The organism is Streptomyces sp. NPDC021356, from assembly GCF_040641015.1.
Taxonomy (GTDB): domain Bacteria; phylum Actinomycetota; class Actinomycetes; order Streptomycetales; family Streptomycetaceae; genus Streptomyces.
The window spans coordinates 1-57,671 of record NZ_JBFACU010000024.1 but is presented as its reverse complement, the minus strand read 5'-3'; the positions used below and the strand labels follow the sequence as shown (position 1 = coordinate 57,671).

The window sequence follows — 57,671 nt, the reverse complement described above, 5'->3', positions numbered from 1 at the left end:
GCAGCGCGCCTGCCGGTGCGGTGGCCGTCCCTCCTGCCAGGACGCGGTCCACGTCCGCCTGGCTTCGCACGACGGTGGCCAGCAGACGGTCGCGTCGCGTGGCATACCGCTCCAGGCGGGGGCGGAGATCGTCGAAGGCGAACGGTTTGAGCAGGTAGTCGACCACTCCTCGGCGCGCGGCACGGCGCACCGTCTCGGCCTCCTGGGCGGCGCTGATCACCATCACGTCGCAGTCGTGGCCCGCGGAGCGCAGCCGGGGTATGACGTCGAGGCCGAACGTGTCGGGCAGATACAGGTCGAGCAGGACCAGGTCCGGCCGCAGGTCGTCCACCGCGTCGATGGCCTGTTGGCCGGTGTGGGCCGTGCCGACCACCCTGAACGGCTGGACACTCTCGACGAACCTGCGGTGCACCCGGGCCACCATGAAGTCGTCGTCGACGACGAGGACGTCGATCGTCGCGCACGCTGCGGACGGGCCGTGCGTGGCGGTCATCGGGATGCTCCTTCCGCCACCGCGTCGGCGGGGTGGCTGACTGTCATACGTGCGGTGAACACCGCGCCGTCGGGTGTGCTGGTCACGGATACCTCGCCGCCGTGGCGTTCGCACACCAGCTTGGTGAGTGCCAGTCCGATGCCTCGCCGGCCCTCGGGATCGGCCTTGGTGGTGAAACCGTGGACGAAGACTTCCCGTGCGACTTCCGCGGTGAGGCCCGGTCCGGAGTCACGGACCACGATCTCGACGCTGGAGGCGTCCTGCCGCAGCTCCACCTCGACCCATGCCTCGTCGTCGTCGCCGCGATGCACGGCGGCGGCGTCCACCGCGTTGTCGACGAGGTTGCCGACCACCGTGGCGACATCGGCCGCGTCCTCCGCCACGAGCCGATCGAGTGCGGTGTCGGCGGAGATGCGCAGGGCGACTCTGCGCTCGGCGGCCAGCGAGGACTTGGCCATCAGCAGCGCGGCGATCGCGGTGTCGCGTACGCGGCTGGCGAGGGTCATGTCCAGCGACTGGCGGCGCTGGTTCAACGCACGGATGTGCCGCACCACTTCGTCGTGTTCGCCGATCTGGATCAACCCCGAGATGGTGTGCAGTTGGTTGGCGAACTCGTGGGCCTGGGCGCGCAGCAGTTCGGAGGAACTGCGGAAGGAGCCGACCTTCCGCTCCAGTTCCGCCAGTTCGGTGCGGTCGCGCAAGGTGGTGACAGAGCCCAGGGTGCGGCCGTCCTTGACGACGGTCATCCGGTTCATGACGAGCATGCGTGCGCGGCGGATGACTACCTGGTCGGGCCGGTCGGCGCCGCCCCGGGCCCCGATGAGCACGTCCCGCAGCCGTCCGTCGATGTCGAGTGCGTCGAGGCTCTGCCCCACGCAGTCCTCGGGCAGGTCCAGCAGGCGCCGGCCCACGTCATTGACGAGGGTGAGGCGGTGTTGCGGGTCGAGTGCGACGACGCCCTCGGCGATCCCGTACAGCATGGCCTCGCGGTGCTCGGCCAGCCCGGTGATCTCTCGCGGCTCCAGACCATGGGTCTGGCGCTTGACCCGTCGCGCGAGGAGCCACGATCCGGTCGCGCCGAGTCCGCTGGCGATGCCCAGGTAGGCGAGCAGGTACGAGGAGGCGCCACTGAGCCGCTCCGACATGGATGGGAACGCCTCACCGATCATCACGGTGCCGAGCGTGCGGCCGAGGTCGCTCTCCTCGGCTCCGAGCACTGCCACCTGGGCCACCAACTCGCGACTGCCGTCCAGTGTCAGTTGTCCGGACCAGCCGCGCCCCGCGGCGGCTCCCTGCCCCAGGGGCAGCGGCTCGCCGACCACAGTGGGGTTGGTGGAGGAGACGATGCGGCCCTTCGCGTCGGCCACCGTCACGGAGGTGACACCGGACTGAGCCAGCGTGGAGTGCACCAGCGGGGCCAGTGTCTCTTCGGGAGCGGGCCGCACCAGCTGGCTGCGGACCAGGGGGTTCGCGGCCAGTTGCTCCGCCAGCGCGTCGATCCGACGGCCTTCGACGCGTTTGAAGGTGGCCTCGGACTGGCCGAGAGAGAAGCCGGCGACGGCCAGCAGCACGACCACGATGATGACCAGCTGGAGGGCGAGCATCTCTCCCGCCAGCGTATGGCGGCGGAAGACAGCGACCACAATGAACTCAATCTTTCGTGCTGACACAACGTGGGCAGCGCATGTGCCGGATCGCATAATCATGACGTCCGCCGGTTGAAATCGGAAGTGAGGTGCCATGAGAGGTCCCGCACGTGCCTTTCTCGGCACCCTCGCCGTGCTGGGGCTGCTGCTCGCGAGCAGCGGCTGCGGAGTGTGGCCGGTGGGCGGCCACAAGCCGGTCCAGGGCTTGCGGATCGCCGTGCCCAACACTCCGGGCGGCGGTTACGACACCACGGCGCGGACCGCGGCGCGGGTCATGGAGGAGGCCGGCATCGCATCGGACGTGCAGGTCTTCAATCTGCCGGGCGCGGGCGGCACGGTGGGTCTGCAGCGGATCGTCAATGAGCGCGGCAACGGTGACCTCGCCCTGCAGATGGGGCTCGGCGTGGTGGGAGCCTCCCATGTGGCGAAGGCGAAGGTGACCGTTGCCCGGACCACCCCGATCGCGCGTCTGATCGAGGAGGCGGGCGCGGTGGTCGTGCGCAAGGACTCGCCGTACAGGACGATCCAGCAGCTCATCACCGCCTGGCGCAAGGCTCCGGGCCGGCTGCGGGTCGGTGGCGGATCCTCCCCCGGCGGCCCCGATCATCTGCTGGCCATGGAACTGGCCAAGGCGGTCGGTATCGACCCGAAGAAGGTCGGATACGTGGCCTACGACGGCGGCGGCGGCAACCTCCTGCCGTCCCTGCTGGACGGCAAGGTCGACTTCGCCACCAGCGGGTTCGGCGAGTTCCTCGACCAGATCGGCAGTGGCCAGCTCCAGGTCCTCGCCATGACCGGCGACCGGCCGGTCAAGCCCCTCCCGGGGGTGCCGACGCTCAAGTCGTCCGGCATCGACCTGGTGTTCGCCAACTGGCGCGGCGTCGTCGCCCCGCCCGGCATCAGCGACGCCGACAGGAAGCGCTGGACCGACGTCCTGACCGCGTTGCACAACTCCCCGCGCTGGAAAGCCGAACTCTTCCGGCACGGCTGGACGGACGTGTTCGCCACCGGCGACACATTCCGCTCATACCTGGATCAACAGGACAAACTGGTCACCGATCTGGTCGCGCAGCTCGGTCTGGAGTAACCGAGCGGTCGCTTCGCCGCCGTGACCGGGCCGTGATCGTCGTCGCCGCGGAGGTCCACGGACCTGACCAGCAGCCGAACCACGCCCGCTACCGCGGGCCCGTGCCCTCGGTGGCCGGCCCCATGCCCACGGTGGCCGCGCCACCCGCCCTTGATGGGTTCTGTCAGCCGAACCCACTCCACCCGGCCCACTCACGGCCGACCGTCGAAAGGTGTCTCCGCGTGACCTCACACGCTTGGTTTCTGCTGCTCGTCCTCACCGTGGCGATCGCGGTCCTGATCTACCTCATCAACTCACGGCTGCGTGTACATCCCTTCGTCGCCCTCATCCTCGTGAGCGTGGCCACCGGGCTGGTGGCCGGCGAGCCGGTCGGCAAACTGACGGACTCTCTCGAAGAGGGAGCGGGCGGCACTCTGGGCGATGTCGGCCTCACCCTCGCCCTGGGCGCCATGCTCGGCCGCCTGCTGTCGGACTCCGGCGCCACCGACGCCATAGCCCATGCCGTCGTCGACCGGTCCAGCACCCGCCGGCTGCCCTGGCTCGTCGCAGCCGCCGCGTTCGTCATAGGCATCCCGATGTTCTTCGAGGTCGGCCTCATCGTGCTGCTGCCTCTGATCTTCAGCGTGGCGCGCCGACTGGAGGCCAATGGAGGCACCAAGGGCTCGCCCTACGTGCTGCTCGGCGTTCCGGCCATCGCGGCGTTGTCCACCCTGCACGGCATGCTGCCCCCGCATCCGGGGCCGCTGACCGCCGTGACCGGCCTCCACGCCGATCTCGGTCTCACCCTCGGCGTCGGCCTCGTCTGCGCGATCCCCACCGTCGTCCTGGCCGGCCCCGTCTACGCCCGCTGGATAGCGCCCCGCCTGGCCGACGTGCGGCCCGACGCCGCGCTCGTGGCGCAGTTCACCGGCTCCGGGCCGCGCAGCGGGGCAGCGCCCGAGTCCGCCGCCTCGGCCTCCGGGCCCGAGGCGCAGCAGGCCGCCGCGCCTCGGACGCGCGGTGGCGTTCCCACGGGCCTGGCCGTCGCCTCCGTGCTCGTCCCCGTCGCCCTGATGCTGCTGCGCACCCTGGCTGAGACAGTGCTCGACGATTCCAGCGCTCTGTGGTCCGCGCTCACGTTCATCGGCGAGCCACTGGTGGCGATGCTTGCGGGCTTCCTGTTCGCTCTGGGGGTGACCCTCCTGCGCGGCGACCGCTCCGGCGAGCAGACCCGCGCCTCCCTGACGGACAGCCTCAAGTCCATCGCCGCCATCCTGCTCATCATCGGCGGCGGCGGCGCGTTCAAGCAGGTGCTTCAGGACTCCGGCATCGGCGACGCCATCGCCTCGGCGGCCAAAGGGGCTCACCTCAACGTGATCGTGCTCGGCTGGCTGATCGCGCTGCTGCTCTCCCTGACCACGGGTTCGGCCACCGTCGGCATCGTCTCCGCCACCGGCATCGTCGCCCCGCTGATCGGTACCAGCGGCGGCCTGGAGGCGTCCCTCCTCGTGGTCGCCATCGGCGCCGGATCCATCGGCCTCAACTACGTCAACCACGCGGGTTTCTGGCTGGTCAAGGAGTCCTTCGGCATGGACCTCGCGCAGGCCGCCAGAACACAGACCGTGGTGCAAACGCTGGTCAGCGTGTTCGGCCTCGGTATGGCCCTTCTGCTGTCCGTCTTCGCCTGACAGGGCCGCTTCTCCTGACAGTGCACGGGGGAAGCCTCGGGCCCGTCGTTCGAGTCTTTCGGGCGTGCGGAGCCGCTCGTTCGTCAGGGGGTGGGCCCGGTGCCGCGGGTGTCTCTGTCGCCGGGCTGCCGGCCGGGCCTGCCCGATGCGGATGGTCACGTCGCCGTTGTCCTCGGGGTGCCGAAGGGAGTGCAGGAGCCACTGGCAGGTTTCGTCGGGCGGGCGCGGTGGTGCGTCGAGGACGCTCACCAGTGTGGCCAGGCGCTCGTCGATGGGATGGTGGCGAGTCTCGACGAGACCGTCGCTGTGGGGGACGAACCGAACGCCCGGGTACAGGTCGAATGCGGCGGTGCCGAAAACTCGGCGTGTGTACGACTTCGATGCCGGTGACTTCATTGTCGGCGAACAGGGGCGGCCTGGCCGGTCCTCACCAGGGTCGGTGTGGCGCTTGTGCTGAGGCTCCGACCGGGAGCGGGTGGTCCCCCGGGACGCCACCCTCTTCCCGGTCGGAGGACGGGGCACTGTGTGCCGAAGGGGGTCACCTGACCGCATGGGTCTCCAGCGGGCCTGCGGTGATGCGAAGTTCGCGGATGCGGAGCGGTCCCTCCTCTGCCAGGTAGAAGATATGCGTGAACGGGGCGCGGACGACGCGGTCCGGTTCGCTCTTCTTGGCCATCGTCGCCTCGCCGCGCAGCAGCCTGACGCCTTTGTCCGCGGTCCAGAACTCCAGTACCTCGTGAGTGATGTGCAACGGCTCGTCGATCTTGACGAAAAATGCCTTGATGGCTTCGACTCCGTGGATGTGCGCGGTGCCGAAGTACAGGTCGGTGTCCTCGGTGAGCAGTGCGAAGCCTTCGTCGAACGACAGGGTGTCGATGGCGTCCATGAATTTCAGGACCCAGGCGGGGACGTTCGTCGGGTGTGCTGTGTTCGCCATGGCGTAGTCCACTCCGTCGTGGTCAGGCCGCGGTGGGCAGGGCGGCGAGAAAAGCGTCGATCTCGGCGTTGACCGAAGCGGGATTCTCACGCGCGGCGAGGTGGGCGGTGTGCTTGAGGACGCGGAAGGCGCTGTCCGGGATGGCGTCGGCCATCTTCCGGACCACGTGCACGGGGAACTGGCTGTCCTCCTCGCCGGCGATGATCAGCACGGGCACGCCCTTGATGGTGTTCAGGCGGCGGTGTTCGTCCTTGCGGCCGATCAGGATGCTGCGTAGTGCCCATGCCACGGACTTCGGGTCGTCACGGAGCACGACCTTGGTGAACTCGACGAACTCGGGGTTCGAGGCCTCCGCACTCGGCCCGGCGAACGCGCGGCGCGCGGCCTTGGCGGCAAGCGCGGGCATCGTCGAGTTCAGCGACAGGAACGCGGCCAGAGCGGTGGCCCAGATGCTCTCGAACGTCGTGGGCAGCGAGGCGGTGCAGTTGATGCCGACCGCGGCCGCGGACCGCTCCGGGTGGTAGGCCGGGAAGACGCCGGCGAGCATGCCGCCCCAGCTGTTGCCGACCAGCACACACTTGCCGATGCCGAGCGCGTCGAGGATCTCGACGAGGACGGTGGAGCAGTCCTTCAGGTCGATGATCTTCCGCAGCGCGTCGGACTTGCCGTGTCCGGGGCTGTCGACGAGCACGACGCGGTGCGTCGGGGCGAAGTGCTCGTACTGGTACTCCCACATGGTGCCGTCCATCATCAGGCTCGGCCAGAACACCATGGGCCGACCGTCGGCGCGGCCGCCGACGCGCACGTTGATCAGGCCCAGTGACGTGGGGATCAGCCTCTCGGCGATGCCTTCGAGCCGGTTCGGGGTGGTCGGCATGATCGTCCTCCCAGCAGTCGGAGCGCGGCGCGACTCGGCCGCTAGCTAGTAGCATATTCGCACTAGTCCTGAAACGCTACTAGAGCTCCTATGGCCTGATCACGTCCGATCCGGACGGTCAGCCGGCGCTCGCCGTGTCCGCGTCACCCTGCTCGACCGGCAGGGGGCGCAGGGTCGACGCCTCGACCGGCTGGTGGCAGTTGCTGCATGCGAGGTAGGGATTGGTCGGACTGTCACACACTGTGTGCAGGAACCGGTGGCGCGTGCCGTCACCGTCGCCCGCATGAACCTCGGCCCAGCGTGTGACGGCCGCGATGGCGGGGACGACGAGCTCCCGGGCGCTGTCCGTGAGCTGGTACTCGTACCACGGCTTGTCCTGGCGGTATGCGCGCTTGGTGAGCAGGCCCAGGTCGATCAGGGTGTTGAGTCGCGTGGTCAAAATGTTCGCCGAGATACCCAGCGCCCGTTTGAGTTCGCCGAATCGGCCGACACCGAAGAACACTTCGCGCAGGATCTGGTAGTTCCAGCGCTCCGAGATGGCGGCCAGGAACTCCTGGCCGTGCCTGAAGGTCACGTGGTTCTCGCTGCCGGACATGGCACTCCCTGCACGGGTAGGGGTAAATCAGTACTAGTTTGTTTCCAATACTAGTTCCGGCGTGGGGGCCTTGCACGTCCGGGCGCTGTCTCGACCCGACGAGCGTGCAAGTCCCGGTTCACGCGGCACTGGACAAGAGCGCCTGCGCCGACCGCCTCGCCATAGACTGCCGCCCACTTCGTGATGATCTTCCGTCACATGCCCGCTCAACCCGTAAGGCACCGGGAGGGCCCAGCGGGAGGCCCGCCGCCTCCCCCTTGGCCTCATCGGCCCCGTACCCGCCGCAGACCCGCGTGGGGCGCCCGTGAGCAGCGGGTGCACTCCGGTGTCCTGGCTCAGCTTCTGGGGCGCTTCTCAGTGGCCAGTGCGTGGGCGAGTCGTGTGGCTGGGTCACCGGCGCACCGATGCTGGGACTGCCCGGTCGGCCAGGTGGAGATGCCGTCGTCCGGCCACCGCGGAACGACGTGGAAGTGCAGATGAGGCACCGACTGCTCCGATCCTGGCCCACTCGCGTTGAGGACGTTCACGCCGGTTGCGTTCAACGCGGAGCGCATGGCGTGTGCCAGTCGCTGGACCAGTTCGACGGTCTCGTCCAGTGCCTCGGCGGGAGTGTCGAAGACATCGGCGTAGTGAGACGCCGGTATCACCAGGGTGTGCCCTGGAGCGAGAGGGTTGAGGGGGGCGAACGCGCAGGTGGACGGCTCGCGGGCCACCCACTGGGCGCTGTCTTCACGGATGAGCTGGCAGAAGGGGCACGACATGCCGATGACATTGCCACATGCCGGCAGAGCGCCCGGCACCCCGCGGTTCGCGGTCGCCGATCGGGGGCGAACAGCTCTCCGGGCGCCCTTTCAGCCCGTGCCCTCCAGCCGCGCGGCGTGTGCGAGCCCTCACCGGCCTGATCGGCCGCTTCCTGGCCGCCCGACGTGTCGCTGAGCAGCGGGGAGCGGCGAGCGGCGAGCTAGACAGCATCATCACGGCCGTCCCCGCCGCCGCGGCACACGCGACCGCCAGCAGGATGAACAGGCCGCCGCGCACCTCCTCATGGAAGACCAGCACGCCCCAGAGGATGCCGATCACCGGGTCGGCCGTGGTCAGGGCGGACTGGAAGACCAGCAGGCCGCCCTCGTCCATCGCCGACTGCAGCAGGAACATCGCGCACGCACCGATCGCGATCACGGACCTCAGCTCCCAGCCGGTGACACAGCGGCCAGGCCGTGACAATAGGTGTTCGTCACTGCCTTGATCAGTGCGGCGGTCAGACCGAAGGCGCATACCGTCGTCACTCCCCAGAAGGGCGGCCCGGCGGGTGCCCGGCACCCGCGCGCCCAGAGGACACCGGCCCCGATCAGCAGCACGTCGGTTCCCCCGCCGATCAGCCAGGCGGCCCCGGAGACCCACGAGGACATGCCGTGACCGGGCCCCAGCGCCAGCAGCAGCCCGGCCACGCCCGCGGCCATGACCGCCGAGGCCGCCCACTCGCGGCGGCCCAGCCGGCTCCCGAAGCAGAACCCGGAAGAGGATCATGCGACCTCCGCTCCACCGCCCTGGCCGCCCGGGGGCGGGGCAGTCGACTGGCTCGCCGCGCCGTCCCTGGCCGCCCCACCGCTGCGCTGCGCTCCTCGCCCCAGTCGGCGGAGGCTGCGTGGCACTGGCGCCCACGGTGCCCTACGAGGTCAGCCACCGATACCTGGACGGCACCATGGTGCTGGGAACCACCTGCACCACGCGCGACGGCGAGGCCCGGATCACCGACGCCCTGAACTTGGGAGCGCTCGGTCAGCTGCCGTGGACGGAACGCGGCTCGCACACCTTGCGTGTGCGGATCCGCGCCATGTCCTGGAGGGCTAGCGATGGAACCGCACCGAGTGGTCTTCGGTGGTGGATGCACGTGGATGGGCACGGTCCCGTTGACTGGTCCGTGAACCTGGCTTCAGGGACTCCACGAAGCAGGGTGCAGCTCAGCGGCGATCTCTCCCCGCTTGTCTTGCGGGTACAGGTCCTCCACATCCAGGCACAGCACCTCATCCGCCCGGGCCGCACTTTCGTACCTGGTTCCAGAACGTCTCCTCCCGCAGTTGAGCGACCAGCCGCCACCGGGCCTCGTAACTGGTCCTGGGCCAGTTACGAGGCGGAGGGCGGCAGACGGCCGGGACCACCGAGCGGGTGCGGGCCCGTCAGGAGAAGTCGCCGCCGGCCTGAGCTGCCGTCACGTCACGGCGTCGGCAGCCATGAAGACGGCCACGGCCAGCAGGACCAGCGCGAAAATGCGCTGCAGGCGGGACCCGGAGACCTTCGCGGCCATGCGCTTGCCGTCCCAGGCGCCCAGGATCGCGCTTCCGGTGAACGGTCCGATCACCGACCAGTCGAGCGAGACGGCGACGCCGGATCGAGTGGCCAGCGAAGCCAGTGAGTTGGCCGTGATGATCAGCAGGCTGGTGCCGACTGCGGCTTCCATCTCGAAGGCCAGGACGGTGACCAGGGCGGGGACGGCGAGGAAGCCGCCACCCACACCGAGCAGTCCGGTCAGCGCGCCCAGGCCGGCACCGGCCCCGGCTGCCTTGCCCGGCCGTACGTCGCCGCTCCCAGGGCGGGCGGTGTGAGCAGGCCGGAGCATCTGGACAGCGGCAAGGACGGCTGTCGCGGCGAAGGCGACGGTGAGGACCGCTTGGGGTAGGTGGGCGGCGGCGGCTCCAGCAGCGGCCGCCGGAAGAATCCCGGCGGCTGCGAACGCGGCTCCGGCCTTCCACCGCACCTGCCCGGCCCGGGCGTGCGCGTACAGGGCGGTCACAGACGTGGCGGTGACGATGATCAGGCTGGCGGTGGTGGCCGCGGCGGGAGTGAAGCCGAGCAGGTAGATCAGCGCGGGCACCGCCAGGACGCTGCCGCCGCCGCCGAGGGCGCCGAGCGTCAGGCCGACGACGGCTCCTGCGATCAGGGCCAGGATCAGAGCGGTCACGCTATTCGCCCGCCGTGTTCGCTGCCGCCGGCCACCGGCGGCCCGGTCCCGGTGACGCGGGGGTGGGCCTGTTCGGGACCGATGCGGCCAGGACCGTGGCGGGAGAGGAACATCGCATGCCTTCTGTTCAGGTGGAGCCCAGGATTCATGGCCGGGTGACAGTGAGGCCCGCGTCGGCGGCGGCCTCGAAGCCGTCATCGATGGCGGTGACCTTTCGTCCGGTCGCGTCCAGGAGGGAAGCGGCGATCGCCGCGCGCATCCCGCCGGCGCAGTGCACCCACACCGTGCCGTCCGGCACGTCGCCGACCCGGTCGTGCAGCTCGTGGAGCGGGATGTGCACGGAGCCCTCGATAAAGCCGTTCACGCGTTCGGACTTTCGGCGCACATCCAGTACGACTACGTCCTCGCCGCGCTCATGTGCCGCGGTGAGGTCGGCGAAGTCGGCGCGGGGGAAGGAGACGAGCTGTTCCCCCTCAGGGACCCAGGCGGCTGGATCGCCGGTGGCGGCGGCAGCCGGGCGGTCGATGCCGACCCGGGTCAGCTCACGCTGCGCGTCGGCAATCTGCGCCGGGGTGTCGCCGAGCAGGGTGACCGGCTTGCCCCACGGGATCAGCCAGGCCAGATAGGTGGCCAGCTTGCCCGTGGCCTCGAAGTTGAACGATCCGGCCACATGGCCGTCGGCGAAGGCGACCCGGCTGCGCAGGTCCACCACCCACTCACCCGCCGCCAGCCGTTCGGCGATCTGTGCGGCGTCAGCGGGCTGGGGCGGGGTCAGGTCGACGGGCCCGGGGCCGGCGGCGTTGGCCGGGCCCATGTGCGTGTAGTAGGCGGGCACGTCTTCCAGCCCGGCCAGGACCCGCTTCACGAAGGTGTCCACATCCAGGGTGAGAGCGTCGTTTCTGATGCGTTCGTTGCCGATCGTGGTCGCATCGCCCTCGGCCTGGGAGGAGGAGCAGAAGCTGCCGAAGCCGTGCGTGGGGAGCACGGGCACCTCATCGTCGAGCATTGCCGCCAGCCGGTGGGCGGAGGCGTGCTGCGCGCGGGCCAGGCGCTCCGTCAGTCGCGGGTCCACCAGGTCCGGACGCCCCACGGAGCCGATCAGCAGCGAGCCGCCGGTGAAGACCGCCACCGCATGTCCGTCCTCCTCCAGCGCGTACGAGGTGTGGTGCGGGGTGTGGCCCGGTGTTGCTATCGCCCGCAGCACCAGGTGATCGTCCACCGCTGACGTGTCGCCGTCCGTGACGGGCGTGCGGGAGAAGGAGACGTTGGCGTGGGCCGGGACCAGGTAGCGGGCGCCGGTGAGGCGGGCCAGTTCCAGCCCGCCGGTGACGTAGTCGTTGTGCAAGTGCGTCTCCGCCACGTAGGCGATGCGCACCCCTCGCCGGGCGGCGGCGGCGATCACCTGGTCGACGTCCCGCGGCGGATCGACCACGACCGCCGCTCTCGGACCGCCGGCCAGGTAACTGCGATTGCCCAGCCCCTCGAACTCCAGGGTATCGACAAAAAACACGGATGACTCCTTTCCGGGGCGGTGCTTACTTCCGGGAAATTCCCGTCCCGGGGAACCGCCGCTGTTTGCGCAAACGATCACCGCCTGGAACGACGGTGGGAAATTTCCTGAGGGTGTGAGGCGGATGGCGTGCCGGCCGGCCTCATGCCGACAGGCGTATGCGACGGCCATCCACTGGTTCTGCTTTCGTCAGTCCTCAAGCACCGCGGATTGGGCGCGGTCTCCGTTGTTCACCGCATCCTCGCGGTCGGGGAAGACGACCGGCAGCCCTGCCGCTTCCCATGCCTCAAGGCCGCCTGCCACGCTGTAGACAGAGGATCGGCCTGCGCGGATCGCCTGCGCGCCGCCCTGCATGCTGCGGGCGCCCGTGCGGCATACGAAGACCAGCGGGCCGTCAGGCAAATGCGACAGCGAGGCCGGCAACGTGCTGAGCGCGGCGTGGACGGCGCCGGCCGGGTGACGCGCCGCCCATTCATCGTCTTCGCGGACATCGACCAGCGTGAGTTCACCGTCCGCGACGCGGCGACGAGCCTCGGCAGGAGACAGGGCAGTCGGTGTGTGACCGCCGCCGGGGCCCTGCCCCTGCTGGGCGGCGGGCAGGACCGTCCGAATCGCCTCGTAGTTCGAGGCATGGGCGACGGCTATCTGCTGTCCCAGCATCGGGCAGACGTTCATCGCCTCTTCCCAGTGAGCAGTGGACTCCCATTCCGCTACGTTGACGAGAAGGAACTTGCTCCCCGGGACGATCGTGCGGAACATATACGTCCGGACGAAACCAGGTTGAGCGGCCATCACGTCCGCGGCGCCCTGCCAGGCATCGAGATAAGCACTTACCTTCTCCTCGTCGATCTCAATCGGAATGATCACGACATGGCGATTTTCCATCTATCGCTCCTCTATCTGCAAGGCAATTATGAATTCTGACGTACTGCTCGAGCCCGAGAGATTTCAGGCGAATGAGGGAACACGGCCGAGCCCGAGAGGTACCGGCTTTTACTTGTGAGCCAGCACTTTCTGGATACACTCTGCGCACACATGCCCACGTGCGGCAAAGAGGATTGCTGAACCGGCAAATCGATCGGTGCGATCCGATACGCCGTCAGCGGCTCCGATGGCCACCACCGGCGGCCGGATGCTGGGGGCGGGCGGTGCGCCCTCACAGACTCTCGCCACGGCGCCCGCAGCGGTGCGCGCCGTGCTGAAGCGCGCGGCCCGCGCCCAGCAGACCCTTACCTGGGCCGCCCTGAAAGGACAGCTGGACACCGCCTGGCCGGATATGACGGACCAGGAACGGCAGCGCCTGACCGCCCTGGTGGACGCGGCGACGCGGCCGGATGAACCGCTGCTCTCCAGCATCCTCGCGGCCGGCGATCCACAGCTGGCCGAGGCGTACCGGCTGCCCGCGAACCTCCTTGGCGGCTGCCTGCCCGCAGACGATCGCGAAGTACTGCGAGAGGTGATCGACGCCGACGTACGTCACACGCACGCGTACCGGCGCCGCCGGTGAGCGATGCAAGCGCGGTCAGGAGGTGGTGGCGCTGTGGGCCTGCTGGGGCAGGTCGCCCCGGTCGGCGTGGACAGGACGCGTTGAGCCGCGCGTGGCGGCGCCGGTGGGCGGCTCGACCAAGCGCTTTCGGTGTTGCAGTCTCCCCCGCGATGCTCACCGCAGTCGTCGGGGCCGCAGCCGATCACTCGCCGGTGACCGATGACCGGCGAATACGTCCGCTGAAGCACGGACACCCCACCGTACCGTCGGCGACGGTGCCGTCGTGGAGAAGCCCCGTCCCGGCAACCAGCAGGTCCGGCCCACTGTCCGGATGTTCTTCTGCCATCTCTCCGGCCCGCGGCTACGCGTCGCCTACCACTCGCGCAGGTGGTCCTCGGTGGGGTGCTTGAGGTACTCGGCATCGGGTTTCGTCGCGTGCCGCAGCACCGTCTCGGCGTAGGGCACGTGGAGGTAGTAGCAGCGGGAGACGCCTCGGTGGGCGCGCACCAGGTTCCGGAGCATCGTGGCGTAGCGGTCGGCGTACAGGATGCCCTCCACGACGACGTGGAAACCGTTGTCCAGGGCGTAGCGGGCCGTCAGGTCGATCAGGCCGATGCTCGCGGCGCCGTGGCGGTCGCGTTCGCGCAGCACGGTGCGGCGCAGGTTGTCCTGACCTACGATCGCGAGGTTGCGGCCGAACTTCCCGCGCAGCCCGGCCGCGACGGACGAATTCCCCGACGCGCTTTTGCCCCGGACCACGATCAGGCGCGTGTCTTCCGTTCCCACCGCGTGCGGCACTGTCTGTGTCACGCGTCGTCGCCCTGAATACTCAGCTGCACCCGGTGCTCGTGGAAGTGGTCCCAGTTCATGACCAGGCGGAAGCGCTGGTGCGCCTCCAGGCGTTCCGCGTCGGCCGGCTCCTGGCCACGCTGCACGCGGGCGTCCCCGGAGGCCACGAGTTCGGTGAGGGCGATGCGGACGTCGTCCGCATCCTGGCTGGTGGCGGCCGCCAGTCGGTCCAGGGAAGTGAGGATCTCCTGCGGTTCGCCCAGATCGTCGACCAAGTGGCTGATGAGCCCGTCGACGAGCGGGCCGGTGCGCATCATCCAGCGGATGCCATCGAGCCGCTGGGTGAGGTGGACGTCCAGGTGCAGCAGGTCACCAGGCAACGGCAGCGCGGCGGGCATCGACCACCGGGTGCCGTCCGGTGTCTCCTCGCAGCGGGCCAGGCCCCACGCCAGGTAGAGCCCGGACAGGTCCCGCACGGTCTTGGGCACCGGGTAGCCGGCCGCCGTGAGCATGGCACCGAACTTCTCCCAGCGGTTCGCCTCGTTCGCTTCGCGTCCCTCCGGCGCCTCCTCGTAGTCCCATTCCTCGCCGGGCGACGAGAAGGTGAGCGCGCCATCGAGATCGCCGCCGATCATGCCCCAGTGGCCGTCGAAGATCTCCTGCAGGAGATCGTCGAGGGAGCCGGTGAAACCGGGCTGGCTCGCGGTCGCGATCAGCATCGTCAACGGGAATCCCTGGCAGGGCAGGACGTGCTCCCAGCCCGAAGCCCACCAGTCGTTGTGCATCGCCAGGTCCCGGCGCGGTCCGGGCACAGACGGGTTATCCATCCGCAGCTCTTCCTCGAGGAACGGTCAAACGCTCGCAGCGTACGCGCTGTGGTGCGCGAGGCGATATCGCGCGTGCCCGAACCAGGCTTGATGCTGGAACGCAACAGCAGCGACGCCGCCAGTAGCAACTGGGTCAGCCCTCCAGCAGCCACTCGCCGCCTGAGCACGGCGACCACCGGCGCAGGCGGACGCTGTTGCCGCTGCGATGGCGGGGGAAGACGACCACCCTCGCCTGGCGGGAGCGTGCCAGCCCGAAGGCTGTCAGCGGCGGGTGACGGTGCAGCCCGCGTTGTTGACGGCGCGGGTCCACACGTCGCGGTCGAACCACTTGCTGATGGCGCGTGGACCGAGTCGTCGACGAGGCACGCCACAGCGACGACCCCATCCGGCTGATGCTGCTCTTCGGCCTGTCCAACCTCTCCGTCCCGCACCACGTCCTGTCGGCACACCCGGACAAGAAGAAGGACGCCATCGCCCCATGAAGCCCGTCCGGTCAGAGCGGGCAGGTTGGGTTCACAGCGGACAGCCTGTGCCACCAGTGACGGCATCCCTCGGCGCAGTAGCGCTCGCGGCGCCGTGCATCGGCGATTTCGAGTCCCTCGATCAGCAGCCGGGACACCTTGCGGCGCTCGTCGAGCGGGGCGAGGTTGGCGATCTTCCCCAGTTGCTCGTTGATCCTGCCGCGCGTGATCAGCACCGCCGGCGTGTGCGTCGGACGCAGACCGGGGGTGCTGACGTGCTGCGTTTCGCGGATGGGAGAGATTGCTGCTTGTCGAGGGGGGAATTGTTTCCGGCGCTGTGTCCTGCGGTTCAGTCCCACCAGAATTCCCAGCAGTTGAGCTCGATGAGGCTCTCTGCGTAGGAGGCCAGGTCCGGGTGGGGGCCCTGCCAGATGTTGTCGGGGCAGAAGGCGAAGTGCTCGGCGGCGACGGCCAGGGCGTCTTCGAGGCGACTCGGGGGTGCGGCGACGCTGAGGTGCAGGGTGCTGAATCCGACGCCGACGACACGCACACCGAATCGGTCTTCCCAATCGCGGACGACGGCAGCGAAGGTTCCGGTGTCGTTGTCGTAGTTGGCGGGCCCCATCCAGCCGGCCACGGCCAGGGCGTCGGCGCCGCGGGGTGCGGCGACGAGTCCGAGGCGCGCGTGCGGATTCTGCGTCACGAAGGCTCGCGCGTACTGCTCGGCGATCTCGTCGGCATGAGGCGAGGGTGTCGGTGAGGGTGCTCGGCCGGGCCAGGCCTGGCCGAAGGGGGCGGTGACGGCCAGGCGCTCGTCGGCGGTTAGCTGGTCATCATCTTCGTCAATGCTGCTGTAGTCCTGCCACCAACGGGCAAGAAGATCCTCGGCGCTGTGGCCTGCAGGCGACGACATCCGCTCGGGCCACAGTTCGCCACAGCCCCAGGGGCGGAAGTCCGCATGATGCGGGTCCAGGGCGTCGAGCAGGAGCGGCCAGAGTCCAGAGGTGACGTGTTCGGCCCGCAGCCCAGGCCACAGATCGGCTGCGGCGGGGGCGTGGCTCAGCCATAGCGGCTGCAAGCCGCCGTCGCCTTCATCCGAGGTGACCATGCGGCCGGACGACAGTGCTATGCCGTGGGGCAGACGGGATTCGAGGTTCACGAGCGGATGCTAAGTCCTGGGTCTGACACCCGAGGACGGCGTGATGGCTGCGACGGCCGAGGGTGTTGCAGTTGATTCCGTTTTGGTCATGAGAGCTGCTGGTCGGCATGGATTACCTGACCGCTGACACGGTGCTCTTCACCGAAGAAGTAAGCCCCGGTGCTGGACCGGTGCGCACCCCCGGGGCCCGCGAACCCACCTCAGACCGCACGCGATCCGGTGCAGTCTGCCGTCGATTCCCGGCCTGAATACGCAAGGATTCGGCGCACTTGTCGGTTTCTGGTCAAAGGTGATTCGATGATCAAGGCGCACATCATGGACGGCGCCACGGTCGCGGTCCGCGCCCAGCCAGTCGCCGAGAACGGCGAGATCGTCGCGGCCGTGATCGACGGTGAGGCACCGGTCAAGCGGGAGGGCTCGACGTGTGGCTCATGCCGGAGAAAGACGCCTTCGCACCGATCTGCGGCGAGGCGGCGTCCATCCTCGGCAAGGTCGTAGCGGTCATGCGCAGCTTGTATGGGCAGTCAGTGGTCTCGGCAGGCCGTGAGCGGTCGACTGCCGTGGCACTCCTGTTACTCACTGGAGGTGGGGAACGTATGAGCGACGACGCGACGCCGGACGTGACGTGAGAAGAGAGCGCGGCCAGCTGGCGGCTGGACGAACTGGTCGAGGGCCGGATGCGGAGGTGCCGCTGGAGGCCTGCTCGTGGGGCGGGCGGCCGGGTCAGGCAGCGCGAGTTGCTCAGCGCGGTGCCGCGCTGACCTCTTCTCCCACCGGGCTGTGCGAGCAGTGCCTGTCGCCGGGCTCGACCGGCGACCTTCAATGCCGCGGCTGACCTCGCTGCACCGGGACGCGCTGGCCCCGGTGACCGAGCACGGGGCGTTGCCAGCCTTCGACCTGTCTAGGTCCCGCCCTTGCCCGCTTTCCCTCCCCCGCCTGACCACGGCGCCCCGACGCCCGGAATCTGCTGTTCGACCTGAAGGAGCGTTTCGTCCTGCTGGGTGTGTTCGGCGGCAGGATACGGCCCACCGGGAGCCTGGCCAGAAGGACCGCTCGGACGGGACGCTGGGGCGGCTGCTACCGGCGTACACCGAGCGGCTGCCGGCGGAGCAGTAGGGGCGGGCTGATCCGATACACGTCCACCCGCGAGCCGTCATCAACTGAGAAACGCTTGAGCGCCCCGCCGTCCGGGGCGGGGCGCTCACGGTCTGACCCCGCCGCCGGCATCCCTCGCGGCGGGGCCCGACTGTGTTACTGCGCCGTCGGCTCCATGACGGAGGCGCGTTGCCATGCGATGCGGGCGGCGGACTCGGTCACGGCGACCAGGTCGGGCGCGGCAGTGTCACCGTCGAGGTGGCGCCATTCGGCGGCGAGGGTGATGGCCAGCCGCTCGGGCAGGCCCATGCCGGGGTAGCGACCCTCGTTCAGAAGAATCTGCGCCGCCTCCACGGGCGTCTTGCCCTGGCCGTGCAGGAGGAGGGCGTGGTCGGAGAGGCCGTCGAGGTAGGCGATGTGCTCCCGCAGGCCGTCCTGGTCGAGGAGGGGGCCGTGGCCGGGGACGATCCACTCGGGGTCGAGGCCGAGGATGCGCTCGCAGGCGGTGGAGACGGCCTCCAGAGGACCCGCCCAGTGGGAGGGGTGGTCGCCGTTGAAGACGATGTCACCAGCGAACACGACGTGCTGCTCGGGGAGATGGACGATGAGGTCGCCGACGGTGTGGGCCGGGCCGACTTCGTAGAGTTCCACGGGGATGTCGCCGACGGTCAGGTCCAGACGGCCGTCGAAGGTCCGAGTCGGCGGAACGACCTGTATGCCGGAGAAGTCGAATATGCCGAAGTGCTTGCGGAAATACCAGCCGAGCGGCGTTCCCGGGTCCGTGTTCTCGGCGAGCGCGCGCAACTGCTGCGGCGTCGGCTCGTGACACAGATGGTCGAGGCTGCTGCGCGTCGCGATGACATCGGCGCCCGGGAGGCACTGAAGGCCCCAGGTGTGGTCACCATTGCCGTGGGTGGTCACGACCGTGTCGAAGCCGGCGCCCGGAGCGGCCTGCCTGGCGGCTTCCAGGAACGCCCGGGTGAGCGCCGGCGTGTACGGGGTGTCGATCACGAGTGCGTCCGTACCGGAGGTGACGAGGCCGCAATTCGCAAAGCCCCAGGCGTTTTCGACGCCGGGAGTCCACACGTGGACGGCAGGGGCTACCTGATGCAGGGAGGAGAGAGAGCTCATGATCGAGCATTGTCGTACGCCCCGATGAAGACCCGGCGCCCGCCCCCTGCGAAGCGGGAACCGGCGCGGTGACTGCTGCGGTGGGAAGCGCAACACGAACAGGCGCGCGCCCGGGCGGTGAGTTCATCACGACGTGTCAACCACCACGACCCCAGACCCGATGATCTCTGAAGACGGACCCTGATTGTGTGGCGCGCCGAACCACTGGGCGGCTGCCTGCTCGAACGTGTCGCGATTCGGGGCGGGCGCGCCCGCCCAGGCCACGACGCCGTCGGGCCGAATCAGTGCGGCCCCCAGCCCGAGATCGTTGCGCGCCGGGCCGGCCGCGTAGCGGATCCGACCCTTGGTCGCGACCTGCAGCACGCGGTCGGTGCTGAAGTCGAGCACGACTCCCTGCCCGTGGCGCAGCAGTTCGCCGAGGCGGGTGCCGTCCCCGAAGCGGAAGTCCGGGGCGCTGCAGCCGATGAAGGGCTGTTCGCTGCCCAGGTCGTAGCGGTTGAACAGCCCCGATGTCTTTCGGTACACGTGGGTCGTTCCGTCGGTGGTGCGCATCAGATCGTGGACGAGTTGACGCAGCGCGGGGGCGTTGGGGCCCGGCTTCATGGTCGCGACCTGGGCGCGGGACCAGTCGAGCACAGCGGCGCCGACGGGGTGCCGCTCGGTGGTGTAGGTGTCGAGCAGGCCCTCGGGCGCCCAGCCGCGTACCGTGGCGGCGAGCTTCCAGCCGAGGTCGACGGCGTCGCCGATGCCGAGGTCGAGGCCCTGGCCGCCCAGGGGCGAGTGGATGTGTGCCGCGTCGCCGGCGAGCAGCACCCGGCCCTCGCGATACGTCGTCGTCTGCATCGCGCGGTCGGTGACGCTGGAGGCGAGACGGACCTCGCTCAGCGTCACGTCGGTGCCGCTGATGCGGCGCAGAACCGTCTGGAGGTGTTCGCGGGTCAGCGGCTGGGAGCGGTCGAAGGTGCCGCCGTCGAAGTCCATCATGCCCAGGTGCCCTTCGAGGGGTGTACGCAGATACATGCCGTTCGGCGTCAGATTGAACCCGAGCGGCAGCTGGTCGGGGTCGGCGAAGGTGACGTCGGCGGCGTAGCCGGTGAACAGCGGCTCGGTGCCCACGAATTCGAAGCCGGCGAGCCGGCGTACGGCGCTACGCCCGCCGTCGCAGCCCACCGACCAGCGCCCCTGGTACTCCTGGCCGCCTGCCGTGACGAGAACGGATGCGACGTCCTGCGCCACGCCCGAGACGGGAGCATTCCGGATGATCTCGACTCCGAGCGCGGTGGCCCGCTCGCACAGTACCGATCCGGCCGCTTCCAGGCTCGTCATGAAACCCTCCGTCGCCGGGCTGGGCAGCCGGGGCGGGAGGGCGGATGTGTCGATGCCGGCCGCGGCGAGCGTCATGCCCGCGAAATGGATCAGCTCACGAGGGTCGGGCGCCTCGGCCGCTTCCGGATCCGCGCCCACCTTCCGCGGGTCGACTCCCGAAGCCCGCGCCATCGCTTCCAGGAGGCCGCGGCGGTAGAACGTCTCGGCCGACCCGGCGTTCAGACCCCGCAGCCCGAGCGGGAGCACCTTCAGGGACGAGGTGGGTTCCGGGTCCCTCTCCAGGACCAGAACCGAGCAGCCGGACAGGGCCAGTTCGCCGGCCAGGAACAGACCGACCGGGCCGCCGCCCGCGATCACGGCGTCATGCATGCGAGGTGCCCTTTCGAGAAACGAACGATCGGGGTCACCCGGCCGGGTCGGCCGGGTCAGCGCAGATGCGTGAGACCGTCGAGGATGACGGCGATGCCGGTGAGGAACTGCTCGCGGTCGTCGTGCTCTCTCATCTGGCCGGCGATGGCATGCATGAACGGGTGAGCCTCCGGGTCGAGCCCCTGCCATGCCGTCGACGCCGCGTCGAAGAACTCGTCGCGATCCCCGTCGGGGTCGGTCGCTGAGGTGTCCCCCTCGAGGCGGGCGTTCTGGCTGACGGCTCCGAGGATGTAGTGCACGAGCATCGAGGCCGCGTCGAACCAGGAGACTCGCGGCACGCCCAGGGCGCCCATCTGCCCGCCGATCCGCTCGAAGATCCCCACCGTCACCGGGCCGACCGGATTCCGGATGATCTGGAGGGTCAGCCGCGTGGCGAGCCACCGGTGTGCGGCGATCGCATCGAACAGCGCCAGCGCCACGACACGGATCTCGCCCCCGGGCGTGGCCGCGGCCCCGGCGGGCCGGGTCGCCAGCGCCGTGCCGATCACGGTTTCCGTCGCCATGTCGAGCAAGTCGTCACGGGTGCCCACGTGGTAGTAGATCGCCCCGGAACCGGTGGACAGTCGTTCGGTCAGCGCACGGATGGTCAGCGTGCTCTCGCCGCCCGCATCGAGCATCTCGACCGCAGTGTCGATTATCTGCTCCCGGGAGAGCACCTGGTTGCGCCGCTGTGGTCTGCGTGCTCGCGTCGTCATACCCCGATGATGTTTTTGGTACAGCAATCCAAATTGGTGCGCCGTTCCAACTCCTCAATCGCAACAGTGCAACAGTGCTCCAACGCGTTTCGGCTGCCGGCGCCGGCCGCAGGAGCAAGGGGGCGTCATGCACCACGTCGCGATCACCGGAGCAAGGGCCCGTAAGACAGGAAGCGGGAAGATCGCAACGACAAGCGGCCGATCCCGACCAGGTGAGCCCGTACGTGATGGCGATCGCCGCGACTGCGCACCCGCCAGGGCCGTGCGTTCAGGTCAGCTCCGACGGAAACCCGCACCTCGTGCACGACTGACGCTCACCAACAGGTGGTTCCGCCCATCGTTCGTCCGCGACTTGGCACACCTCGGCGCCGCGCAACTGAACGGTGAGCAGCCGGACTCCGGCACCACCGGCGGCCGGCAGGTGCTGTCCGTATACGAGCGGGTGCTGCGGCTCGACCCAGAACCGTTCACGGGGCCCGCTGCCGGACCTCGCCACCACCCAGGACCTCGATAACCTCCTTGCTGAAGTTCCCGCAGTCCCAGCGGCTGGGGCCAGCCTGCGGGAGGCGAACGGGCGGCGGCCCCCGCGTCGAACCCCTCCTCAGCGTCAACGGCTCCGGCACAGAATGGGCGACGGCCCCGACGTCAGCCGGTCAGGTGACGCTGGATCCAGTCGGCGGCGGCTCTGCGGAAGGCGCGGCGGTTGTCCGCCCGCCGGAAGTCGTGGCCCTCGTCGTGCAGGACGAGCAGTTCGGCCTCCACTCCGCGTTCCCGGGCCGCCCGTACGAACTGCTCGGACTCGCCCGGTGGCACGTTGGTGTCGTGCTCGCCATGCACGGCCAGCACCGGCACGCGCAGCGCGTCGATGCGGCTCATCGGCGACAGCGCGTGCAGCAGTTCCCGGTCCCGCACCGGGTGCCCGTATTTGTGTGCGGCCGACTGCGCCAGCCATGGTTCGGTGCCGGCGAAGAACGTCGCGAAGCTCGACATGCCGCACACCGGGACTCCGGTACGGAACAGCTCCGGATGCCACACGAGGGAGGCCATCGCCAGGTAGCCGCCGTAGGAGTGGCCCATCACGGCCAGTCGGATGGGGTCGGCCAGGCCCTCCACGATGACGTGCGCGGCGCAGTCGGCGACATCGTCGATCGCGGCGAACCGGCCCCTGCCGAGATCCGCGTCGACGAAGGAGCGGCCGTGACCGGAGGAGCCCCGCACATCGGGGGCGAAGACGTCCAGTCCCCGGCCCAGCAACTCATGGTAGAGCGGCTCGAATACGGGACGCTCCTGTTCCTCCGGGCCACCGTGCAGATGCAGGACACAGGGCGCGGGCTCCCTCGGCGAGCGGCCCGGCGCCCGGTAGTACCAGCCGCCCAGACCCAGTCCGTCCCGAGCGCGGGGGCGCATCGGCACCGGCCGCACGGGGCGGTGGACGCCGGGGGCCACGACTTCCTCGTCACGCGAGGACCACGGGGTGCGTAGCGCGGCGCCCTGGGGCAGCCACCACACACCGGGCCGGCGCAGCGATCCCGACAGCGCCACCACGGGCGCGTCCGGGTCCGCGGTGACGGCCACCCGGGTGACCACCTCGTGCGGGAGCGGCACTGCACGGGACCGGTCGAGGGCCGTTCCAGGCGCCAGCAAGGTCACCTCCAGCTCGCTGACGCCGCGCACGTTCCAGGACAGCACCGCGCCACAGCCGTCGCGGTCCAAGGTCAGCAACTCCAGGCCGCTGCCGTCGCGTTGGGCTGCCACCGTCAGACCGAGCCGTCCTCCCCACGGGTCGAGGGCGACGGCGTACAGGGCGGCGTGCTCGCGTTCGTGGTCGCTGCGCAGCCACAGTGTGCGGGCGTCCGGCGCGAACGCGCCGACCCACGGGTCGCCGTCGGCGACCGGCACCGCGCAGGTGACCCGCTGGTCCCGGATGCGCACGACCAGGGCCTCCCGCCTGGCCCGCGGCCCTCGACGCACCAGCGCCAGCCGCCCGTCCCTGCTGACGTCGCACACGCGCAGGGTGGCGGCCTCCTGTTCACTCGCCACCAGTACGGGGGCGGCCGAGCCGTCGGGGTCGACGAGGTACGCCGACAGCGTCCTGGGCCCGGACTCGGCCGCGGCCGCATCGTGGTCCGCGGCGGCGGAGACGGTGCCGACGTGACCGGTCGGCGGCTCGGGGACGGACGGTGCGCCCAGGAGGGTGGCGCGACCGTCCCGCACGGTCCAGCCCTCCGGATGGACCGTCTCGGCAGCGCCGAGGACGGGCGAGAGGGCGCCCGCGCCGGGACCGACCGCACCGCTCTGCTCGATGCTTCCGGAGCCCACCTCCACTCCGGCCGGTGGAAGGCGAGCGGGGGCCTCGGCGACCGTCACGGCGAGCGCGGAACCGTCGCGCGCCCAGCAGCCGAGGTACGCCGAGCTCCCCGGCTCGCCGCCCGCCAGGACCCGCCGACCCGTGCCGTCGGGGCGCACACACAGCACACGCGTGTGCCCGCTGCCTCCCGGTGCGATCGTGTAGGCGATCCACCGTCCGTCGGGCGACCAGGCGACCTCGGTCACCGGATTCGGTTCCGCGTCCAGCAGGTGCACGTCGTCACCGTCGACCGGCCCCTCCCACAGCTGCGGCACCCCGCCCCGGTCGCAGATGAACGCGACATGCCGCCCGGCCGGATCCACCGAGGGATACCAGCAACCGTGCGAGACGAGTACCCGGGGAACGCCGTCGAGCGACACGGCGGCATCCGGTACGACCAGGGCCTCCGGCGCGGCCCGTGCCTCGCCGGGCCCCGTATGCCCGGAAAGCTCATCGGCGGTCGCCGAGTGCTCCATGCCGGGCCCTGACAGGTCCGCCTGCCCCCCGTGGGCGTGCGGTCGGCCCTGCCGTGGCGACGGGGTCCCTGTCCGGTCCACCCCTTGCTCCGCCCGCCCCGGACGTCGCGGGTCGGCCTCAGGCACGGGCCGGCCGTTCCACACGGGGGCCGCGGGGGCCGCTCCGTCGTCGGCCCGGTCGCTTCCCACGGACCCCGTCTCGTCCTCGGGAGCCCGTACTCCGGGGGCGGGGCCTGCGGTGTCCGTGCCGCGGGTACGGCCGAGTCGTGCTCGGGCCGCCGTACTCCGGGTCCGGCCGGCCCCTCCGGTTGCCGGCCGGGGCAGGCGCTCGGCATCGGTCGCGCCCTCCGGTCGGCCGCGCTCGGAGCGGTCCGCCATGTCCTCCCGTGTGGCATCCGCCGCGCTACCGGACTGGTCGGGGGGCGGGCGCAGGGGCGCGTCGCCCGGCGGGCCGGCCCGTACGCCCTCCCCCACGTCCCCGGCCGGGCGTGGTGGGAAGGAGGGGGCGCCGGTCAGCGGATTCCGTGGGTCTGCAGCCATATTTCCAGCAAGGCGGCCTGCCACAGCGCGTTCGCCCCGCGCTTGGTGCGGTGGACGTCGGGCGCGGCAAGCAGTTCGTCGACGCAGCTTTGGCGGTACAGCCCGCGGGTCCGCGCCTCGGGGGCGCCGAGGGCCTCGCGGACGCGTTGCAGCACCGGCGCGGCCATGTGCTTGATCGCCGGGACGGGGAAGTAGCCCTTGGGCCGGTCGCCGACCTCCCGAGGCAGGACCTGGCGGCTCGCCGCCTTCAGGACGCCCTTCCCGCCGTTCGCCAGCTTGAGTTCGGGTGGGCATGCGGCGGCCAGCTCGACCAGTTCGTGGTCGAGGAACGGCACGCGGGCCTCCAGACCCCAGTCCATGGTCATGTTGTCGACCCGTTTGACCGGGTCGTCGACCATCATCACGTGTGTGTCCAAGCGCAGATCGGCGTCCAGGGCGGTCTCGGCGCCCGGTGCGGCCATGTGCGCCCGCACGAAGTCGCCGGAGACGTCGTGGCCGGGCAGCACCGAGGGGTCCAACATGCGCGCGAGGTCGGCGTGCGGACGATCGAAATACGTCTCGGCGTACGCGTCGGCCGCCCGGTGGCGGGGCACGCGCGCCATCTGCGGGTACCAGTGGTAGCCGGCGAAGACCTCGTCGGCGCCCTGACCGCTCTGCACGACCTTGACCTCCTTGGCCACCTGTTCGGACAGGAGATGGAAGGCGACCACGTCGTGGCTGGTCATGGGCTCGCTCATGGCCTGGACGGCTCCTTCCAGGGCCTGCGAGACCCGGTCGGAGGGAACCATCAGCTGGTGGTGGTCGGTGCCGAAGCGCCGCGCCACCAGGTCGGAGTAGTGGAACTCGTCGCCCTCCTCCCCTCCCTCGGCCTCGAAGCCGACGCTGAAGGTGGCCAGGTCGCGCTGCCCCTCGTCGGCCAGCAGCGCCACGATGAGACTGGAGTCCAGGCCGCCCGACAGCAGCACGCCCACCGGTACGTCGGCGACCATCCGGCGCCGCACCGCTGTGCGCAGCGCATCCAGGACCGCTTCCGTCCAGTCCTGCGGGGTCAGGCCGGCGTGCTCGGGACGGCGCGTGTAGACCGGCTGCCAATAGCAGTGGTCGCGGTACGTGCCGTCCGCCTCGACGACACGTACGGTGGCCGGCGGCAGCTTGCGCACACCGTTGAGTACGGTGCGGGGCGCGGGCACGGTCGCGTGCCAGCTGAAGTAGTGGTGCAGCGCAGCGGGGTCGAGGGAGGTGTCCACCCCGCCGGCCGCCAGCAGTGCGGGCAGCGAGGAGGCGAACCGCAGCCGTCCGGGCGACTCGACCAGGTACAGCGGCTTGATGCCGAGCCGGTCGCGGGCCAGGACCACCCTGCCGCTCGCCTGCTCGACGATCACGAAGGCGAACATGCCGACGAAGCGTTCGACGCACGAGGCGCCCCACTCCAGGTACGCCTTCAGCACCACCTCGGTGTCGGATTCGGAGAAGAACCGGTGGCCCTGGGAGGCCAGCTCGTGGCGCAGTTCACGGTAGTTGTAGACGCATCCGTTGAACACGCCGACGAGCCGCGCCCGGGGGTCGGCCATCGGCTGCGCTCCGCTGTCCGTCAGGTCGATGATCTTCAGCCGCCGGTGGCCGAGTGCGGCGGGCCCCTGCGACCACAGCCCGCGGCCGTCGGGGCCACGGGGAGCGAGCCGGTCGGTCATGCGTTCGACGGCAGCGAGGTCCGGCTGCCCGCCGTCGAACCTGGCCTCGCCGCTGAGCCCGCACATCAGGCGGTCACCCCCCGCACGGCAGCCGGATCGGCCGCCGCGGGGTGTCTGCCGTGCGTGACGGACGCGCGGGCAGGCCGGGCGGCCGGGAGTGGGCGGTCGTCGGTGATGGTGGAGGCGGGGACGTGGGACATGGTGCTGACCACTCTCCTGGGGCGGTCGTCAGACACCGGCGGTGCCTGACGAAATGTGGGACGGAGGGACATGGGATCGACCCGTCAGAATCCGGCGCCTCCGGCGACCGGGCTGAGGTGGGGCGCCCGGGCGGGACGGGCCGCCGCGCCTCCGTGTGGACGACCTGCTCCGCGGGTCCCGGCGATCAGCAGGTCGACACCGGCGAACAGGTCATCGCGCCCGACCGCCCGCCGCAGCCGGTGCGCGGCGCTGCCATCGGCCAGGGCCCAGGTGAGCAGTTCGTGCACGTTCTCCCAGTCACCGGATGCCTCCAGAGCGGGGCGCAGCCGGGCCGCCATGTCGCGCAGCACACCGTGGGCGGGGGCGGCGCGCCTCGTGACCGGGTCGACCAGCACGCCTTCCAGGCCGGAACGGGCGGCTCGCCAGCTCGCGGCCCGGAGCCACTCGTGGTGGCCGTCGCACCGGCCGGCTTCCCCGCGGGCCAGCCGGTCGCACGCGTCCCGGACCAGCGCCCGGAAGAGTCCCGCGACCAGCACGACCGTCTCCACCCGCGGACAGGCGTCGCAGATCCGCAACTCCAGCGTGCGCTGGTGAGCGGCGGGCCGCACATCCTGATACGCCATGCCCGCGTCGCTGATGACGCCCGAGCCGATCAGCCCCTCAAGCGCCCGGTCGTACGCGGCGGCGTCGGCATAGCAGCCCGGTGGCCCGGCGGTGGGCCAGCGCTGCCACAGCATGGTCCGCCAGCTCGCGTAGCCGGTGTCCTCGCCGAGCCAGAACGGCGAGCTGGCGGACAGCGCGAGCAGTGGCGGCAGCCACGGCGAGACGAGGCACATGGCGCGTACGGCGGTGTCCCGGTCGGGTATGTCGACGTGCACCTGCGCGCTGCAGATGAGCTGCTCGTCGGCGACCCTGCGGTACTCGTCGGCCATGTGCCGGTATCGACGCCCGGAAGTGACTTCACGTGGGTTCAACCGGGCCAGCGGCACGGTGCCGGCGGCCACCGTGACCAGGCCGAGCGAGGCGGCCGAGGCGTCCAGCAATCGCCGTGACCGGACAAGGTCCGCGAGGAGGGCGTCGAGCGTGTCGTGCACCGCGCTGTTGCTCTCCACGGCCGACCGCTGAAGTTCGGTGGTGAATCCGGGCCTGTGCAGCCGGTCCAGTACGGCGCGGGCGCGTGGCACCAGCCGGCCGCTCTCCACGTCCAGCACGTGGAACTCTTCCTCTGCCCCGATGCGCAGCGTCACGTCACGTTCCCCTTGCCTGGGTGATCACTGGGCCTTCGCTTACTCGTCCGGCTGGTGAATGGCGCGGCTCCGAGTACCCAGGCCGTGGCGTTCACAAGCGCCTCGCCGTACTCAGGCCAGGCGATCCCCGACGTGGCGCACAGGGATCGCAGGAGATGGGCGCGCCCGGTCGGCGACGAGCCGGGGAGCGTGCGGCCGGTGCCGCGGCGCGACGATCAGGGCGTGGAGTTCGGAGGGTGAGTCGGGTCCGCAGCCGCCCGGGCGGGCCTCGGCGGCCCACCAGGTTTCGGTGTGCCCGTCGCGCACATGGCGCTCCACGGGTGTCCAGTCGCCGGGACGCCTGGCATCACCCCAGGTCAGGGCGTGAGCCGCGTCGATGGTGCGTGTGCGGCTGGTCTGCCGGGGCCCAGGTGTCACGGTGCGGCTTGGGTGCGACCACGTAGGCCCGGGTCGGCCTCGCGCAGTGCGAGGTACCAGTCGTCGCTGACGCAGTAGGCGCAGTCGTCGACCACCGCCCGGCAGCCGAAGCCCGCCTCCTTCCCGCGGGCCGCGAGGACAGGAAGAACTGCAGCCGCTGCACCGCCGGCATCGCCGCAGCCGCCACCGGTTCGGCCCCCGCCAGGCGCGTGATCGTCTTGTTCCGCTCCCGCGGCGCCGGCAATCCGGTCAGGTACTCGCGGAAACCTCGCCGCTGGGCCAGGCTGAAGAAGAGGTCGTCGAACCTGGCCGCGCACTCCTCCAACGGCCCCGGCCCAGGCGGACACGGACGGCGAGCGGTCATCTTCGGACCCAGGAAAGCGAGTTGACTCCTCCCACCGGCCCACGACCAAACCCGACCTGCCGTCAACCCACAGCACAACCACCGGATTCGTCGAACTACCGGTGACTTCGCGGCGTTGGGCCGAAGCCGCGCACCCCGCGTTCAGGACCAGGGGTCAAGGCCCGCTCACCGCCTCAGCGACCGTCGCGAAGCTCGGCGGTGTTCCTGGGGACACCACAGGTGCCGTCCGGTGCCTGGTCGGAGTCAGGTGGTCGCGGCGGGCGGGGGCTTGACGGCTTCTGGTTCGGGGAGGGCCGGCTCGCGCAGCGCGGTGGAGAGCAGGATCGCGAGGACCGGCACGGTGGCGAGAACCATGAGCGTGCCCCGGGGGCCGTAGTGGGCGGCGACGAGGCCCAGCAGCGGCATGAACAGTCCACCGGCGCTCACCGCGAGACCGAGGGTGACACCGGCAGCGGTCCCGGGCCTGCCGGGCAGGTAGTCCTGGCCGAGCTTGATGAGCACGGCGAAGGGGATGTTCGAGATCAGACCGACCAGCAACGCCAGCGGCAGCGCGAAATACCTGTCGTCACACATCAGCATGAGCCACAGGGCGGGCAGCATGGCGGCGTTGCCGATCTGCACCGTGCGGACCATGCCGACGCGGTCGGCCAGTCGGCCGCCGAGCAGGGTGCCGAGCACGCCGCCGCCGAGTTCGAGGGTCAGGGCGATGCCGCCGAGGCCGCTGCTCGCCTCCAGGTGACGGATCCAGTACAGGGAGATGAACGTGTTGAGTCCGGTCGAGATGGTGGAGCGCACGATCTCGACGGCGGTCAGTGCCGCGAACAGACCGGGCCGGTCCTTCCCCTCGCGCTGCATCTTCTTGACCGCCGTACCGGCGGTGCGGTTGTGATGCCGCAGCAGGAAGAAGCCCATGAGCACGGCCGGCGGGATGAACAGCGCGGTCGCGCTCATCCCGAGTCTGTCCAGGGCGGGCGTGACGAGCGCCGGGGCTACGAAGAAGCCGACGCTGCCGCCGGCGGCGAAGTAGCTCATCGCGGTGGCACTGCCACCGGCCGCACGGCGCGCATCACGTCCCGCGGGCGGATGGAACAGGGCGATGCCCACGCCCGCCATCAGCAGGAGTGCGAACACCAGCGGATAGGACGGGACGAGCCCCGACAGCCCAGCCCCGGTCCCTGCCAGGCCGATACCCAGGGGCGACATCCACTGCAGCCGGTACCGGTCGGCCAGCAGCCCGATCGGCACCTGCGGCAAGGCACTGCCCAGCGTCGCGGCCAGAGCCAGCCCCGACGCCTGCACATAGCTGAAATCTCGCAGCAGCACGAAGTACGGGACGGCCGCGGGTACCAGGCCCTGGTAGAAGTCGTCGACGGCGTGGGCACTGGCCCAGATCCGCATCCGGCGCCAGTGCTCCTGGGGGCCACCGGCCTCACGAGGAGCGCTTGTTTCCTGGATCGATGTCACCCGTCAACGATGGACAGCAGCACCCCGTGCGCGCTTCCCGTATTCTGCCTGTCCATGTCGCAGATCCGCCACACGCCTGTTGCGGCGACCAGCACCCAGTTCCGCGAGGGCGGCGACACCATCGACCGCCATCGCCACGACGACCACCAGCTCATCTACGTCAGCTCCGGGGTACTCGCGATCACCACGGAACACGGATCCTGGATCGCCTCCAACGACCGGGCCCTGTGGGTCCCCGCCGACACCTGGCACGAACACCGGTTCTACGGGCCGAGCCGGTTTCACACCGTAGGCTTTCCCGCCCACGGCAGGGCTCCCCTCCTCGACACCGAGCAGCCGACGGTCATCGCGGTGGACGCCCTGGTCCGCGAACTCCTCATCGCCCTGACCGGGACCACCCTCACACCGGCCGAGACCCGGCGCATCGAAGCAGTGCTCCGCGACCGGCTGCGCCGCGTCACAGCTCAGCCCGTCGCCCTGCCGGTTGCCCGGGACCAACGGCTTGCCGACGCCTGCCGCCTCGCCGAAGACGACCTGCGCCGGCCTTGCACCCTTGCGCAACTCGCCGCCCGGGTCCACACCGGTGAACGCACTCTTTCGCGTCTGTTCCGCGACGAGTTCGGCATGACCTACCCTCAGTGGCGCACTCGGGTTCGCGTCTTCACCGCGATGGTCATGCTCGCCGAGGGTGTCACCGTCACCGACACCGCCCACGCCTGCGGCTGGGCGACCACCAGCGCGTTCGTCCACACCTTCGCCCAGGCCATGGGCACCACCCCCGGGTCCTACCGTGCGGGCGTACGCAAGTCGGCAGACCAATAGCTCGCGCGGAGGGGGCTGCGGGCTGCGGGCTGCGGGCTGCGGGCTGCAGGCGGACAACGACGCGGCCGAGAAGGGCGGAACGCGGCGGGCCGACGGGCGAGGTGCCTGCCGGAGCCGTCTCAGGCCAGTACCTCCCGAAGCCAGGACCCTCCGCACGGCTGGTGGCGCGGGCGATCTCGTGCTGACCGCCGCAGAGATCACCGACCGACTCACCGCGGCCACCTCGGCACCGGGCGACGAGGAGGAGCGGACGGACATCGCCTGATCCCGTACCAGGCCGAAGGGGGAAGGTCGTGGACGAGGTGTTGACCGCGTCAGCGGCCGGGGGGAAGGCGTCGAGCCGGCCGGACGCGGCTTCGCGAGGCGGGTGGTCGCTTCGTATTGCTAAAGACTGAGGGTGATCGCCGCGGCGATGCCGGCCAGGCCGAGGGCGAAGGCCGCCTCCTTCCAGCCGCCCTTGCCCCAGCGGAAGGGGCGGTCGGCGGCCAGTCGGCCCGGGCCGATGGCGGTTACGGCCAGCGCGACGACGGCGATGCACACGCTGTATTCCACGCCGCCGTTCGTGTCCCACAGGCCGTGACCGCCGGTGACCGTGACCATCGCGTTGATCATGACGCCGATCAGGGCGGCGGCCGCCAGCGGTGTCAGCAGCCCCAGGGCCAGACCGAGGCCACCGAGCAACTCGGACATGCCACCGACCACGGCGAAGAGGTTGCCCGGGTGGTATCCCAGGGCCGCGAACCCCTTGCCGGTCGCCGTCAGACCCGGGCCCCCGAAGAGCCCGAAGACTTTCTGCGCCCCGTGCCCGGCCATCAGCAGGCCGAAGGTCAGCCGGATGAGCAGCAGCCCGGCGTCGGCGGCGGCCGTCATCGGCGCGGTGGTGGGAGCGGACCGGTCCCTCGGTGCCGTGGACGGGACAGGAGAGTTCAGAATGCGTTTGGTCAACATGGCGGTACTCCGGTAGGAACGCCAAAACGGGCGTCTTTCCCCAGCTCGACCCGGAGGTCGAGCACCGGTTGACGGGTGTGTCCCGCAGGGGCCGCGGGCGCGGGCGTGCTCCCCCGGTCTTTTCCCGCAGGCAGGGTCGTGCCCCGGGCCGGTGGCCCGCGGGGGCGGGCGGCCGGTGCCGTGTCAGTGATCCTCGGGCATCTGGTCATCGCGATCGGTGTCGGTCGGGCCCAGCCGGACGCAGCATGCGCCGGGCTCGGGAGCCAGGACGGCCTGGATGCCGTGGACCTCCAGGCCGGTGAGGTAGCCGCTGAGGAAAGCCTGGTTCATGCCGCACACCAGGTCAGGAGCCTTCGCGGCCAGGGGATGGAACGGGCAGTTGTGCAGCCGCAGCCGGGTGGAGGTTTCCCGGACGGGTTCGTAGCCGTACTCCTCCAGCAACCCCTCGCAGGCGGTCAGCCCGCGCTCGGGGCCCAGGCGCCCGGGCCGGGTCGCCTTCCGTGCGGCGGCCCCCATTCGCAAACCACGCTGCTCGGCGGTCCGCAGGGCCGCCTGTGTGGCGTTCTCGCCGGCTTCCTCGGTCAGGACGGCGTCCAGGAGGAGGTCCGCCAGGAGTACGTGGCGCCGGTCGGGGATGCTCACGGTGATCTGGGCGCCGCTGGGTTCGTACACCTTCGGCCGTCTGCCGACCTTGCGGATCCCGCCGGGCGTCTCGTAGCGGGCGCGCAGCAGGCCGGCGTCGACGAGTTTGTCGAGGTGGAAGGCGGCCAGCTTGCGGGAAATGCCCACGCTCGCGGCGGCCTCGTCGCGGGTGACGGCGTGGCCGGCACGGCGGATGAAGGCGAACATGCGCCGCCGCGAGTCCTCGCTCAGGACGCTTACGGAGTCGATGGCGCTGCCGACCGCGTCGGCCGACGCTGCCTGATCGGAAGCCACAAGACCACGGTAACCCCCATGCGCGTAGGCACAAGTACTCCCACTGTCCTGATTTCCTGCGCGCCTTTGAGACCTTCGCCGATAAGACCGAGATTTGCTGGTGAAACTGCAGGAGATCGCGGTGACCGATGCGGCACGGCTCCGGGCGAAGCGCCCGGTCAGCGCCTCGCTCGCTTACCCGCACGGCCGGCCACCCGCTCCCTCCGAACCTGGTCATGGTGCCGATCGGCGCCTGGCAGGCTGCGGAGGACCCGGCGAAGACGATTGCCTGGTAGAAGCCCGAGCGGCACAGATCCGGCTCGGTGCGCAGCAGGCGCAGCGGCTCGGTCAGGAGCGCTGCGCACCGGCAGGCCGCTCATGGCTCTCTCCGGGGTCGGCCCGTTCTGTGAGACGTCGACGATCAGCGCGGACGGCGGCCTCGTCCTGTTCGGTCGCTCCGACACCAGCCCGGTCACCGCCGACGACCGCGCCTCCACCAGCTTCGTCCGCGAAGTGGCGTCCGGCACCACCCGGCCCGTCCCGGCCGCCAGCGCAGGCACGGGTCCGCTCAGTGCCGACGGCCGCTTCACGGTCCGATTCGTCCGCCCTGGCTGTCTGCTCGGCGTCACGTCGGGCCTGGTGCGGCGTGGCGATCCAGCCGCATCCGGCACCGCACCCCGGGCGGGTCCGCAGGCCGTCCAGGGCCGTCTTCATGCGGCCCTGGTGGTGGGCATCTCTGTCGCCATCTTGCTGCCCCCGTCCGGCGGCCGACCTCGTCACCTGCGGGACGAACCCGGTACGAGGCCGACGTGGCCGGCGCCCCGTGCGGACGGCCCGGTCAGTAGGCGGAGTTGACGTTGTCGATGGAACCGTAGCGGTGAGCGGCGTAGTTGGCGGCTGCGGTGATGTTGGCCACCGGGTCGGTGATGCTGTGCGCGGTACCGGCGACGTGGTAGGCGTTGAAGGTGGGGTCGATGACCTGAAGCAGGCCCTTGGACGGGACACCGTTCTTGGCGTTCACGTCCCAGTTGTTCTGTGCGTTGGGGTTGCCGCCGGACTCGCGCATGATGTTGCGCTTGAGGCCCGCGTAGCTGCCCGGGATGCCCTTGGCTTTCATGACCTGCAAGGACTCATTGATCCAGCCGTCGAGGTTGTCGGCGCTGCCGGTCTTCTGCTGGACGGCGCGCTGGCTGGGGTGGGTGGAGGCCTTGGCCGCGGTGGCAGCGGACACCTGCGTCGTCATGTCGGCGGCCTGCGCGCTGGCCGGTATCAGGGTGAGGGCGACGGCCGCGGCGCCGGTCGTGGCGAGGCCCGTGAGACCGATGGTGCGCAGGCGGGCGATGCGGGTGCGGGTGGTCATGGCCATGCGAAAGCAAACCTTCCGGAGGGGACATCGTCAGTGCCGGCCGCTGTCGTGCCGCGGCGGCGTCGGGGCAGCCGCGATCACGAGCAGCAGGCCCACAGGGAGTCGGGTGCGTCCGGTCGTCCGGGCCGCAGCGACGACAGCCATGATTAGCGGCGGCCGGCACGGGACGCAATGGTGTGACCTACTACCCGCCTACGGAGAAATGCCCTAATTCGGACCCAATAGTTACATAGCACCTGTTCAGGGGCTTCCGTACTTACGGCCCTCTTTAAGACGTGACACCCCTCGCATGGCCGGCGTCACGCTCCCGAGGCACCGGGAGACCTCGAATGCCGCACCTCGGCCGACTCGTGGACCTCCTCCAGGGTGAGGTCGCGCGCCTGGGCGCCCCCCTGGGCGTAGATCGTGGCCCGACCCTCCCCCCTTGCAGGCGCGCCAGTGCCGCCCGCACGGGTGTCCGGCTCACGTGACAGCAAGGCGGCGAGGCTGTTCTCGCGGGGTGCCTGTTCCGGTGCGGGGCTTGGCCCGGTCCACTGTCCGGCGACGCCGCCTCTCACCCCCGGACCGGGAGGCCGTGCGGCGGCGCCGTAGGGGCCGGCTGCGGCGGCAGAACAGTCCCCGGCAGGCCTGCCACCTCGCATGTTCCGCGACAACCGGCGCCCGTCGTGCTGCCGCGCCACACCCCGAGGTCGTCAGGCTTCCCGCGCCATAGCCGCCATCAGCGCGTCCAGCAGGCCCGGTGCGGCGTCCTGCAAGGCGGCGCGGCGGAGGCGGTGCCCGCGGGAGGGGCCGACCATCACCGGGTGAAGGACGCCGGCCTCGACGAGGATCTTGAAGTGGTGAGTCGCGGTGGATTTGCTCAGTCCCTCGTAGAGATCCGAGCAGGGGGCTTCGCCGGCGGGGTGTGTCGCCAGGCGGCGGAGCATTTCCAGGCGTGCGGGGTCTGCGAGTGCGCGCAGCAGTTTCTGTACGCCTGCGACGGGCGGCAACTGGTCGGGCGGGGTCTCCCAGGGCGGCATCAGACAGCTCCAAGTTTGACGAGCATCGTACTTCTCCCTAGTGTCCTCGAAGTACGACTCACATCATACTTGTCAGGAGTCCTCGTGAAGGCGCTCTCCCCCGGCCGTCGTCCCCAGTCATGGAGTTACGCGGCCCTCCTCGTCCTCCTCATGCTCGGGCAGGCGACCTCCGCCATCCCCTCACCGCTCTACTCCCTGTACGCCGAGAAGTGGGACTATCCACCCGTTCTCACCACCGTCATCTTCGCCGCGTACGGCGCCGTGGCGGTCGTCGCGATCCTCGTCTCCGGGGCCCTGTCCGACCGGTACGGCCGGCGCCCCGTGCTCCTCGTCGCCGTCCTCCTGCTGCTCGCCGGGCTCGCCGTCTTCGTCTTCGCCGCAGGACCCGGATATCTCGTCGTGGCACGGATGCTCAACGGCCTGGGGATCGGCGCGATCGTCGTCGTCGGCGGGGCCGCCCTGCTGGACGTGAGCCCCGAGCGAGCGGCCCGGAGCGGGACACTCACCGCCATCGCGTTCAACGTGGGCATCGCCGTTGCGGCGCTCGGCACCGCAGGTCTTGCCCAGACCGGCTTCCACCCGCTGCTCCTGCCCTACCTCGCCGACGCGCTCATCGCCCTGGTCCTGCTCGCCCTCCTCCTGGTGATGCGTGAGCCGCGCCCCTCGGCCGGGGCCGCGCCCCTGGGCATCCCCCGCCCGCACGTACCCGAGGAGATCCGCGGACGCTTCGTCTTCGCTGTGATCGGCGCCGGCGCCGCCTGGGCCGTGCTCGGGGTCTGCTTCTCACTGGAACCCTCGATCGCCGCCCACGCCGCGCACATCGACGGACCGTTCTTCGGCGGAGTCGTCATCGCGGCCGTGACCCTCGCCGCAGCCTCCACACAGGTCCTCAGCGCCCGCTACCCGGCCCGCACGGTCGCACTCGTCGGCGACACGGCGCTCGCCGTGCTCATGCTGGCCGGAGTGGGCGGCTTCGCGACCGGCAGCGCCGTCGTCATCATCGTCACCGTCGCACTCCAGGGCGGCGCCTACGGACTCGCCTTCGGCGGCTCCCTGCGCCACTTGACCGTGCACATCCCCGCCGAGCGGCGCGGGTCCGTCATGTCCATGTTCTACCTGCTCGCGTACGGGGCGCTCATCACGCCCACACTCCTGGTGGGCATCGGCGCGACCGTCTGGGGCGGCACCGCGATCTTCCCCGTCTTCTCCGTGCTCGCGGCTCTTCTCTGCCTCTCCGCCGTAGTCGTCGAGCGCGTGCTGGGACGTCGCGGAGGACGCCCTGTGGTGACGCGGCCGCCCGCTGAGGTGCGCAGGTGAGTGGCGCTACGTCCACGCACGCCTCCGCGGTGCGGAAGCCGCGGAGAACATGGCCGGCGTGCAGACGGCTGCCGCGATCCTCGCTGTGGGCGCGGATACCGGTCGTGCGCAGATGACCGTGGATCCGGAGGGGGCAGGCACCGGTCTGTGCACCCCCCGCCGTGGACACAACAGGCCGTCGTGACCTGACCCGCAGTCAGGTGTCCGGGTTCGGTCAGGGTCTGCTCAGGGGCGTTCCCTGATGAGCTGGGCTGCCGGTGCGGAAGAGAATCGTGGTCGGGCCGGTCGATCACCGGTCCGACCACCAAGGTTATGGAGAGCGCCATCGTGAACAGCTCAGCGCGTCGCACCCGTTGGACCATCCTGACCGCCTGCGGGGCCCTGCTGACGGCCCTGGCCACAGGGGTGGCCGCTCCCGCCTCCGCCACCGCGTCAGGCCCCACCCGCGCTGCCGCCACCGTGCCGTTGCCTGGGCTGGATCCGGCCGCGCTCGAAGCAGCCATCGGCGGCCTGCCGAATGCGGATGTCACCGGCGCGCTGCTCCGGATCAGTGGTCGTGCGGGCCACTGGTCGGGCACATCGGGTGTGGGCAACCTGCGGTCCCATCAGGGCGTGCCGTCCGACGCGCACATCCGGATCGGCAGTATCTCGAAGGTCTTCACCGCCACGATCGTTCTCCAGCTCGCCGCTGAGCACCGGATCGAACTGGACGAGCCTGTCCAGCGGTACCTTCCGGGCGTCCTGCCTGCCGGCCTGCCGGCCGTCACTGTCGGCCAACTGCTCAACCACACCAGCGGCCTTCCGCGCGGCGCTGCGAGCCCCGACTTCGGCGACGGCAGTCCTGAATGGTTCGCCACCAACCGTTCGAAGAGCTTCACACCGCAGCAGGTGGTCGACCTGATGGCGGGCCAGCCCATGCAGTTCGCGCCGGGAACCGCGCAGCAGTACAACGGGATGAACTACTACGTCGCCGGCCTGCTGGTCGAGAAGATCACCGGGCACGGCTTCGCCGACGAGGTGCGATCCCGGATCACCCGGCCGCTCTCCCTGCACGACACCTATGTCCCCGACGCCGACGACCCGCGGCTGCCGAACCCGCACTCTCACGGATACCTGATGGTCAAGTCCCCGGACGGCACCACGCATCCGGTGGACGTCACTGAACAGAGTCCCTGGCCCTGGGCGGAGGGCGGCATGATCTCGACCCCCGCCGACCTCGACCGCTTCATGACCGCACTCTTCCGTGGCCGCTTCCTTCCGCCGGCCCAACAGGCCGAACTCTTCACGGTCCCCGCCGTCGCCAGTTTCCACAGCAGCCAGTGCCGTACCGAGGCAGACGCCGGCCGGGCCTGTATGACCATGGGACTGATGCGGGTCAAGGCGTCCAACGGGGTCGTGGTCTGGGGCAAGACCGGCTCCCGTCCTGGCTACACCAGCGGTGTGTTCTCCACCCGTGACCTCTCCCGCAAGATCGTCTACTCCCTCAACCCCACCAATCTCAACGGCACCGAGATCCGCTACGTCCAGCAGATCGCCGCTGCCTCCTTCGGCTCCGTGGTCCCGGCAGCGTAGAGGCGACCGCGGGCCGGTTGCGGCGTCCCCAGTGCCCTGCGACAACCATCCCCAGGCCCTGGACGAGGGCGCCGGCTTGCTGCTTCCACCGCTCGCACCGCTGCCTGGCCCACGCCCGCCAAGGCGGCACTGCAGCCACCCGGAAGGGGGCCGGCGGGGCCTGGCCTTCCTGCGGTGCAGGCGTCGGCCCAGCACGCGTGCAGGCCCGTCATCCTCTCTCTGGGGACGCGGACGCAGCCGTGGGACCCGCGACCGCGCCCTGGCCCGGGGGCCCCTACCGTGATCTCCTGCCGGGGCTCCGGTCGCCGCATCCAGGCCCGCGTCGTGCACGGGCGGTATGCGCCAGGACAGCGACCGGGTCTTCCGCCCCGGCAGGCATGGCCCCGGCAAGGTCTCGTGCCGCGCAACGTATACCCGGACACCGGGTTCGCCCGGCTGTCGTACGGGCAGGCCCGGGCGCTGCTGGACGAGCACCGTACGGACGGTGCGGTCGGACGCCTGCACCGGCAGCCCCAATAGCCGGGATCAGCCGTAAAATTGGCGCGCTCCTGAGAGATCTGGACGGGTGCTGATGGAACTCGAGCTCCGACACCTGCGGATGCTGTGCACGATCGCCGACACGATGAGCCTCGGCAGGGCGGCCACGGTCCTGGGGTGCTCGCAGCCGGCGGTCAGCAGCCAGCTGAAGCGCATCGAGCGGCTGATGGGCGAGGTGCTGTTCGTCAGGGGCAGTTCCGGAGTGACGCCGACCCGTTTCGGGGTCGAGGTGGTGGTGCAGGCACGCGAGGTGGTTGCGCTGGCCAACGCGATCGGGAGGCGGTCGACGGCGGGCGCGCACAGGACCGACCGGGTGGTGCTGCGGGTGGCCGCGACGAACACGCCCATCCTTCCGGGGCTCCTGCAACGGGCGCGCGCCGTCCTTCCGGCTCTCACCGCGCAGGTGAGCAGCGTGTATTCCTCGGCCGAGATCGTCGGGCTCCTGGAGGAGGACAGACTGGACGCCGCCGTCGCCGTCGACTACCCGGGACAGGAACTGAGCCATTCGGCGGCGGTGGTGCGCCGCGGCATCGTCACCGAGCCCAGCTTTGTGGCCCTGCCCGCCCACCACCCGGCGAACGGGCAGTTGGACGTGCCTCTGCTCGACCTGGCAGGTGACGCCTGGTTCCTGACTCCCGACGACGGCGCTGGCTGGCCCGGGGTCTGCTACGACGCCTTCCGGGCAGCCGGCTTCGCCCCCGTCACGGTGCACGAGTTCCTCGGCGACCGGGACCAGTTGCAGCGGATGATCGCCGACGGGCTGGGGGTCTCCGTGGTCCAGGCGACGTGCAAGCCGAACCCGGGCGTGGTCGTCAAACCGTTGGCCGGCACACCGCTGTGGTGCCGCTACGTGCTGGTGTGGCACCGTGAGCGGGTGTCCGACGAGGTCGCGGAGACGCTCTTCGGCGCGGCCCTGGCAACGTACGAGGAACTCATCGCCCGGGCACCGCACTTCCAGGCGTGGGCCGCCCGCCACTACCGGACTCCGCGGCGGTAGGTGTGCGGGGCCGTACGAGGCCCGCGCATGCCGAGGCCCCGGCCCGGCCGACCGGAGTCGACAGGCGCCGCGGCCTCGGTTCAGTCGGTCCGTCGCCGCCAGGAGGTCAGTACGACGTGGTGACCGTGACCCCGCTGAAGTCGGTCACCGCGTACAGGCTGATGTAGCGGTACCCCGCCTCGGCGTTGGTGACGGTGATGCTCTCGTTGTTGTCCGGGGCGGTGGACCTCTCGGTGAACGTGGACGGGCCGGCCCATGTCGTCGGGTCGTAGTACAGGTCGGCGTTGCCGCTGCCGCCGCTGGTGGTGACCTTCAGGGTGGTGGTGCCGGCCGGCAGGTAGATCCACAGGTAGTCGGTGTCGCCGGCGACCCTGGACCGGTCGGCGCGGTAGCAGTTCCGGGCCATGGCCTGGACGTTGGAGTCGGTGCACGCCGTGGCCGAGCCGCCGCCGTCGTGGCCGCCACCGGTCAGGGTGTCGAGCCATGCGTCGAAGTCGGCGTCGTAGCTGGTGCCGATGCTGTTGTAGACGTCGTAGGCGCCGTGGTAGTCCCCGGTCCGCATCTTGGACAGCATGGCCTGGATCTGGTCCGGGTGCTTCTCGGTCATGTACCGGACGGCCAGGTAGCCCCACGGGTAGGTGCGGGTCTCGTCGTCGATGGCGTAGGTGTTCTGGAACAACTGGCTGAGCTTGTAGGTGTGCTTGGCCGCCTCGGTGATCGCGCCGTCGTCGGTGAGGTTGCGGTAGGTGTAGGAGACGTACTCCGCCTGGCCTTCTATCCACCAGACGTCCGGCACGGTGATCTGGGTGCCGAAGTCGCCCTTCATGTCGTAGATGGACTGCTGGACGTGCGCGAACTCGTGGTTGAGGTTCCACGCGTGGGCCGGAAACCCGTTGTCGGTCGGCCACTGGTACAGGATGGAGTAGGCGATGTTGCCGGGGTCGGCCGGCGTGCCGGTCAGCGTCTCACCGCCGTTGTCGGTGTCATTGCCGAAGATCGCCCACGAGTAGGTCGTGTAGTCGCTCCTGCTCCCGAAGATGACCATCTTCAGGTCGAAGTACTCACCGGGGATCGGCGTGCTGGTCTTGACTTGGTTCCGGTAGAACGTGACCTCGTTCGTCAGGCTCGTGCAGACGTCGGTCTGCTCCGTCGCTGTGAGCGCCTGCGCCATGATGGTGAAGTTGCTGCAGCGGTAGTTGATGGGCAGCGCGGCCGCGGTGAGCTGCTTCGTCAGGTCGCAGACCCCGTAGTAGGAGCACTGGCCCGGGTCCCCGGTGGCGGCCCGGTAGGCGACGTGCACCCACAGGTTGTCGGTGGCACCGGTGATGGACGAGCCGTCCAGCAGACCCTTGAGAAGCGGGCGGATCCTGCTCTGCAGGGCCGGGATCTGGATGAAGTTGGCCAGGTCGTTCCCTGCGTTGGAGTCGAGGACGTCGTTGGCTTTGCCGAGCAGGTCGCGGTGGTCGAGGGTGAAGTGGTAGAGGGTGTCGGCGATGCCGGGGTCGGCACTGATCGCGGTGACGAAGTCCGAGAGCCACGGGCCACGCCACAGCGGGGTGTAGATCGCGTTCAGCGCCCGGTCCATCTCCGGAACGGCATCCCAGGATCTGCTGTCGTAGGCATCGAGGTACCGGGAGTAGACGTTCAGGTAGTCGGCCTGCACCTGCGCGCTGTCGGTGAGGACGAACGCCTGCTCCAGCACGCCGCCGTTGCCCGCGCTGACGTCGTTCGCGTGGCCGCCGGCGAACAGCGCGTCGAACCCGTTCTCGATGGCGCTGCGGAGCGAGGAGTCGTACGTGCCGACATCCTGGGGGTCGCCGTACTGCACGTAGTAGCCGGCGCGCATGAAGTACATCAGCTCCTGCAAGCCGCCGGAGTCGTCACCGGTGTAGGAGCCGGCCGCGCTCGCGACGCCGTTCGCCACCGCGAGCATCTGCGACTGGCCGAACACCGCGTGCGCGTCCGAACCGGTCAGGCTGAACAGGGGGTTGATGCAGGAACTCCGGTCCACCGTCTTGATGTACGACACCAGGTCACTGCCGGACCGGTCCGCGAAGTCCGCCGTGGTGCACGACGTGACGGCAGCGGGCCGGGCGGCTCCGGCAGCATCGAGTGGCGTGTGTCCTGACGGGTGTGGCTCGGACGGCTTCGCCGAACCCAGGGCGGCCGGCTCCCCGCGCAGCTTCGCGGGCAGCGGCTTCGACTGCGTGGCGGGGGCTTGGGACTGAACGGTCTCGGGTCCGGTCGGCGTGGCCTTACCTTGCTGCTCGGCCGCCCGCACTGCCGCGGAGGGGGCCGAGGCGGCCGGTGACGGGACCGGCCTCGTGACGCCGGGCGCCGCGGCGGCCTGGGTGGTCATGAGGCCGATGACGAGCCCTCCGGCCGCCAGACCGGCGGCCAGGGTTCTGGGCAGGAGCGATCGACAGTGCATCGCATCTCCAGTGGGGGGAGCGAAGAGGAAGCAGCCCGGGGAGGCGGGCAGCGGTATGTAACATTGCATTGGGGTGAAGTCGTGGGCAATGCTCAAGGACCCAGCACTGTCTCCGGTCGACCCATAACACCGGCGCGGACACCGGCGAGCGGGAGCACCTGTGCACAGGTCGCCGGCGCCTGACAGGAGTGAGAAGCGGATGACGAGGACGCAGCCGATCGAGACGGTCGACTGGCACACCGGCGGCGAGCCGTTCCGGATCGTCGTGGACAGCCCGGACGCGGTGACGGCGGAGGGGCCGACCGTCGCCGAGCGCCGGGTCGTCGCGACCCGGAGCGAGGACGTGCAGTGGGTGCGGGCGCTGCTGTGCGGCGAGCCGCGCGGCCACGCGGACATGTACGGCGGCTTCCTGGTGCCGCCCGACGACGCCGGCGCGCACCTCGGCGTCCTCTTCTGGCACAACGGCGGGTTCTCCACGGCGTGCGGGCACGGCACCATCGCCCTGGGTGCCTGGGCGGTCGCCTCGGGCCGGGTCCCATCGCCCGCCGACGGGCTGACCGACGTCGTGATCGACGTCCCCTCCGGGCGCGTCACGGCGAGCGTGCGGACCGGCAACGGCCAGGTCCAGGACGTGACCTTCACCAACGTGCCCGCCTACGTCCACGGGCGCGGCATCGGCGTGCCGACCTCCCGCGGGAAGGTCACCGTCGACATCGCGTTCGGCGGCGCGATGTACGCGGTGCTGCCGGCAGCGTCCGTCGGACTGCGCGTCCGGCCGCAGGACGTCACCGAACTCACCGCCGTCGGGCGGGAGATCCGCGACGCGCTCAACACCGCCCACGCTGCCGAGCACCCCCTCGACCTGCGGTTGTCCGGCGTCTACGGGACGATCCTCACCGAGGAGACCGGGCCCGCCGAACTGCGGGCCGACGGCAGCCGGCTGGTGCGGCAGCGCAACATCACGGTGTTCGCGGACGGCCAGGTCGACCGGTCCCCGTGCGGTTCCGGCACATCGGCCAGGATCGCGGTCCTCGACGACGCGGGGCAGCTGCGCCCGGGCGACGAGTTGCGGCACGAGTCCGTGGTGGGCTCGGTGTTCCACGCCCGGATCACCGAGCGGACGGCGGTCCACGGGATCCCGGCGGTCGTCACGGCGGTGACGGGCACCGCACACGCGGTCGGCACGTGCCGGTTCACCGTCGATCCGCGCGACACGCTGCTGCCCGGGTTCGTGCTGCGATGACCGAACTCATCGACGCCGAGCGGGTCTTCGCCCTGGGGCCGGTCGCCGCGGTCCGGGCCGTCCGCGACGCGCTGGCCGCGGGCCTGGACCCGGATGACGACATGCCGCGGGTCGTCACCGAACTGGCCGGCGGGCAGGGACTGCTGATGCCGTCCGAGGCCGGCGGCTGGTTCGGGGTGAAGGTCGCGACCGTCGCCCCGGGCAACGCCGCCCTCGGCCTGAACCGCGTCAACGCGACGTACCTCCTGCACGACAGCCGGACCCTGACGCCGGCCGCGATCCTCGACGGTGTCGCGCTGACGACGCTGCGCACTCCCGCCGTCTCGGTCGCCGCCGGCCTCGACCGGCTGCACGCGCTCGCGGCCGGCGCCCCCGAAGGGCTGCGGCTGGTGGTCTTCGGCGCGGGCCCGCAGGCCGAGTGGCACGTCCGGACGATCCGGGCGCATGCGCAGGTCGCCGACGTCACGGCGGTCACCCGCCGAGGCGGCGCGACGACCGGCTGGGCGGACCGCCACCTCGCCACGGACGACACGGCCGTCGCCGATCGCGTCCGCGCCGCGGACGTCGTGGTCACCGCGACCTCGGCCCGCGAGCCGGTCCTCGACGGGCGGCTCGTCCGCGACCCGGCGCTCGTGCTGGCCGTCGGCTCCCACGAGCCGTCGGTGCGCGAGCTCGACGGCACGCTCATGGGACGCGCCGTGGTCGTCGTCGAGAGCAGGGCGAGCGCACTGCGCGAGGCCGGCGACGTCGTCATGGCGGTGAGGGAGGGTGGGCTCGACCCGCGCACACTGGTGACCATGGCCGATCTGCCCACCTCGAAGGCCGTCCTGCCCGCCGATCGTCCGACGGTCGTCAAGACCACCGGGATGGGCTGGGAGGACCTGGTGGTCGCCATCGCGGTGTACGAGCGGGGAGAGGCGGATCGGCAGTGAGCGCAGGCGAGGTGACTTCCCTCTGTCTCTGTGCCATGTGAAATGGTACTGTCCGCAAAGGGTTCTCCCGACGGACGGAGCGTACGGTGGGACGAGACGACATGCGGCCGCGCGAGGGCGCCGGCCACGACCGCGCGGTACCGCCCACGCTGGCGGAGTGCTTCACGCAAGGGTGGGCCGAGACGGTTCAGGCGGCGCCGGTGCTGCCCGGGGCGGCGTACGCGGCCAAGCGCCGCGCTCTGCTGTCCGCGCGCTTCCCCGGTGAGCGGATCGTGATCCCGGCCGGCGGCCTGAAGGTCAGGAGCAACGACTTCGACCACGTCTTCCGGCCGCACTCCGCGTACCTCCACCTCACCGCGGAGGAGGGCGCGAGTGCCGTCCCGGACAGTGTCCTCGTCCTCGAACCGACGGGCACCGGCCACGAGGCCACCGTGTTCACCCGGCCGCGCTCCCCGCGCGACGGCGGGCCGAACGGCACCGAGTTCTACCGCGACCGCCGCCACGGCGAGTTCTGGGTCGGCCGGCGCCGCACTCTGGCGGAGACCGCCGACGCCCTGGATCTCACGGTCCTCCCCCGCGACGATCTCGCACGCGCCCTCGCTCCGCGCGTCCCGATCAGGGTGGTGCGCGGCCAGGACCCGGTGGTCGACGAGGCCGCGCCGCCCGCCACCGAAGCCGAGTCCGAACTCCTGACGTTTCTGGCTGAGTTGCGGATGGTCAAGGACGACTGGGAGATCGAACAGATGCGCGCTGCCGTGGGGCACACGGTGGCCGCCTTCCACGACGTGGCGGGCGAACTGCCCACGGCGACGCGGCTGGCGCGCGGCGAGCGCTGGATCGAGGGGACGTTCGATCGGCGGGCCCGGCTGGAGGGTAACGGCCTCGGCTTCGAGACGATCGCGGCGGCCGGTGCGCACGCGTGCGTCCTTCACTGGATGCGCAACGACGGCCCGGTCCGCGACGGCGAACTCCTGCTACTGGACGCCGGCGTGGAGGCCGACACCTGCTACACGGGCGACGTGACCCGCACCCTGCCGGTCGGCGGGCGCTTCACCGACGTGCAGCGCCAGGTGTACGACCTGGTGTACGCGGCCCAGACGGCGGGCATCGCCGCACTGCGGCCCGGCGCGCGGTTCGGGGACTTCCACGATGCCGCGACGCGCGTCATCGCCGAGGGCCTGGACGCCTGGGGCCTGCGCCCGGGCGGCGCCGGTCCGCACGACCGGTCCCTGTACGGCCGTTACACCGTCTGCGGCACCGGGCACATGCTCGGCCTGGACTGCCACGACTGCGCCGACGCCCGGAGCAGCGCCTATCTGGACGGGGTCCTGGAGCCGGGGCACGTCCTGACCGTCGAGCCCGGCCTGTACTTCCAGCCCGACGACCTGACGGTCCCCGCGCAGCTGCGCGGCATCGGCGTGCGGATCGAGGACGACTTCCTCGTCACCGCCGACGGCGCCGTCTGCCTGTCGTCGGCCCTGCCGCGCGCCGCGGACGACGTCGAGGCGTGGGTGTCCGCCGCGCGCTGACTTCACGCATCCCCGCGCGTCAGCCGCGCAGGCGCCGCTCGACGACGAGGTTCGCGCCGACGACGAGGGGGCCGCCGGCAGTGTGACGCCGAGGGTCACGGGCTGGTCGGAGCGGCGCAGCGCGTCGTGGAAGAGCCTCGTAGGACGTCCTGTCGCCGGTGGGAGTTCAGCTCACTGTGATCCAGTCGACGTCGGGGCTCCAGTCGGAGTCGTTGCCGATGGTGATGGCGTTCCTGGTGCCGGGCTGGAGGTCGAGGCTCACCGTGACCGAGCCCGGGGTCTCCCAGTCGGCGGTGGCGGGGAAGGCGACGGTCCGCGACATGCCGCCATCGACCCGGACGGTGGCCGAGCGGGCGACCGCGCTCGTGTACCGCACGGTCACCGACTTCGTTGCGCCGTCACCGCCGTCCACGCCGGGGAAGGTGAGGGTCGCGCCGTTGCCGAGGTAGCCGACCTTGGCGCCGCCGGAGCAGTGCGCGCAGTCGGCGATCACGGCCGTGCCGGTCCGGGTGTTGCCGTCGGCCTCCGCCTCGTGGACGGCGGGGTCGGTGCCACCGGGATCGACGGTGAGGTCACCGAGGTCGAGCCAGCCGTCCGCCTGCTGGCCGGCGTTGGCGAACCGCAGCTTCTTCGCCGCCGAACTGACGTCCTCCAGCGGGTTCTTGGCCTTCATGACGAGCTGGTAGCCGCCGGCGGTGACCCCGGTCAGGTCGACGGTCGTGTCGAAGTAGCGGGACGATCCGTAGTCGAGGTAGGTGGGGTCGGAACCCACGTTCCAGTCGGGGAATGCCCGGATCTTCTTCGGCATGACCTCGCGCAGGTCCCAGGGCGTGTCCCAGGTCCTGACGACGTTCCCGGAGGAGTCCTTCAGCCCTAGGCTGATGGTCCAGGGGTAGTAGAACGGGGCGACCCCGTCGTTGCTGATCCGCACCCCGACGGTGGTGCTGTGGGCGGCGGTGTCGTGGAAGTGGGCGCTGTCGACGGCGAGGTCGTAGCCCATGAGCCGGACCGCGGCTCCCACTCCGGCGTCGGACGAGGAGTAGGCGGCACTGCCCTCGTTCATCTTCCAGGTGGTGTGTTCCAGCTCGATGCACGCCTTCATGTCGTCCACGTCGCCTGAACCGTTCGGCCAGTCGGTGAAGGCCCTGGACTGGATCTCGGGACGGACCTCGCCGCCCATGGATGCGGTGGTCCAGCGGTTCTCCACGCCGTGTTCGAGGGCTCGCTGGAGCTGGGAGTAGGACGCTCCGCCCATGGATACCGGCAGAGTGACACCGGCGAGCGGACTGCCCTCGCGGAAGCAGAAGGAGTCGTCGTGGTAGCCGACGGACGGCAGGTCGTCGGCGGCTCCCCCGGCGGAGTCGGCGTACCGGATCTCCAGCTTGGTCCGCCTGAAGGCGCTGTCGTAGGCCCGCACGATCTCGGCGGCGTGGGCGTCGGTCGGCATGTAGTTCGGGTACGAGTCGCCGGATGTGTCCGTGTCGTAGGGCCAGGTGTGCCACTCGCCCCAGAGCCCGATCAGGCCCATGTGGATGAAGCCGATGCGCGGGTCGCCGTCGTAGCGGGCGCCGAAGGCGGCGATGAAGCCCTTCAGCGCGTCCAGCAGATACGCGTTGTCGTAGTCCGGACTGGTGGTGCCCCAGCGGAGGTTGGTGCGGTAGGCGACGTGTCCGTCGAAGCACGGGGGGATGGCGTTGGAGGGGTGGCCGTTGCCGGGGTCGTCCGGGTACTCGATGTAGAAGCGCAGGGCGGTCTGGTTGCCGTAGGACGCGCTCTCGTCGAGTGCGCGGTCCAGGACGCTCCAGTCGTACCTCGAGCAGTCCGAGGGGTCCTTCATCACCTCGGACAGTCCGAAGTAGCTCCACGTGAGCGAGTGCGGATAGCCGGTGTTCTGGTCGGCTCCGGGCCGGTAGAAGCGAGCGAACCCCTTGAGCGGGTTGTCCAGCGGGGCATCGGCGCGTGCGAGGGTGTGAACCGGGAGCGAGGGGTCCGGGTCCGGGCGCTCCGGCACGCCCCGGGGCGCGGCGTTCACGGTGTCAACTGGCGGTAACGCGCCCGCGGTGAGCGGCAGTGCGGCCGCGCCGAGGGCAAGGACGAGGGCGGTGGAGCCGAGCGCGGTCAGCAGTCGTCTGCCGCATCGCTGTGCGAACGTGCGCATTCTGTCAGCCTCCGAGAACGGATGGGGACGGTCGTCCGACGGCGCCGGGCCTGTCGGCGCGGCCTGGCCGGCCACCGTAGGGACTGCGTGGATTCGAACTCGGCCAGGCGTCGGACACTTCGCCGACGCCGGCCCACAACGGAGGCGCGACCCGGCTCCGTTATGCGACAGCATTGACAAAGTTTCACTGTTGCTCATCAATATGTTGTCCACGGTGCCCCACTGGCAAGAGGTGCGGCGCAAATCCCTTCGGAGGGGAACCATGGGCGCACGCACAGCGGTGGCGCCACCGCACGAGAGCACCGGCACGTCACCGGGCGGGGCCTCGACGCCACGCGGACGGCGCCGGCCCCGCGACGACCGGAGGGCGGCGTGGCTCTTCCTGGCCCCCGCACTGCTGGGCTTCGCGCTCTTCTACGCGTATCCGACCGTGCGGGGCATCTACTACTCGCTCACCGACTACAGCCTCATCGCCACGCCCGACTTCGTCGGCGGGGACAACTACAGCCGGCTGATCGGCGACGAGCAGTTCTGGAACGCGCTGAGGGTCACCGGCTACTACGTGCTGGTGAACATCGTGTCGCAGACCCTGCTGGCGCTGGTCCTGGCGACGCTCATGCACCGTCTGACCCGGTCGGTGGCGCTGCGCGCGATGCTGCTGGTTCCGTGGCTGGTGCCCAACGTGACCGTCGGCCTGCTGTGGATGTGGCTGCTCGACACCAACCTCGGCCTGGTCAACCACGTCCTCAATGCCTTCGGCATGGGCACCACCGGCTTCTTCACCTCGCCCGACTGGGCCATGCCGAGCGTGGCCGCGGTCAACACCTGGGCGTACACGGGCTACACGGCGCTGCTGCTCTACGCCGGCATGCTCCAGGTCCCGCAGTACCTGTACGAGAGCGCCTCACTGGACGGCGCCGGCGAGTGGCGGCTGTTCAGGAAGATCACGCTGCCGCTGCTGCGGCCGGTGCTCTCGCTGGTGCTGGTGGTGTCGCTGATCGGCTCGTTCCAGATCTTCGACACGATCGCGGTCACCACCAAGGGCGGCCCGGTCAGCGCCACGCGGGTCATCTACTACTACATCTACGAACAGGCCTTCACCAACTTCCACATGGGCTACGCCTCCGCCGTGGCCGTGGTGCTCGCGGTGATTCTCGGTGTGCTGACCGCCGTACAGATGCGCCTGCTGCGCGCTTCCCGCTCGGACCTGGCCTGAGGAGCAGACCATGACACGCATCCTGACCAAGGCCTCCCCCGGCCGACTCGCCGCGTGGACGGTGCTCGTCATCGCGCTGTTCCTGACGGTCTTCCCCTTCTACTGGATGGTCCGCACCGCCCTGACCCCGGCGGCCGACCTGTACACCGACTCCACCGGACTGGTCCCGGACCACCCCACGATGGTCAACTTCCTGCGGGTGCTCGGGCTCACCAGCCAGGAAAGGGCCGTGGCGGCCGGCGGTTCCGGCGCGCAGGTCGACTTCCTGCGGTACCTTCTCAACTCGGTCGTGTACAGCGGGATGATCGCCGTCCTGCAGACGCTGTTCTGCGCGATGGCCGGCTACACCTTCGCCCGGCTGCGCTTTCCCGGCCGCAACGTGGTCTTCGCGGTGCTGATCGCCGCACTGATGGTGCCCCCGATCTTCACTGTGCTGCCCAACTTCGTCCTGGTGAAGGACCTTGGGTGGCTGAACACCTTCGTCGGCATGGTCGCGCCGAGCGTGCTGATGACACCGTTCGCGGTCTTCTTCCTGCGGCAGTTCTTCCTGTCGATCCCCCGCGAGGTGGAGGAGGCCGCGATCCTGGACGGCGTAGGCCCCTGGGGGATCTTCTGGCGGGTGGTGCTGCCCATGACTCGCGGCCCGCTGCTCACCATCGGGCTCACCACCACGGTGTGGGCCTGGAAGGACTACCTGTGGCCGCTGCTGTCCGGCCGGGACGAGGAGACGCGGGTGCTCACCGTCGCCCTCGGCATCTTCCAGCAGCAGTCGCCCAACACCCAGCCCGACTGGACCGGACTGATGGCGGGGTCCGCCCTGTCTGTGCTGCCCGTGCTCATCCTGCTCGTCCTGCTCGGCCGGCGCCTGGTCGAGTCCCTCAACTTCACCGGCATGAAGTGATCGCCTCCCCCGGAGCGACCGCCCGCCCCCGCCGATCCCGTACGAGCCAGGAAGGCCCCTCGCGATGAGACCCCGACACCTGCGCGCCGGCGCGGCACTGCTGTGTCTGGCCGCCACCACCGCCCTCGTCTCCTGCGGCGGCCCGGGCGACACCACCGACGGGAGGACCACCGTCGACTACTGGCTGTGGGACGACCTCCAGCTGCCCGCCTACCAGGAGTGCGCGACCGCCTTCGAGAAGGCCCACCCGGACATCGCCGTCAAGATCACGCAGACGGCGTGGAACCAGTACTGGCAGAACCTCACCACGGAGCTCGTCTCCGGTGAGGCCCCTGACGTGTGGACCAACCAGGCCACCTATTATCCCCAGTTCGCCGCCGGCAAGCAGTTGCTGGACCTCCAGGCCTACGTGGAGCGGGACAAGGTGGACCTCTCCGCCTACCAGCCCGGCCTCGCCGACACCTGGGTGAAGGACGGCAAGCGCTACGGGCTGCCCAAGGACTGGGACACCATGGCGATCGTCTACAACACGGACATGCTCGAGAAGCAGGGCGTGGACGCCGCCGAGCTGAACGACCTGACGTGGAACCCCGCCGACGGCGGCACCCTGGAGCAGGTGATCGCCAAGGCCACCGTGGACAGCAAAGGCCGCAACGGTCTCGACCCCGCATTCGACAAGAACCACGTGAAGGTCTACGGGTTCCTGCCCGAGTGGGCCGACGGCGCCCAGGGCCAGAACGGCTGGGGCAACTTCGCCGCCGCCAACGGCTTCGAGTACCTCGACAAGAAGACCCGGGGCACGCACTACGAGTTCGACGACCCCAGGCTCGCCGAGACCATCTCCTGGTTCCGGCACTTGATCGAAAAAGGCTACGCGCCCCGTCTGGACCAGCAGTCGAGCGTCGCCAGGACCGAGCTGCTCATCGCCGGCAAGGGCGCCATGTCGCTCGCGGGCTCCTTCACCGTCTCCACCTTCACCGGCCCCAAGGTCAAACAGCACTTCGGCTTCGCCGCGATGCCGACCGGCCCGGCGGGCCGCAAGAGCGCCATCAACGGCCTGTCGGACTCCATCTGGGCCGGCACGCACCACAAGGAGGAGGCGTGGATGTGGGTCAAGTACCTCGCCTCGGCCGACTGCCAGGACCGGGTCGCCGCGCACGGTGTCGTCTTCCCCGCGCTGAAGAGCTCCACCGAGAAGGCTCTCGCCGCGCACGAGGCCCACGGTGACGACGTACGTGCCTTCACCGACGCCGTCGGGACGCGGGGCGTCACCTTCCAGCTCCCCGTCACCGAGCACGGCACCGAGATCAGCCCCCTGGTCCAGGACGCCATCCAGTCGGCGATCCTCGGCCGGGACGAGCCCGCCGACGCCCTGCGCTCGGCCAACGACAAGGTGAACGGCCTCTTCGGCTAGTGCTGCGGCCCGCGAACAGCAGTTCCGTACCGTACGAACCCCAGACGCAAGGAGATCCATGGCCCAGCTCGTAGAACTCGACGGGCGTGCCCTCGCCGTCGAGCTCGAAGGCGACACACCGCCCCAGCCCGTCGACGGCGGTCTGCTGCTGCCACCCGGCCGGACGGCCGTGCTGCACGGGCTCGGTGACGCGCTCTTCTACCGCCACGGCCACAACTCGTGGAGCCCGTGCGGTTGGCGCCGGCTCTCCGAGGCGCCCTTGCGCATCGAGAGCCCCGAACGCCGCCGCACCGCCGACGACACCGTGTGGGACGACCCCGCCCGGCACCACTCCTCGGCCGTCGCCGCCCTGCAGGGACCCGACGGACAGGTGCTGCTGCTCGGCGCGCTCGGCCTCGACATCCCGCGGCTGACCGCCGACCGGGACACGCTCGTGGGCTGGTACGAGCGCGACGGGGCACCCTGGTTCCTCGCCCACGGCACCGAGGAGGAGGTGTTCGCCGCCTACGCCCGGCAGCTCGCCGCGCACCTCGGGCACAGTGCCAAGCGCGCGGGGAACGTGTGGTGCAGCTGGTACGCGTACTACGAGGACATCACCGAGGAACAGCTCACCAAGGACGTCACCGCGTTGCGCGGTCTGCCCTTCGACGTCGTCCAGGTCGACGACGGCTGGGAGCGGGCGGTGGGCGACTGGGAGGCCAACGACAAGTTCCCGTCCGGAATGCGGGCGCTGGCCGACCGGATCACGGACGCCGGGCTGCGGCCCGGGCTGTGGATCGCCCCGTTCATCGTCCTGCCCGGTTCCCGTACCGCCCGTCAGCGGCCGGAGCTGCTCCTGCGCGACGAACACGGCGAGCCGGTCGTCGCCGGACACAACTGGGGGGTCGGGTACTGGGCGCTCGACCTCACGCTGCCCGCGGCGCAGGAGCACCTGCGCGAGACGATCCACCGGGTCAGCCGGGAGTGGGGGTTCACCTATCTCAAGCTCGACTTCATCGGCGGTGGCGCCGTGCCCGGCGTCCGCTCCGTCGACGTGGGCCGCGAGACGGCCTACCGCACCGGCCTTTCGATCATCCGGGAGGAGGCAGGCCCGGACGCCTACCTGCTCGGTAGCGGCGCCCCGCTGCTGCCTTCTCTGGGACTGGTCGACGGCATCCGCAGCGGCCCCGACGTCGCGCCGATGTGGGAGCACTACGCCACACAGGACCCTTCGGACGCGCTGGCCCGCAACGCCGTCGTCAACACGGTGCACCGGCTGTGGCAGTCACCGCTGTTGGAGGTCGACCCGGACGTCGTGTACTTCCGCAGCCGTCTCAACCTCCTGACCGACCAGCAGCAGGGCCTGCTGCGCGACCTGGCCGACATCTGCGGGTTCCGGGCGGTCTCCGACCCCCCGGGGTGGCTGCATCCCGAGGAACTCCAGGCGATGAGGGCGTACTTGACCAACCGGCCAGAGGTGCGCCGGCTGGGCCGCTACCGGTTCGCGCTCGACGGGCGGGAGGTGGACTTCACCGCGGCCGTGACGCCCGGCGAAGAGCAGCGGTACCCCATCGCCTGACCTCTTATTGCACGCGGCCACGACCACGAATTAGTAAACTGCTCAGCATTATTCCGCGGTGGCCACCGCAACGCCTCAGGGAGCACCAGCATGGCGACGACCGGAACGGACATGTCCCGGATGCGCGAGATGAACCAGCTGTCCATCGTGGGGGCGCTGCGCGGCAACCCTCCCTCCACGGTCACCGAGCTGGCGGCCCGGGCCGGCCTGTCCCGTCCCGCGGTGGACGTGCTGGTGCGGTCCCTGGTCGCCGACGGGTGGGCGGAGGTCGAGGAGCCCGGGGCCAGCAGCGTGGTGGGGCGGCCGGCCCGCCGTTACCGGTTCCGCGCCACCGCAGGGCACGTGCTCGGCATCGACATCGGTGTGCACAAGATCCTCGTCGTCCTGAGCGACCTGGAGGGCCACCTGGTGCGTACCGTGCGCCGCCCGGCCGATCCCGGGGCGGCGCCCGAGGCCCGGCTGGCCGCGGTCGACCGCGTCATCGACGAGGTGCTGCGCGGCGCGGGCATGGCCCCCGCCGACATCTGGGCGGTGACCGTCGGCGTGACCGGTCCGGTCGACGGCAGCGGCAGGACCTCGCTGTCCAGCCCGCTGCCCGGCTGGAGCGAGGCCGACCCGGCCGCCCACCTCGCGGCCCGGTTCTCCTGCCCCGTGCAGGTGGAGAACGACTGCAAGCTCGCGGCCGTCGCCGAACGCTGGAACGGCGTCGCGCAGGACGCCGACGACATCGTGTACCTCCTCGCCGGTCTGCGCACCGGCGCCGGCCTCATCCTGGACGGCACCCTGCGCCGCGGTCACGGCGGCGCCGCGGGAGAGATCGGCGCCCTCAAGGCCGTACGGTGGCTCAGCGCGCCGGACCATCTCCAGTCCTGCCCCGGGGTGCCGTCGACGGCCGCGCCGGGCGAGGCAGCAGCCTGGGTGTTCCAGGCGGCCCGGGACGGCGACCGGAACGCGCGGACGGCCGTCCGGCGCTACACCCGCGACCTCGCGGTCGGGGTCGCCGCCCTCGTGCTCGCCCTGGACCCCCAGGTCGTCGTGTACGGCGGCGGGTTCTCCCGGTCCGCCGACGTGGTCCTCGGCCCGCTGCGCCGCGAACTCACCAAGCACTGTCTGCGGCTGCCGGAGCTGCGTGCCTCCACCCTCGGCGACGAGAGCGTGGCCGTGGGGGCGGTGCGGCTGGCCCTGGACGAGGTCGACAGACGGCTGCTGAGCGACGGACTGTCGGCGCCGACCGCGCCGCGCCGATAGCAGTGGGCCTGTGCCCGCCGACGCCCGTACGTATCACCTGAACAGGAACGAAGGGACAACCCAGTGAGCACCCGTGACCAGATACCGGCTCCACAGCTGCGCGTCGGTGTGATCGGCGTCGGCCAGCGCGCGGACATGGCCGCACTGGTGAACCGTTCCGGCACCGCCCGCATCGTGTCCTGCGCCGATCCGTCTCCCAGGGGCCAGGAGGACGCCAGGCGCCTGTTCGGTGCCCATGTCGCGGTGCACGACCGGTACGAGCGGATGCTCGACGACGAGCTGGACGCCGTGTTCGTCCTCACCCCCGACCACCTGCACACCCGGCCCGCGCTGTTCTTCCTCGCCGCGGGCGTGGCGGTGTTCGTGGAGAAGCCGCTGACCATCACCGTCGCCGACTGCGACGCGTTGCTTCAGGCCGCGTTCCGCTCCCGCGCCCGGCTCTACGTGGGTCACAACCTGCGCCACCTGCCGATGCTACGGCGGATGCGCGACCTGATCGACGACGGCGCGATCGGCCGGGTCCGCGCGGTGTGGTGCCGTCACTTCGTGGGCCACGGCGGAGACTTCTACTTCAAGGACTGGCACGCGGAGCGCAGCAACACCACCGGTCTGCTGCTGCAGAAGGGCGCCCACGACCTCGACGCCATCCACTGGCTCGCCGGGGGCTACTCCCGCAACGTCGTCGCCCAGGGGGCCCTGGCCGTCTACGGCGAAAACCCGCGCCGCACCACGCACGAGACCGTACCGCCCGGTCAGCGCATGCCCGACTGGTTCGACCCGGACATCTGGCCGCCGTCCGCCCTGCGCGACCTCAACCCCGTCGTCGACGTCGAGGACATCAGCATGATGCTGGCCCGGCTGGACAACGGCGTGCTCGCCAGCTACCAGCAGTGCCACTTCACGCCCGACTACTGGCGCAACTACACGGTCATCGGGGACGAGGGCCGCTTGGAGAACTTCGGCGACGGCATCGACGGCGACCCCGCGCGGGTCGACGTGTGGAACCGGCGCCGCTCCGGCTACCGCGGCGACGCCGACCTCTCCGTCCCGGTCGTGGCGCCGGCCGAGGACACGCACGGCGGCGCGGACCGGGCGCTTGTCGAGGAGTTCCTGCGCTTCGCCGCTGCCGGAGGTCCCACGGAGACCTCACCCGTCGCCGCCCGCGAGGCGGTCGCCGCCGCGGTCGCCGCGACGACCTCGCTCCGCTCCGGGGGCGCACCGGTCGACGTTCCCGCACTCGACCCGGCGATCGTCCGCTACTTCGATGAGCACCAGCCCACCGGGAAGCCGGCGGGCACGGTCTGAAACCGCATGCGCAGGACGTGGTGCTCAGTGCCGCCGCTCCACGGGTGCTGCGGGTGCGGCGTTCGTCGGCTCGCGGTGGCTCCCGGCGTGGAGCCGGTTCCGGCGAAGGTTGAGGGAGTGCGGTCGAAGGCGAAGCACCCGGTCGCGCGGCGCGGGCTGGCGGGCAGGCGGGCAGGCGGGCTGGCGGGCTGGCGGGCTGGCGGAGGAACGTCCGGGGCCGTTCACCGTTCGGCGCCTGGGCCGCACGGAGCCGGTCGCCGTGGTGGCAGGGCGACAGGCGCCGAGCGCCCTGCCACGGCATGCACGGTCTGCGCGCCCGTGTGTCCGATCCTCTACGGGATCACCAGGCAGCGACGTTCTCGGTGGCCTCTGCCTCGTCCGCGGCCACGGGGGTCGGGTTCTTCGGTCCGCGCAGGGCGATGCAGACGAACAGGGCGCCCATGGCGGCGGTGCCCACCCACATGGCCTGCTGCCACCCGTCGACGAAGGACTGCTGGGCGGCGTGGACCAGGCCCTGGGCGCGCGGGCCTGCGCCGGGTGCGGCCTCCAGGGCGTTGGCGATGCCGTCGCGCGCGGTGTCCGCGGTGCCCTGCGGGATGCCCTGAAGCCTGCCGTCGATGGAGCTGCGGTAGCCGGCCGACGGCAGCGCGCCCAGCAGCGCGACGCCCAGTGCGGTGCCGAACTCCCGGGTGACGTCGTTGAGGGCGGAGGCGACGCCCTGCTTCGCGCGCGGCAGTGAGCTGGTGATGGCCTCCGTGGACGGCGTCATCGCCAGACCCGAGCCGAACCCCAGGGCGAGCAGGCCGGCCAGGACGGACAGACAGCCGCCGTCGACGGAGACGAACAGGGCCATCAGGGCCAGGCCGGCACCGGTCAGCGCGATGCCGATGGCCAGGGTCCAGTGGACGCCGATCTGTGCGGCCGACCCGGGGGCCACAGCGGAAGCCGGGATCAGCGCCACGGCCATGGGCAGCATCGCCGCCGAGGAGAGCAGCGCCGACCAGCCCAGCACGGCCTGGAAGAACGGCAGGAGGACCACGGTGATACCCGCCTGGACACCGAAGGTCACGGAAGGGATCTTCCTGCTTGCTCATCCACCGTAGTGGCGTAAACGGGCGACACCTTCCACTTCCGTCAGAGTGGGAGACGTGCCTGCTCGGAGCTCTCGGAAACCAGGCCGACCACTACCGGCTTCCACCGGCGGACCCGTGCCGCCTGCCCCGGCCACCGGGCTGCGCGCCGATGCCCGGCGCAATCACGACCCCATCCTCGAAGCCGCCCGCGAGGCATTCACGGTCCAGGGAATCGACGTACCCGTCACAGCGATCGCCCGCCGCGCAGGGGTCGGCGCAGCCACCCTCTATCGGCACTTCCCCACCCGAGCCTCGCTCGTCACCGAAGCCTTCGCCGCACAGATAGCCGGCTGCGTCGCCATCCTCGACGACGCCCTGGCCGACCCTGATCCCTGGCGTGGGTTCTGCAGCGTGATCGAGAAGGTGTGCGCCGTGCAGGCCACCGACCGGGGCTTCACGGCCGCCTTCCTCTCCCAGTTCCCCGACGCCGTCGGCTACGAGCGCGACCGCACCCGCGCGGAGAGGGGCCTCGCCCAACTGGTGCAGCGAGCCAAGGACTCGGGGCAACTGCGCGCCGGCTTCCACCCCGCCGACGTCACTCTCCTGCTCCTGGCCAACAGCGGTGTCGTCGGAGAATCCCCGCAGGTCTGCCTGGCCGCGTCCCGCCGCCTGGCCGCCTACCTGCTCCAGTCCTTCCGGTCCGGCCCCACCGAGCCCCTGCCCCCGCCGGCACCGCTGGGACTCCAGCACATCCACCAGCCCCCGCCCACCCGCCGGCAGGTGGGCGGAGGGCCCCGCCTCGAGCTCGCCGGCCAGGCCAGGACCTTCAGGTCCGCAACGCCCGCGTCGTAGGTCCGGCCCCTCTCGACAGGCATGCCGGTGGTGGCGCTCGAACGCGCCGCGCATCACGTACACCGCGGCGACGGCCTCGACGGCGGCCAGGGCGACATCGGCCACCGGTCGCACCCCGCCCCCACCGCTGCGTCCGCCGCCCACGCCCGCCCGTGCGGCCGAAGCGTTGCGGCAGGCCCCGGGCCGTGCCCTCGAGCGCGGCCGGACGGTCCCCGCGCTGCGCAGCAGCGTTTCTCGGAGCGCCGTCACGTGATGCCTGGCATCTTCCATATGTCAAGCATCGACGCGCCGACAGTTCCGGTCAGGCCCGCCGCCGGAAGAGGTGAGCTGGCATCAGAAGATTACCCTGACGGGTCAATGGCCAGTCAATTACTCATAATTAATGACTATTTGATGACCCAT

General features: G+C 70.6%; 46 protein-coding genes and 3 pseudogenes (1 of these 49 running past the window's edge). 20 read left to right on the top strand and 29 right to left on the bottom strand.

The genetic code is table 11. The annotated features are described in order from the left end of the window. Both AB0G56_RS28365 and AB0G56_RS28360 read right to left on the bottom strand, forming a co-directional pair. Positions 1–493, bottom strand: the 5' portion of a protein-coding gene (locus AB0G56_RS28365; RefSeq protein ID WP_360974369.1) for a response regulator. It extends 218 nt beyond the left edge of the window; 493 of the gene's 711 nt are visible here — the first part of the coding sequence; the start codon lies at positions 491–493; its stop codon lies beyond the left edge, outside the window. Continuing rightward, complete coding sequence (locus AB0G56_RS28360; RefSeq protein ID WP_360974366.1) at positions 490–2,136, bottom strand: ATP-binding protein; 1,647 nt, start codon at positions 2,134–2,136, stop codon at positions 490–492. The genes AB0G56_RS28365 and AB0G56_RS28360 overlap by 4 nt, the downstream gene beginning before the upstream one ends. Before the next feature lie 97 nt (positions 2,137–2,233). Between AB0G56_RS28360 and AB0G56_RS28355 the strand changes: the two genes are divergently transcribed. Further along, positions 2,234–3,226: a tripartite tricarboxylate transporter substrate binding protein gene (locus AB0G56_RS28355; RefSeq protein ID WP_360974363.1), complete on the top strand. Its 993-nt coding sequence runs from the start codon at positions 2,234–2,236 to the stop codon at positions 3,224–3,226. Between the two features lie 221 nt (positions 3,227–3,447). Further along, on the top strand, positions 3,448–4,893 hold the full coding sequence (locus AB0G56_RS28350) for a gluconate:H+ symporter (RefSeq protein ID WP_360974360.1): 1,446 nt from the start codon (positions 3,448–3,450) through the stop codon (positions 4,891–4,893). 538 nt (positions 4,894–5,431) lie between these two features. On the opposite strand, the gene AB0G56_RS28345 is transcribed toward AB0G56_RS28350, so the two are convergent. The 9 genes from AB0G56_RS28345 to AB0G56_RS28305 all read right to left on the bottom strand — a co-directional run bounded on the left by AB0G56_RS28345 (position 5,432) and on the right by AB0G56_RS28305 (position 12,656). Then, entirely contained in the window at positions 5,432–5,830 is a 399-nt protein-coding gene (locus AB0G56_RS28345) for a nuclear transport factor 2 family protein (RefSeq protein WP_360974357.1), read from the bottom strand. Between the two features lie 22 nt (positions 5,831–5,852). Continuing rightward, entirely contained in the window at positions 5,853–6,707 is an 855-nt protein-coding gene (locus AB0G56_RS28340) for an alpha/beta hydrolase (protein ID WP_360974354.1), read from the bottom strand. A gap of 118 nt (positions 6,708–6,825) precedes the next feature. Continuing rightward, positions 6,826–7,302, bottom strand: coding sequence for a helix-turn-helix domain-containing protein (locus tag AB0G56_RS28335; RefSeq protein WP_360974351.1), 477 nt, complete (start codon positions 7,300–7,302; stop codon positions 6,826–6,828). Between the two features lie 335 nt (positions 7,303–7,637). Then, a complete protein-coding gene (locus AB0G56_RS28330) occupies positions 7,638–8,063 on the bottom strand; it encodes an HIT domain-containing protein (protein ID WP_360974348.1) in 426 nt (141 codons plus the stop codon). Beyond that, positions 8,032–8,481, bottom strand: coding sequence for a hypothetical protein (locus tag AB0G56_RS28325; protein WP_360974345.1), 450 nt, complete (start codon positions 8,479–8,481; stop codon positions 8,032–8,034). The genes AB0G56_RS28330 and AB0G56_RS28325 overlap by 32 nt, the downstream gene beginning before the upstream one ends. Before the next feature lie 5 nt (positions 8,482–8,486). Continuing rightward, on the bottom strand, positions 8,487–8,750 hold the full coding sequence (locus AB0G56_RS28320) for a hypothetical protein (protein WP_360974342.1): 264 nt from the start codon (positions 8,748–8,750) through the stop codon (positions 8,487–8,489). A 761-nt stretch (positions 8,751–9,511) separates the two neighbouring features. Continuing rightward, the gene (locus tag AB0G56_RS28315; protein WP_360974339.1) at positions 9,512–10,261 is read right to left on the bottom strand and encodes a sulfite exporter TauE/SafE family protein; all 750 of its coding nucleotides are present in this window, start codon (positions 10,259–10,261) and stop codon (positions 9,512–9,514) included. Positions 10,262–10,406: 145 nt separating this feature from the next. After that, complete coding sequence (locus tag AB0G56_RS28310; RefSeq protein ID WP_360974336.1) at positions 10,407–11,771, bottom strand: MBL fold metallo-hydrolase; 1,365 nt, start codon at positions 11,769–11,771, stop codon at positions 10,407–10,409. A gap of 189 nt (positions 11,772–11,960) precedes the next feature. Further along, positions 11,961–12,656 carry a rhodanese-like domain-containing protein gene (locus AB0G56_RS28305; RefSeq protein ID WP_360974333.1) on the bottom strand — a complete coding sequence of 232 codons (696 nt, stop codon included), beginning with the start codon at positions 12,654–12,656 and terminating at the stop codon, positions 11,961–11,963. A 226-nt stretch (positions 12,657–12,882) separates the two neighbouring features. Between AB0G56_RS28305 and AB0G56_RS28300 the strand changes: the two genes are divergently transcribed. Continuing rightward, positions 12,883–13,278: a hypothetical protein gene (locus AB0G56_RS28300; protein ID WP_360974331.1), complete on the top strand. Its 396-nt coding sequence runs from the start codon at positions 12,883–12,885 to the stop codon at positions 13,276–13,278. 354 nt (positions 13,279–13,632) lie between these two features. Here AB0G56_RS28300 and AB0G56_RS28295 read toward each other — a convergent pair. Both AB0G56_RS28295 and AB0G56_RS28290 read right to left on the bottom strand, forming a co-directional pair. Beyond that, a pseudogene (locus AB0G56_RS28295) lies at positions 13,633–14,043 on the bottom strand (AAA family ATPase); the annotation flags it as partial. A 20-nt stretch (positions 14,044–14,063) separates the two neighbouring features. Continuing rightward, entirely contained in the window at positions 14,064–14,873 is an 810-nt protein-coding gene (locus AB0G56_RS28290) for a DUF6042 family protein (protein WP_360974328.1), read from the bottom strand. Between the two features lie 341 nt (positions 14,874–15,214). Here AB0G56_RS28290 and AB0G56_RS28285 point away from each other — a divergent pair, with 341 nt between their 5' ends. After that, positions 15,215–15,355, top strand: a complete 141-nt coding sequence (locus AB0G56_RS28285; protein WP_360974325.1) for a hypothetical protein — start codon at positions 15,215–15,217, stop codon at positions 15,353–15,355. A gap of 11 nt (positions 15,356–15,366) precedes the next feature. On the opposite strand, the gene AB0G56_RS28280 is transcribed toward AB0G56_RS28285, so the two are convergent. After that, on the bottom strand, positions 15,367–15,693 hold the full coding sequence (locus AB0G56_RS28280) for a DUF5958 family protein (RefSeq protein WP_360974322.1): 327 nt from the start codon (positions 15,691–15,693) through the stop codon (positions 15,367–15,369). Next, a complete protein-coding gene (locus tag AB0G56_RS28275; protein WP_360974319.1) occupies positions 15,684–16,493 on the bottom strand; it encodes a DUF4253 domain-containing protein in 810 nt (269 codons plus the stop codon). Before AB0G56_RS28275 ends, AB0G56_RS28280 begins: the two co-directional genes overlap by 10 nt. Positions 16,494–16,751: 258 nt before the next feature. Between AB0G56_RS28275 and AB0G56_RS28270 the strand changes: the two are divergent. Beyond that, positions 16,752–17,008, top strand: a pseudogene (locus AB0G56_RS28270) (S24 family peptidase); the annotation flags it as partial. Positions 17,009–17,744: 736 nt separating this feature from the next. Here the strand turns inward: AB0G56_RS28270 and AB0G56_RS28265 are convergent. The 7 genes from AB0G56_RS28265 to AB0G56_RS28235 all read right to left on the bottom strand — a co-directional run bounded on the left by AB0G56_RS28265 (position 17,745) and on the right by AB0G56_RS28235 (position 29,916). After that, positions 17,745–18,719 (bottom strand): MBL fold metallo-hydrolase, encoded by a 975-nt coding sequence (locus tag AB0G56_RS28265; RefSeq protein WP_360974316.1) that lies wholly within the window; start codon positions 18,717–18,719, stop codon positions 17,745–17,747. Positions 18,720–18,845: 126 nt separating this feature from the next. After that, positions 18,846–20,414, bottom strand: a complete 1,569-nt coding sequence (locus tag AB0G56_RS28260) for an FAD-dependent oxidoreductase (protein ID WP_360974313.1) — start codon at positions 20,412–20,414, stop codon at positions 18,846–18,848. 56 nt (positions 20,415–20,470) lie between these two features. Continuing rightward, positions 20,471–21,169 carry a TetR/AcrR family transcriptional regulator C-terminal domain-containing protein gene (locus AB0G56_RS28255; RefSeq protein ID WP_360974310.1) on the bottom strand — a complete coding sequence of 233 codons (699 nt, stop codon included), beginning with the start codon at positions 21,167–21,169 and terminating at the stop codon, positions 20,471–20,473. A gap of 645 nt (positions 21,170–21,814) precedes the next feature. After that, entirely contained in the window at positions 21,815–23,992 is a 2,178-nt protein-coding gene (locus tag AB0G56_RS28250) for an alpha/beta fold hydrolase (RefSeq protein WP_360974307.1), read from the bottom strand. A gap of 512 nt (positions 23,993–24,504) precedes the next feature. Next, complete coding sequence (locus AB0G56_RS28245; RefSeq protein ID WP_360974305.1) at positions 24,505–26,289, bottom strand: N-acetylglutaminylglutamine amidotransferase; 1,785 nt, start codon at positions 26,287–26,289, stop codon at positions 24,505–24,507. A gap of 218 nt (positions 26,290–26,507) precedes the next feature. Next, the gene (locus AB0G56_RS28240) at positions 26,508–27,671 is read right to left on the bottom strand and encodes a YbdK family carboxylate-amine ligase (protein ID WP_360974302.1); all 1,164 of its coding nucleotides are present in this window, start codon (positions 27,669–27,671) and stop codon (positions 26,508–26,510) included. Between the two features lie 1,024 nt (positions 27,672–28,695). Continuing rightward, positions 28,696–29,916 carry an MFS transporter gene (locus AB0G56_RS28235; protein WP_360974299.1) on the bottom strand — a complete coding sequence of 407 codons (1,221 nt, stop codon included), beginning with the start codon at positions 29,914–29,916 and terminating at the stop codon, positions 28,696–28,698. A 54-nt stretch (positions 29,917–29,970) separates the two neighbouring features. Here AB0G56_RS28235 and AB0G56_RS28230 point away from each other — a divergent pair, with 54 nt between their 5' ends. After that, positions 29,971–30,738: a helix-turn-helix transcriptional regulator gene (locus tag AB0G56_RS28230; protein ID WP_360974296.1), complete on the top strand. Its 768-nt coding sequence runs from the start codon at positions 29,971–29,973 to the stop codon at positions 30,736–30,738. Between the two features lie 384 nt (positions 30,739–31,122). Here AB0G56_RS28230 and AB0G56_RS28225 read toward each other — a convergent pair whose 3' ends face one another. The 4 genes from AB0G56_RS28225 to AB0G56_RS28210 form a co-directional block, all read right to left on the bottom strand. Then, complete coding sequence (locus AB0G56_RS28225) at positions 31,123–31,608, bottom strand: DoxX family protein (protein ID WP_360974293.1); 486 nt, start codon at positions 31,606–31,608, stop codon at positions 31,123–31,125. A 261-nt stretch (positions 31,609–31,869) separates the two neighbouring features. Beyond that, positions 31,870–32,622, bottom strand: coding sequence for a transcriptional regulator (locus AB0G56_RS28220; RefSeq protein WP_360974290.1), 753 nt, complete (start codon positions 32,620–32,622; stop codon positions 31,870–31,872). An 817-nt stretch (positions 32,623–33,439) separates the two neighbouring features. Beyond that, entirely contained in the window at positions 33,440–33,961 is a 522-nt protein-coding gene (locus tag AB0G56_RS28215) for a transglycosylase SLT domain-containing protein (protein WP_360974540.1), read from the bottom strand. A 698-nt stretch (positions 33,962–34,659) separates the two neighbouring features. Further along, positions 34,660–34,986 (bottom strand): helix-turn-helix domain-containing protein, encoded by a 327-nt coding sequence (locus tag AB0G56_RS28210; RefSeq protein ID WP_360974287.1) that lies wholly within the window; start codon positions 34,984–34,986, stop codon positions 34,660–34,662. Between the two features lie 84 nt (positions 34,987–35,070). On the opposite strand from AB0G56_RS28210, the gene AB0G56_RS28205 reads away from it, so the two are divergent. From AB0G56_RS28205 to AB0G56_RS28190, 4 genes are all read left to right on the top strand, one after another. Beyond that, a complete protein-coding gene (locus AB0G56_RS28205) occupies positions 35,071–36,303 on the top strand; it encodes an MFS transporter (protein WP_360974284.1) in 1,233 nt (410 codons plus the stop codon). Between the two features lie 327 nt (positions 36,304–36,630). Further along, on the top strand, positions 36,631–37,875 hold the full coding sequence (locus tag AB0G56_RS28200) for a serine hydrolase domain-containing protein (RefSeq protein WP_360974281.1): 1,245 nt from the start codon (positions 36,631–36,633) through the stop codon (positions 37,873–37,875). Positions 37,876–38,271: 396 nt separating this feature from the next. After that, the gene (locus AB0G56_RS28195; RefSeq protein WP_360974278.1) at positions 38,272–38,394 is read left to right on the top strand and encodes a hypothetical protein; all 123 of its coding nucleotides are present in this window, start codon (positions 38,272–38,274) and stop codon (positions 38,392–38,394) included. A gap of 52 nt (positions 38,395–38,446) precedes the next feature. Beyond that, complete coding sequence (locus AB0G56_RS28190; RefSeq protein WP_360974275.1) at positions 38,447–39,409, top strand: LysR family transcriptional regulator; 963 nt, start codon at positions 38,447–38,449, stop codon at positions 39,407–39,409. A gap of 106 nt (positions 39,410–39,515) precedes the next feature. Here the strand turns inward: AB0G56_RS28190 and AB0G56_RS28185 are convergent, their stop codons facing one another. Next, the gene (locus AB0G56_RS28185) at positions 39,516–41,840 is read right to left on the bottom strand and encodes a M9 family metallopeptidase (protein WP_360974272.1); all 2,325 of its coding nucleotides are present in this window, start codon (positions 41,838–41,840) and stop codon (positions 39,516–39,518) included. A gap of 199 nt (positions 41,841–42,039) precedes the next feature. On the opposite strand from AB0G56_RS28185, the gene AB0G56_RS28180 reads away from it, so the two are divergent. The 3 genes from AB0G56_RS28180 to AB0G56_RS28170 all read left to right on the top strand — a co-directional run bounded on the left by AB0G56_RS28180 (position 42,040) and on the right by AB0G56_RS28170 (position 45,544). After that, entirely contained in the window at positions 42,040–43,083 is a 1,044-nt protein-coding gene (locus tag AB0G56_RS28180; RefSeq protein ID WP_360974269.1) for a proline racemase family protein, read from the top strand. Continuing rightward, complete coding sequence (locus AB0G56_RS28175; protein ID WP_360974266.1) at positions 43,080–44,015, top strand: ornithine cyclodeaminase family protein; 936 nt, start codon at positions 43,080–43,082, stop codon at positions 44,013–44,015. The genes AB0G56_RS28180 and AB0G56_RS28175 overlap by 4 nt, the downstream gene beginning before the upstream one ends. Positions 44,016–44,101: 86 nt before the next feature. Then, entirely contained in the window at positions 44,102–45,544 is a 1,443-nt protein-coding gene (locus AB0G56_RS28170) for an aminopeptidase P family protein (protein WP_360974263.1), read from the top strand. Between the two features lie 166 nt (positions 45,545–45,710). Here AB0G56_RS28170 and AB0G56_RS28165 read toward each other — a convergent pair whose 3' ends face one another. Further along, positions 45,711–47,702: a carbohydrate-binding protein gene (locus AB0G56_RS28165; protein WP_360974260.1), complete on the bottom strand. Its 1,992-nt coding sequence runs from the start codon at positions 47,700–47,702 to the stop codon at positions 45,711–45,713. 262 nt (positions 47,703–47,964) lie between these two features. Between AB0G56_RS28165 and AB0G56_RS28160 the strand changes: the two genes are divergently transcribed. The 6 genes from AB0G56_RS28160 to AB0G56_RS28135 all read left to right on the top strand — a co-directional run bounded on the left by AB0G56_RS28160 (position 47,965) and on the right by AB0G56_RS28135 (position 55,344). Continuing rightward, positions 47,965–48,918: a sugar ABC transporter permease gene (locus AB0G56_RS28160; protein ID WP_360974257.1), complete on the top strand. Its 954-nt coding sequence runs from the start codon at positions 47,965–47,967 to the stop codon at positions 48,916–48,918. Positions 48,919–48,928: 10 nt separating this feature from the next. Further along, complete coding sequence (locus tag AB0G56_RS28155) at positions 48,929–49,819, top strand: carbohydrate ABC transporter permease (RefSeq protein ID WP_360974254.1); 891 nt, start codon at positions 48,929–48,931, stop codon at positions 49,817–49,819. Positions 49,820–49,883: 64 nt separating this feature from the next. Continuing rightward, positions 49,884–51,233, top strand: a complete 1,350-nt coding sequence (locus tag AB0G56_RS28150; protein ID WP_360974251.1) for a sugar ABC transporter substrate-binding protein — start codon at positions 49,884–49,886, stop codon at positions 51,231–51,233. A gap of 58 nt (positions 51,234–51,291) precedes the next feature. Further along, the gene (locus AB0G56_RS28145) at positions 51,292–52,791 is read left to right on the top strand and encodes a glycoside hydrolase family 36 protein (RefSeq protein ID WP_360974248.1); all 1,500 of its coding nucleotides are present in this window, start codon (positions 51,292–51,294) and stop codon (positions 52,789–52,791) included. 90 nt (positions 52,792–52,881) lie between these two features. Next, positions 52,882–54,039 (top strand): ROK family transcriptional regulator, encoded by a 1,158-nt coding sequence (locus AB0G56_RS28140; protein ID WP_360974245.1) that lies wholly within the window; start codon positions 52,882–52,884, stop codon positions 54,037–54,039. A 63-nt stretch (positions 54,040–54,102) separates the two neighbouring features. Continuing rightward, on the top strand, positions 54,103–55,344 hold the full coding sequence (locus tag AB0G56_RS28135) for a Gfo/Idh/MocA family oxidoreductase (protein ID WP_360974242.1): 1,242 nt from the start codon (positions 54,103–54,105) through the stop codon (positions 55,342–55,344). A 340-nt stretch (positions 55,345–55,684) separates the two neighbouring features. Here the strand turns inward: AB0G56_RS28135 and AB0G56_RS28130 are convergent. Then, positions 55,685–56,413 (bottom strand): annotated as a pseudogene (locus AB0G56_RS28130) (MFS transporter); the annotation flags it as partial. 139 nt (positions 56,414–56,552) lie between these two features. On the opposite strand from AB0G56_RS28130, the gene AB0G56_RS28125 reads away from it, so the two are divergent. After that, a complete protein-coding gene (locus AB0G56_RS28125; RefSeq protein ID WP_360974239.1) occupies positions 56,553–57,269 on the top strand; it encodes a helix-turn-helix domain-containing protein in 717 nt (238 codons plus the stop codon). The last annotated feature ends 402 nt before the right edge of the window (positions 57,270–57,671 follow it).

Bases quoted from the DNA above. Each gene is read 5' to 3' on its own strand.
- AB0G56_RS28250 (WP_360974307.1), bottom strand. From the start codon at position 23,992: ATGGAGCACTCGGCGACCGCCGATGAGCTTTCCGGGCATACGGGGCCC.
- AB0G56_RS28260 (WP_360974313.1), bottom strand. From the start codon at position 20,414: ATGCATGACGCCGTGATCGCGGGCGGCGGCCCGGTCGGTCTGTTCCTG.
- AB0G56_RS28290 (WP_360974328.1), bottom strand. From the start codon at position 14,873: ATGGATAACCCGTCTGTGCCCGGACCGCGCCGGGACCTGGCGATGCAC.
- AB0G56_RS28345 (WP_360974357.1), bottom strand. From the start codon at position 5,830: ATGGCGAACACAGCACACCCGACGAACGTCCCCGCCTGGGTCCTGAAA.
- AB0G56_RS28165 (WP_360974260.1), bottom strand. From the start codon at position 47,702: ATGCGCACGTTCGCACAGCGATGCGGCAGACGACTGCTGACCGCGCTC.
- AB0G56_RS28300 (WP_360974331.1), top strand. From the start codon at position 12,883: ATGGCCACCACCGGCGGCCGGATGCTGGGGGCGGGCGGTGCGCCCTCA.
- AB0G56_RS28305 (WP_360974333.1), bottom strand. From the start codon at position 12,656: ATGGAAAATCGCCATGTCGTGATCATTCCGATTGAGATCGACGAGGAG.
- AB0G56_RS28230 (WP_360974296.1), top strand. From the start codon at position 29,971: ATGTCGCAGATCCGCCACACGCCTGTTGCGGCGACCAGCACCCAGTTC.
- AB0G56_RS28355 (WP_360974363.1), top strand. From the start codon at position 2,234: ATGAGAGGTCCCGCACGTGCCTTTCTCGGCACCCTCGCCGTGCTGGGG.
- AB0G56_RS28225 (WP_360974293.1), bottom strand. From the start codon at position 31,608: ATGACGGCCGCCGCCGACGCCGGGCTGCTGCTCATCCGGCTGACCTTC.
- AB0G56_RS28155 (WP_360974254.1), top strand. From the start codon at position 48,929: ATGACACGCATCCTGACCAAGGCCTCCCCCGGCCGACTCGCCGCGTGG.
- AB0G56_RS28255 (WP_360974310.1), bottom strand. From the start codon at position 21,169: ATGACGACGCGAGCACGCAGACCACAGCGGCGCAACCAGGTGCTCTCC.
- AB0G56_RS28175 (WP_360974266.1), top strand. From the start codon at position 43,080: ATGACCGAACTCATCGACGCCGAGCGGGTCTTCGCCCTGGGGCCGGTC.
- AB0G56_RS28180 (WP_360974269.1), top strand. From the start codon at position 42,040: ATGACGAGGACGCAGCCGATCGAGACGGTCGACTGGCACACCGGCGGC.
- AB0G56_RS28185 (WP_360974272.1), bottom strand. From the start codon at position 41,840: ATGCACTGTCGATCGCTCCTGCCCAGAACCCTGGCCGCCGGTCTGGCG.
- AB0G56_RS28210 (WP_360974287.1), bottom strand. From the start codon at position 34,986: ATGCCGCCCTGGGAGACCCCGCCCGACCAGTTGCCGCCCGTCGCAGGC.
- AB0G56_RS28145 (WP_360974248.1), top strand. From the start codon at position 51,292: ATGGCCCAGCTCGTAGAACTCGACGGGCGTGCCCTCGCCGTCGAGCTC.
- AB0G56_RS28190 (WP_360974275.1), top strand. From the start codon at position 38,447: ATGGAACTCGAGCTCCGACACCTGCGGATGCTGTGCACGATCGCCGAC.
- AB0G56_RS28150 (WP_360974251.1), top strand. From the start codon at position 49,884: ATGAGACCCCGACACCTGCGCGCCGGCGCGGCACTGCTGTGTCTGGCC.
- AB0G56_RS28215 (WP_360974540.1), bottom strand. From the start codon at position 33,961: ATGACCACCCGCACCCGCATCGCCCGCCTGCGCACCATCGGTCTCACG.
- AB0G56_RS28340 (WP_360974354.1), bottom strand. From the start codon at position 6,707: ATGCCGACCACCCCGAACCGGCTCGAAGGCATCGCCGAGAGGCTGATC.
- AB0G56_RS28265 (WP_360974316.1), bottom strand. From the start codon at position 18,719: ATGAGCTCTCTCTCCTCCCTGCATCAGGTAGCCCCTGCCGTCCACGTG.
- AB0G56_RS28160 (WP_360974257.1), top strand. From the start codon at position 47,965: ATGGGCGCACGCACAGCGGTGGCGCCACCGCACGAGAGCACCGGCACG.
- AB0G56_RS28335 (WP_360974351.1), bottom strand. From the start codon at position 7,302: ATGTCCGGCAGCGAGAACCACGTGACCTTCAGGCACGGCCAGGAGTTC.
- AB0G56_RS28245 (WP_360974305.1), bottom strand. From the start codon at position 26,289: ATGTGCGGGCTCAGCGGCGAGGCCAGGTTCGACGGCGGGCAGCCGGAC.
- AB0G56_RS28140 (WP_360974245.1), top strand. From the start codon at position 52,882: ATGGCGACGACCGGAACGGACATGTCCCGGATGCGCGAGATGAACCAG.
- AB0G56_RS28330 (WP_360974348.1), bottom strand. From the start codon at position 8,063: ATGTCGTGCCCCTTCTGCCAGCTCATCCGTGAAGACAGCGCCCAGTGG.